Origin of the sequence: Rhodococcus sp. MS16, assembly GCF_013277795.1 — a bacterium.
Classification (GTDB): domain Bacteria; phylum Actinomycetota; class Actinomycetes; order Mycobacteriales; family Mycobacteriaceae; genus Rhodococcus_F; species Rhodococcus_F globerula.
On record NZ_VBTM01000001.1, the window covers coordinates 802,300 to 859,177 of the forward strand.

Here is a 56,878-nt window from a genome sequence, read left to right on the forward strand (position 1 = left end):
AAGAAATCGCGATACGGCAGGTACTCGCCGAACGGTTGGATGATCTTCTTGTCGTGCTGTTCCTGCGGACCCTTGTTTCCGTCCCAGACGATCACGGAGTTCGTGGTTGTCCGGTCGGCGTTGACCAGCACGGTACCGACCAGGATCGGCGCACCGATCGATACGGAAGCGCGAGTGATGTCGGCTGCTGCGTCCACGTTGCGCAGCGGATCGATGTCGGAGGCGTTTTCCGGCCAGATGACAATGTCGGGTTGTTTGACGCGTCCGGCGTCGACCTCGTCAGCAAGCCTCAGAGTTTCGGCAACATGGTTGTCGAGCACCTGCTTGCGTTGGGAATTGAAGTCCAACCCCAACCGCGGGACGCTTCCCTGAATTGCCGCGACGGTGATCGTCTTCTCGCCGGAGTCCATGGTTGCGAGGAACGGCGCCACGGCAACAGCCAGCAGAACAGGTACGACGGATGCGGCAACCGCTCCGACAAATCCCCTGTCCCAGCGTTTGCCTGCAACGGCAATAGCTACGGCAGCCAAACCGGTGCCGGTCAGGGCCACCCCGAAACTGAGCAGCGGCGCTCCGCCGAGGCTGGCCAGCGGAAGCAGTAAACCTTCGGACTGGCCGAAAGCAAGCCTGCCCCAAGGGAATCCGCCAAACGGAACACTGGAGCGCAGCCATTCGGTCAATGACCAGATTGCGGCAATCCAGAGCGGAGCCCACGGTAACCGAGACACCAAAACTGCCAGGAGCCCGAACAATCCGATGAACAGTGACTCCACGGCGGCAAGGGCGATCCACGGCATTGCGCCGACAAATACCCCGATCCACGGGAGTAGTGGAATCAGGAAGCCGAGACCTGCCAGGTAGCCGTATCCGAATCCAGCTCGCAGCCGCAGTCCCCCGCGGCCGAAGTTCGTCAGCACACACGTGAGGAGTGCAATGCCCACCGGTGCGAGAAACCACAGAGGCCGCGGCGGAAACCCCACAAAGATCAGATATCCACCCGCTGCCGAGTACAGCGACCGCAACCACACCGAACGGGTCAGAATCTCGGTTATCCGAGACCGCTGCCCGGCGGGTGACTCAACGCTCATAAACGACGCGTCCACGATGCACCGATCGAACACACACCGGTGCCTGCGCGTCGGCGTCGAGACTCGGTAGCGCCGGGACACGCGAGCGCGGATCGGTCGACCATCGCTGGACCGAGTCGGCCGGCGCGCTTACCTCGAGGTCTCCCGCTTCCCAGATGACATACGACGCCGGCGCACCCGGGTTGAGTGTTCCGGCCGCGCCGTCGCGGACTCCACCGGCGCGCCAGGCGCCGCGGGTTGCGGCCGAGAAGGCCGCTCGAGGTGAGATGCCGCTTCCGTCGGTGCGGTGATGCACTGCGGCGCGGAGCATCGCCCACGGTTCCACCGGAGTGACCGGTGCGTCGGAACTGAATGCGAGGGATACGCCCTTGGATGCGGCCGGGGCAAACGGGTTGAGTGCAACGGCACGTTCGCCGCCCAGTCGCGTCGCGTACAGGCCGTCGGTGCCGCCCCACAATTCGTCGAAGACCGGCTGGACGCTGGCAATGACGCCGAGCGCGGCAAAGGTTTCGGCGTCGGCGACAGACATCATTTCGGCGTGCTCGAGACGGTGACCCAGTGCGGCGACCTTGGGTCCGCCGAGTTCGTCGGCAACCTGCTGAAATGCCGTCGCAGCGGCCGAGACGGCGGCATCACCGATTGCATGGAACCCGGCTTGAATTCCGGCGAGGGTGCATGCCCGTACGTGCGCCGCGATGGCGTCGACGCCCAAGTAGGCGTTTCCGGTCGAATCCGGTTGATCTGCATAGGGTTCGGCGAGCCACGCAGTGTGCGATCCCAGCGAACCGTCGATGAAGAGGTCACCGCCGAGTCCGTGCGCGCCGGTCTTGTCGAGGAGCGCTCGAGCGTCCTCCGCGGTACTGACGTGCTCACCCCAGTATCCGCGGACCTCGACGCCGTGATCGTGGGCGAGGAGTTCCTGGAAATCGGTGAGGCCGGAGATATCCGGGCCACCGCACTCGTGCACGGCAATGATTCCGCGTGAGGCGCAGAGATCGAGAGCGGCGGTGCGGGCGGCGGCGCGCTGATCTGCCGTGAGGAGGTTGCGTGCGGCGGCGCGGGCGAGATGGTGGGCTTCGAAAGTCAGCGGGCCGTCGGCGGAGTAACCGGCCTCGTTTGCCAGTCCATTGATCCCGTCCCGCAGCGTGCTCGAGCACACTGCCGAGTGCACGTCGATCCTGGAGAGGTACACCTTGCGCCCTGGCGCTGCGGCATCAAGGTCAGCCGTCGAGGGCGCAGTCTGATCGGCCCACTCGGTGTCGTCCCAACCGTGCCCCCAGATGACGGCGTCGGGATTGGCGTCGGCGAATGCCGTTACACGCAAAAGGCATTCGTCGAGCGACTGTGCACCGACAAGATCAAGTCCGACTATGGACAATCCGAGCGCAGTGATGTGGACGTGGGTATCGACAAAACCGGGAGTGACAAACGCACCGTCCAGATCTTCGATCTCGGCGCCGGGATGCAATGCGCGTCCGGCGCGTTCGTCACCTACCCAGACGACGGTGCCGTCGGTGATGGCGAGCGAAGTCGCGTCAGGTGCAAAGGAACTGTAGATCCGGCCGTTGACCAGCAATCGAGTAGTCACGAGCGCCAAGTCTGCCTGTTAGTACTGCGGCCCCCGCGAACGGGTGGGTGTATCCGTGTCGAGAATCTCACCCTCGAGGACAAGTTCCTTGCCGTTGCTGGCCACATATTCGGTGGTCGCGGTAGGTGTTTCGACGATGATCTCGCCGTCGATGACCTCACCGTTTCCACGCATCCGAGCTGCGTATCCGACGGTGCCTGCAAAGGCGTCACCGCCCGCTGCGAACGCTGCTGCCCGCCGGCCTGCCAGGAGGACAGCAAGAGGACGCAGTGCCCAACGGGTCGGGGGAATCAGTAGGAGCAGACCCAGGACCGATGTGACAAGACCGGGAACGAACATCAACGCGGAACCAGTAGCAACGAGCGCGCCGTCTGCCACGGCGAGTGACGGTGAACCTTCACCTCGCGTTGCCTTGCGGAATCCGTCCATGACTTTTCGCCACTGCGAACGCATGAGCACCATCCCGACCAGTGAACCGGCCAGGAACAGCAGAATTGTCCAGGCAATGCCGATGGCGTTGCCCACGATGACAAGTGCGGCGATCTCGACGATCACGTAAAGCAGGAACATGGCGGCGATCATGACGTCCCCTTTCAGACGGTCTACCACTACAACGCACGACGGTTCGGTTTTTCTCCCGAGCGCCCGACATTGCCTGTGTAGTGAGTCACTTCCCACCGCGTCGGGTGTGCGTGACGTTAACTAACGCTCCGCTAACGATCTAACCCTAAAGTTGACCTTTAGACTCTGCGTGTGGTCAAGTCGTTTCACCCGCTTTCCAGCGGACCTAGTGAACGTGAAGGAGCCCGACATGAGCCGACTCCCCGGCAACAGACTTTCCCGGCGTCTACCCGCTGCGCTGGCCGGCGCTGCCGCCGTCGTAGCCCTGACTGCAGGGTCTGCCCTGGTCGGAGCCGGTTCTGCGGCGGCAGATCCGCAGGCACCTGCCGAGTTCACAGTGCCGATCGAGATCAATGTGCCCACCGACCTCGCGGCACTGATCGATCAAGCCGGCGCAATCTCGCCCGAGGCCACCGCTGCGTTGAATCAATTGATCGGCACGGCGGCAGCTGACCAGATCGCTGAGACATTGGGTGTTAATCTCGGCTTCACGACACCGGCGCCGTTCATGTATCCCGCACCGACGGTTGGTTGTGGGCTCGACGGACAGATGGCGACGGTGACTCTCGCTACCGCGCAGTCCGGGCCTAACTTCCCGTTGCCTCCGTGGGTGGAGGACAACCAACTTCGATTCCAGGCACTTCCCGCGTACATCGGGATTCCGAAAACGTCCGAGTTGAGTGTCGCGTGGATCAACACCAGCACATTCAAGGGCGGAATTGTTCCTCTGGACGAGACCCTCCCGGTCGTGGACACTCCCCTGTTGTCGAAGGTCGTCGACACCGGTGACGGCAAGGTCCTGGCCGCAATATTCGGCAAGGTCGACTACACCGACGGAAAGTCCTGCATCGTGCTTCCAACGGTCGGCTCCTTCGACGCCTGAGTTCGTATCGGCCTACGAGCCCGGAGTCACCAGCCCGGTCTCGTAGGCCAGCACGACAGCTTGCACGCGGTCGCGAAGATCCAGCTTGGTGAGGATGCGTCCCACATGAGACTTGATCGTCGACTCCGATAAGTACAGTTCCTGGGCAATCTCCGTATTGGATCGCCCCGCCGCGATATGGCTGAGCACTTCCCGTTCACGTTCGGTCAACACGTCCAGAACGATCGGATCTCGCCGTGGCGCCGGACCGTCGACGATGAAGCGAGACAACAATCTTCGCGTCACCTTGGGTGACACAACAGCATCGCCGGCCGCAACACTGCGGATTGCGGACACGAGGTCCTCGGGTGGAGTGTCCTTGAGCAGGAACCCACTGGCACCTGCCCGCAACGCACCGAGTGCATGTTCATCGAGATCGAACGTCGTCATCACAAGAACACGCGATTCGATCCCCGACGCCAGAATCTGCTCGGTTGCACTGACGCCGTCGACAATCGGCATTCGGACGTCCATCAGCACGACATCCGGCTTCAGTGCGATCGCCGAGGCAAGCGCAGCCGCTCCGTCCCCGGCTTCACCGACCACTGAAATATCTTCGTGTGCCGCGAGGACCATATTGAGCCCCATACGCATGAGTTCCTGGTCATCGACAATCAGCACGGAGATAGGCACCGCGTAAACCTATCGGGCCGACCGGGCTGATGCGACTCAGCCGTTCGGATGGGCCGGCAGATGTCGAGTGGCGTCGTAGGGCTCGAAGTAGGATTCGCCCACGACGAACATCCCCTTCTGCGGCAGCCAGAAATCTCCGAGACGTGCCTGCACAGGTAGCGGACCTGGCGGTCCGATATCGACCCCGTCAATACTCGCCCGACTCCGGTCGACGGTCCACAACATCCGAGGATTCGCTCGATACCATTGACCGTTCGAGGTGGTCCCGGTCAGTTTCACCCGGCCGACACCCAGCGCGGGTCCGGCGGCGCGTCCCATCGCGGACATCACGCCATTGCTGCGCCACATTGCGCCAGGCATCAGCTTGCCCATGCCGGTCATCGCGGCGGTCGCCGCAGATCGGCCCACGTCGAGTTCCCACACGAGTGTCTCGTCCACCCTGACCGTGAAGGCGGACGGGCCCGTCCACGTCACCTTGATGTCCGCTGTTCGCGCGTCGGCGAGATCCGAGCCGAAGTATCGGGCGCAACTGTTCTCGGGCGAGTTGCTGCTGTAAATGATCCAACGTCCGTCGGGGTCTCGATGCCACACCGAGTCGTACCCGGCACCGACCGAGCTGGCGGGAAAGTGCCGCATCGCCAGGTAGTGGCCACTAGCGAATGGTTGTCCCATCACCCCGTAGCCGGCGAATCGTTCTTGTCCGTCACCCGGGGGAACCTCTCTGGTGCGTTCAGCAATTGATCGTGGATTGTCAGTCATCATCTGTCCTCTCCGAATCCGTCCCCGTTCGACGGTTACCCCGTTTCAACATCGGCACCAGCGCGTTGCAAAGTCGCCAGTGCAACATTCGTCGGGATTCTGGAATGCTGGATGTACAGCAACCACACAACGGGGAGGCTGACATGAGGTTTTACGAGGATCACATCGTTCCGCGACTGGTGAACGCAACCTGCGGGATGTCGCTGACCGAACCCTCGCGCAAGCGAGTCTGCGCCGACCTGCACGGTCGTGTGGTCGAGATCGGGTTCGGATCCGGTCTCAACGTCCCGTTCTACCCAGACTCCATCGATTCGGTCAGCGCCGTCGAACCCGCCGACCTCGGCTGGAAACTAGCGGGCACACGGCTCGCGGCGTCACCCGTGCCCGTCGAGCGCTCCGGACTCGACGGGCAGTCACTTCCCTTCCCCGACAACACCTTCGACGCCGCACTCTCCACGTGGACGATGTGCACTATCCCCGACGCGGGCGCCGCGCTGCGCGAGGTGCGACGGGTTCTCAAGCCCGGCGGAACCCTGCATTTCGTTGAACACGGTCTTGCCCCGGACGAGAAAGTGCGACGCTGGCAGCACCGCTTCGAACCGATCCAGAAAGCAGTCGCAGGCGGCTGCCATCTCACGCGCAAGATCCCGACGCTCGTGCAAACCGCGGGCTTCGAGATCCACGACCTCGACACCTTCTATCAGAAGGGTGTACCAAAAATCATGGGCGCGCTGTCCCTCGGCGTTGCCAGGCCCACAGGTTGACTGACTCCGGGCACCAGGACTTGTGCGGCGCTACCTGTTGCGTCGCCGAGTGATCCGAAGCTCGCTACGGCTTCGCACCGGGCCCGAGCGAATTGCGGATCAGCCGCGGGCACGTTGACCGATGGCCGCTTCGGAGACGATATGGGCGATTCGACTTGCCCGTGTCGCGTCTCGAGCGGCACTGACGATCCACCACAGCATCTGTTTACGGGCGCTGGGCGGAAAACCGTCCCAGTTGCTTCGAGCTCGCGGGTCTCGATCCAGCGCCGCCGTCAAGTCAGACGGTTCCTCGAGGTCTTCTACTTGGTCGGAAATCGTCCACCAGCCGTTGCCTTTCGCGGCAGCAATGGCGTGGCGCCCAGCGTCGGTCATGAGGCCGCGCGCCTCCATATCGGCTGCGCGTTCGCGGTTGAGCCGGGTCCAAGAACTCTTGGGTCTGCGCGGCGTGAACAATTGCAAGCCGCGCTCTTCGTCGAGGATGGTGTTGGTGGAGTCGATCCAACCAAAGCAGATGGCTTCCTCGACGGCCTCGGGGTACGGGCAGCGTTGACGGCCGGCGGTGTTGCGCCAGGAGCACAACCACACGCCTCGGGCCGATTTGTGGTTGTGCGTCAGCCAAGTTCGCCACTGTTCCCGAGTCTCGGCATGGATGATCGGGTAGTCGAATTTCCACGTTGGGGGGTGGGCGGAGACCGGTGGCGGCGATTCCGAAGTGGTCATTTATTCTCCTAGTTCAGAGCGAAACGGACACGTATCTCGATAGACGAGGGACCGGCATGGTGGCGAGATACTGAGGTGAATGGCGAGCTGCCTTACGGTGTCGGCGAGCTCGGCTGGTTCGATGACTGTCACTGGAGCGGTGAGCGCAATGCGAGCAACCGTCATGGCGAGCCGGCCGAGATCTTCACCGCGGATCTCGACCACACTGAAGTTCGGCCCCAACTCGATTGGTGTGTGGTCAATCCATCGGAGCACACCCTCGAGTTCTGCGAACGTGGCTTCGATGGCGAGTTTCGCATCGAGATGACGGGGTGTCGCGCCAAGTGAGCTCGCGACGAAGCCCGCCGCATCACCACCCGGAATCTCGCGCGGTGTGAAATGACTGCCCGCCAGCTGGGGCTCCCAGAGTCGGTCCAGCCGAAAAGTTCGCCAGTCACCACGATGTTGGTCCCATGCCAGGAGGTACCAACGTCGTCCTGCCGTGACAAGTTGGTGCGGCTCGACCAACCGTCTGCTGCTCTCGCCATCACCTCGCCGATAGTCGAAACGCACATGCTCATGGTCGCGACATGCCGCGGCGAGCACACTGAGCGCTTCGGGATCAACGATGTCGTTGTCGTCCGCCCGCCGCATCGAAATGACGCTCGAATGTAGCGCCGACACACGTCGGCGCAGGCGATGAGGCAGGAGTGTTTCGATTTTCGTCAGCGCGCGCAGCGACGTTTCTTCGATGCCGTCGATGGCTGCCTCAGCGGCGTAGCGTAGCCCGACGGCTACCGCGACGGCCTCGTCATCGTCGAGAACCAGGGGCGGCACGTGTGCTCCTGTTGCAAGTCGGTAGCCCCCATATTTTCCCGACGTGGAATCGACCGGATAGCCGAGGTCGCGGAGGCGATCAACGTCGCGGCGCACCGTTCGCTCCGTGACCTCGAGTCGTGCGGAGAGCTCGGCGCTGCGCCAGAAACGATGAGTCTGCAAAAGCGACAGCAGCTGCAGCGCTCTACCTGTTGGATCGTTCCGCATTTCTTCAGTGTGCCAACAATCGAGGACACGATGTGTCCGCAATGTTCCCTATCGTCGGGGCAACCGGTCATTCCACACACACGATCGGTAATCAACCCAAAGGAGAATCCGTGAATCCATCCGACTTCCCCAAGCCCGTCCTTATCCCAGTCAACGGCGTGGAACTCGAAGTCTTCGAAGCAGGGCGACACAATGCCGGGAAACCCATCGTGCTGTGTCACGGATGGCCAGAGCACGCCTATTCTTGGCGATACCAGGTGCCCGCCCTTGTCGAGGCGGGCTACCACGTCATCGTCCCGAACCAGCGCGGCTACGGCAATTCATCACGTCCGACCGAAGTGACGGACTACGACATTGAACATTTGGCGGGTGATCTCATCGCACTTCTCGATCACTACGGCTACGAAGATGCCACCTTTGTCGGTCACGATTGGGGCGCCTTTGTCGTGTGGGGCCTGACCCTGTTGCACCCGGACCGGGTAAACAAAGTGATCAACCTGAGCTTGCCCTACCAGGATCGCGGAGAGCAGCCCTGGATTGAGTTCATGGAAGCCGTGCTTGGCGGTGACTTCTACTTCGTCCACTTCAATCGACAGCCGGGCGTCGCGGACGCCGTGTTCGAAGACAACACCTTCCGGTTCCTCCGCAACATGTACCGGAAGAACGAACCCCTCAGGGAGCCTCAGCCGGGTATGGCGCTGATCGATCTCGCCAGAGCAGAGACGCCGCTCGGTGAGCCTCTGATGAGCGATAGCGAATTGGCCGTTTTAGTCTCCGCCTTCGAATCGACAGGATTCACGGCCAGTATCAATTGGTACCGAAACTTGGACCGCAACTGGCATGTGTTGGCAGACGTGAACCCAATCATCCAACAGCCCACACTCATGATCTACGGCGACCGCGACGCCATCGCGAAGTCTGAAAAACTGACAGAGTTCGTGCCCAACGTAGAAGTAGTCAATCTTGACTGCGGTCATTGGATCCAACAAGAAAGGCCCAAGGAAACTAACCAAGCAATCTTGAACTGGCTGGAACGGCAGGATGCAACATAGCTTCAACGCTAGGTGGCGCCTCAGGAAATATGTCAATCTCATTCAGATCCGGTAAGGCGGCTTGATCTGGACCCCTTGGTGCATGGATCAGGCGGATTGCTGAGCTCGGCCATGCGCGAGTCGGTTTCGATGATGTTGCCGCCGAACGGGAGCCGATCGACGATCGTCGGCGCACAGTCACGGTCGCCGAACTGCCCTCGCGCCAGGGCGTGACGTGATCGACACGAAATTCATCGATCGTCGCGCGGGATTCCCCGAGGATCGACGTTGTTCTGACGTCGGCTTGCCGTTGTTCGGTCGAGCCGTGTTGATCCGCCATCCCACCGCGCCGCAGCGCTCGGACCACAGATTCGAATACTTTCCATCTCTTGCGATCAAGTCTTCGTGAGAACCAAGCTCTGCCATCCTCGCCGCTGGTTAGTCGCGGCACTGGACTTTGATATGGTCGCGGACAACGACTTTCAGCGCCAAGTCCAATTCCGAACGTTTTCGGAAGATATGGACCTCGCCGTCATCGCAGCGCACGGGACACTGGACAATGAGGCCGCAGAAATCGACTGGGACGATCCCACTGTCGTTCTGCGCGAAAGTGAGAGTGGCACAGTCACTGTCGCGGACATTGTTACCGAACTGGCCGAGTGGGACAGGTCGGCATGGGCGTGGTTGGCAGCAGAACGCGTCACACTGAGCGGCCACTATCTGCGTGCCAAACATCCAGAACTTGTCCGCGAGTACCCGCATCACTGAGGAAGCAGATCAACCGTCTGTCGAGGATGACTGACTGGTTATAGAGCGGATTACCTCCACTGTGACTGGAGGAGGTGCCACATTCGAAACGTGCAGTATTCCCGGTCTTCGTGGATATCTGCGAAACTCCTCGGATGGCACTCATCGGGCGCGAAGCAGCGGCATTGCTCAACGACGCCGGAATCGAACTCGGCCCCGGATTAACCGAATCTGAATTCGACTCTGTCCACGAACGCTTCGGATTTCACTTCAATCCGGATCACCGTAGCCTGCTCGCCACTGCCTTACCGCTCGGTGACCGCTGGCCGGACTGGCGAAACGGCGACGACCTCGAGCTGGAGACATGGCTAGATAGTGTTGCCGAAGGATTCATATGGGATGCACTGCATCAGAGTCCGCCGTTCTGGCCGCCATCGTGGGGCACATTGCCCTCCTCAACCGAGGACATAGCCACAACGGTGCGCCGAGAACTCAGGGGGTGGCCGCGCCTCATTCCGATCTACGCGCACCGCTTCACCCCCGCCGCGCCCTCACCGTCAGAATCACCGGTGTTCTCCGTGTGGCAGACCGACATCATCTACTACGGGGCCAACCTACTCGAATACCTCACCAACGAGTTGCTGTCCGGACAGGGCCGAAAGGCACTCTCCCCCCGAACTATCAGCGTCCCGTACTGGTCGCGGTTCGTCGAGTCAGCAAACAGCGCAGAATCAATCTGACCAACATCGACGCGCAAAACCTTCTATCGAGTGTGCCGTTAACCCGACAGTCCGGGATATGGCGGCTCGCCGACGCTGTCGACTGGCCGGAAGGAAAAGCCGTCTTGCTGCGTCGATCTCCCGGTCGAAATCGACGGGTTCAACGACTTCGACATCTCCGCTCTACCCAAACACGTCAAGCACTCTCCAGCTGCAAGCGGAGGATGCTTGAGCGTCGAAAGACTGCTCGCAAATCATCGAATACGCACACTCTAACCTGACTCGGTTCCCGTTCAGTCAGATACAACATTGATGCATCTGTATCGAATAGCGGCACCTCGACGGAGTGCCGAGAGGCGCAAGACGGCCACCGACTCTTTGGAAGCCACTCGATATCTCCGGGTGTCGGCGGGCTTCGTCGTGTACCAGTCAGAGAGAACCCGATGGCGCTGTACGCCGAGAAGTTCGCAAGGGATTACTTTCGACAACGCTATTCGCCATTCCACGGCAACGGAAGAACCAGATCCAGCGACCTGCGATCATCAGTAATTGCTTCCAGGCCGAACCGTTCAGTGACGACTTGAGACGTCGATTGGCGGTGTGCAGTATTCGAAACGTGAAATATTCCTCCTGACACCATGCGGACACCGAACCGTACCGGGATTGTCGCACTGACGTGAGCCCGTTTGATAGCGGTCGGTCGGTACGCTCGTGGGCATGGGACTGGGGTTTTTACTGCTGTTTGCCATGTTCGGCCCATTGCCGTTGCTCTGGTGGGCGGCGGTCCGGGCGAAGAGCCGCGGCCTTGGGGGGTCGTTCGTCGGGCCGTTTCAGGAGATGTTCGATCCCGGTGCGGCGCGAGCACAGATCGTCATCGAGCAGATCGCGGAACTGCCTGACCCTGCGGGCTCCGGCGACCCGGACAACGACGACGATGTGCCGTACACAGTCGCCTATAAGGGCGTTCGACTCCACATCAACCCTGATAGGGGTCGACAGCGTGGAGGCGACGGGACCACCAAGTGAGCTGAGTGAGCACCAGCCTGGCCAACCCCGGCAACGCCGACCTCGCGTTCCTCAAGGACCAATACCAGGCACTCGTCCCAGATCTCCACGTCAGCGGCCGGTTCAGCAGTCAGTGATCATGCTTTCGCCGAGCATGCAGTCGTCTTCTGACATTCCGCGTTCAGAAGTGCTGTGCGCCAACCGTCTACCTGACAATGTCGGTAGAGAGTGGCGCGGCCTATTCCGAGTGCCTTCGCGATCTCCGTCCTGGGTGTGCCAATCCCGATCGGTCGACTCCGTCAACGAGCGGAAAGCTACGCCGCGCCGCTGCAAGTCCTTGACAGTTTCGATCAGATGTTTGAGTGATCGACCTAGTCTGTCCAGTCGCCAGACGACGAGGGTGCCACCGGCGCGAAGGTGACTGAGTAGATCGAGCAGGGCCGGGCGATCGTCCTTGGCGCCACTCGTCACTTCTTCCCACACTCGATCGCATCGAATGGCAGCCAGAGCGTCCCTCTGCAAATCGAGGACCTGATCAGTCCCGGAAACCCTTATTTACCTGTGACTCCCGAAATTGTTTGGCACGTTTTTACCGAATTATTGGCACGGGGCTTGACCGTCAGGTGATTCGAGGTGGACGTTGCCACCTGATCGGTATCGTCGCGGTATGACTCGTTCGGGTGTTTCTTGGCAGAGCCGAGCGATGGCGTGGCCGCTGATCGTGGGAGCTGTATTCGGAAGTTACTTCGCGCTTCTCTTCGCAGATTCCAGCGATGTCAGTAGTGTTCTCACCGCGATCTGCCTCGGGTCGTTGTGCTCGCTTCCTGCCGGCGCGCTTTTGGGAATGGCAGCAATCCTGACGGGGAAGGGCGTCCTCGCGGTCGGCGAGCGACACGTCCGCGCCGCGGCGCCGACGACGTGGCGGCTCGCATTCGCAACGTCGACGGCTGTGGTGGTCGCGATGATCGTCACTGCTGCGCTCTCCGTTGCAGGAGCCGATGGGTTTAGTATCGCCTGGCCTGCGTTGACGATCTCAGCGATTTCCTTCGGAGCAGCATCCGTGTACTACCCCGCGGTCACACATGAGGACCTCGCTCACGATGACGTTGCATCAGCTGAAAAATAGGATTCGGCACATAGCCGAATTCCCTACCGTATTAGCCATTAGCACTCCCCTGGTGTGGCGTTCGGGATATGAGTTCAATGCCAGTAGTTGCCCATAGTGTGAGCTATGCGGCGATTGCGCATGGTGTCCTCGGTGAGCCCGGTGCCAGCGCGCTCACCGGTGCCGTTAGCAGATCCGTTGCCGGCCCCGGAACGATTCCCGACGATTTCCATCCGACGTCGGCAGTGGTGTGCGAATTCAGCGGGTACACCGACGATTGCGGCTGCGCACTTGTGCGCCAGACCAGCGGGCTCGGCAACTTCGTCGCGGTAGTCGAGCAACTTAACTTAGTCGCGCTTCGACCAAACGACCGTGGTTCGGCGAATGCCCTACCGACGGCACAATTCCCACTCCCGCTATGTGGCTGGTCGATGACGCAGGAAACTCAGTAAGGGCCGCTCTTCCCGTTGACGGAACGTGCGGAAACCCGCTGCCCGACACCTACGCTCCCGACACCTACGTGGCTATCACGAATCTGACGATGCCGGACGAGCAAGCGCACAATCTGCCCCGAACATTGTGAAGCCACAGCCACGGCACGCCACGTTTTGGCCTGTTTAACCGGATCGCTCTCAGATCATTTCTACGGGTTTGGGTGTTCGTTTTGACCATCGACAAACTGGATAGTTTCTCCTGCCGGACACCCGAAATGCCCTGAGCAGCAGTAGAAACCCTGGGATAATCGGAACATGAGCTACAGCCACGGCAACTGAACCAACCCACTAAATAGCGGATGCGTCGCATGAGCGGCATTATTCTATCGTGACAGTCATGAAACCAGCGCCGCTCCCTCCGCGCCCGCTCCGAATCAGCCTGTCCGTCGTCGCATGGTTCAACCTGCTCTCCGCCCTCCTCGGAATGGCTGGACTAACCATTGGTGGCGGGTTCGGCCTCCCTCCGGAATGGATCCAAGGAACCATCTTCACTTCCTACTTCTGGCCAGGCATCATCCTCGGCGTGATCGTCGGCGGAAGCCAGGCAACCACGCTCGTTGCTCAGTACGGCAGGTTCGCACTGGCGTGGGGTCTACATGCCGCAGCCGGCCTAATCATGATGATCTGGGTCTTCGTCGAAATCGCCATCATCCTCGTCTGGTCGCCGCTGCACGGCATCTACTTCGCCACCGGCATCATTCAGACAACCCTCGCCGTGCTTGCTCTAGGTGCCTGGCCGCGCCCCTTCCTCCAACAATCCTCAAAGCAACCGCCACCCACTTCCTGACCGCACCGCAGGACATAATCTTCATAAATTCGTCAACACAACGTTCAGTTGCGTCCCCGCGCTGGGTTACCTCGGACTTACTGTTGATCGGTTCCCACGCCATGTTCGATCACTCGCCGGGAAGTGAAGTCAGTTCTCGAGCCTCAGGTCGTCGTCGATCAAGTTCTCAGTAGCTGCTGCACGCGCTTGCACCGGCGACGGTGAGGAGAAGTGCCGAGACGATGCCGAATGCGGTTCGGGTGGTGAACATCTGAGGTCAACGATCCATTCGTGGGAAGAAGAAGGACAGGAGGGTACCGGCCAGCAGTAGGCCGGAGCAGACGAAGAGGGCTTGGGAGTATCCGGAAACCAGTGCTTCGGTCGGCGCGCTGTCCGAGCGTGCCGTCGAGGACGCGGCGACGCTCACGAGAACAGCTAGTCCGAGTGAACCGCCGATCTGACGCGACGTGCTCAGCAGCCCGGATGCCATGCCGACTTCTTCGGGAGGAGCGTCGGCGGTGGCGACGTTGCTGAGCGGCATGAACGACAGGCCGATGCCGATGCTCGCCAGAAGCGAAGGCACCAGGATGACGGCCCAGAAGGGACTGTCGAGGTTCATGGTCGAGAAGATGAAGGTCCCGATTGCTGCGACCGCTGTTCCGACTACGAGTAGCGGTCGAACTCCGTAGCGTGGAAGGAGTTTGGTGGACGCGAGGATGCCTATGACCAGGCCGAAACAGAAGGGCAGGAACGCCAGACCGGTGGTGGTCGGCGAATAGCCCAGTCCGCGTTGCAGGAATAGCGAGACGAAGAAGAACGCGCTGAACTGTGCCGCGCACACCAGGCACATGATGGCGTTGGCCAGTCCGATTCGGGGTCGAAGGAGGGTGGACAGTCGTACCAGTGGTGTGGCGCAGCGGCTTTCGACCGCGACGAAGGCGGTCAGCATGACGATCGTGAGCGCGAATCCACCCAGCACGTAACCCGAAGTCCAGGAATGTGATTCAGTGGCGATGACGGTGCCGACAAGGGCGGTGATTCCGGCCGTCGCCAAGATGGCGCCGGGGAGATCTAGGGAGCCGCCTCTAGCGGCTTGGCCGGCAGGCAAGCCGCGGGTACCGGCAACTGCGGCGATCAGGGCCACCGGTGCGCCGGCGAACATCACCCATCGCCAACTGAGTCCTTCGGTCAAAATGCCGCTCAGTACTACACCGAGTGCACCGCCAAGTGCTGATGACATTGCGCCGATGCCGAATGCCTTGGCCCTGGCGCGTCCGGTGGGAAAGGCCTGGCTGAGGGCGGCGAGCCCGGCCGGCGCGATCATCGCAGCGCCGACGCCTTGAAGTGCCCGAGCGCCGACAAGCATCTCGGCGGACACCGAGAAGGTGCCGACGATGCTGACGAGGGCGAACAGCAGAAGTCCGGCGACCAGAACCCAGCGAGTGCCCATCACATCGCACAGTCGGCCGCCGAGAAGCAGCAATCCGCCGAAGGCGAGGGCGTACGCGTTGACGACCCAGGACAGCCCGGCGTCGGAGAAGTTCAGTGATTCCTGGATGTCGGGTAGCGCGACGTTGATGACCGACATGTCGAAGGCGACCAGGAACTGTGCTGCCGCGGCGGCTGTGAGGATCAGGGCAGGCGCGGCTACCGCCCGTGTTGATGTTGTCATTGCAGGCACCTCATTTGTATACATGTTCTCATAAGTAGTTAGGTTTACCTTGCTGACGACCGAGATGCAAGGGGTTCCCCGGGCGAGAGCGCCGTAGCAGGGGCGCGCACAATCGATGCATGGCCGAAAAGATGGAACCGAGATCGCCGCGGCTCGGACGTCCCCCGACGATCACGTCGGAGCAGATAGTCGAAGAGGCGAAACGGCAACTTCAGTCCGGCGGCGCCGACGCACTGAGCATGCGAGCGTTGGCGAAGTCGCTCGGCACCACACCGATGGCGCTGTACCGACACGTGGGCGACAAGGAACAGCTGATCAGCGCGGTTCTCGATGCGTACTCACAAGACCTCGGTTCGCTGGTCCTGCCACAGGATCAGGTCGAGCGGATTCGCTTGATCTTCACCGCGATCTTCGAAACGCTGGCATCGGAGCGCTGGATCATCGAGTTGCTTCAGCGCGGTGGGCGCGGCGGTAGCGGCGCCGTCGTCCTGGTCGATCGAGCCATGGCCGCGTGTGTCGAACTGGGCATGTCTCCACGCCGCGCACTGTTGGTCTACCGAGCGCTGTGGAACTACACGCTCGGCGCACTGCTCAACATCTATGACGACAGCGCGCGACCCGAAGGCAGCGTGTCACCTCTTGCGATCAAGATCCGAGAAATCGGGCCCGCGGAACTACCCGTACTCAACGAGGTGCTCGAAGACTGGCCGGCCGGGACGACGACCGATGGTTATCTCGAAGGCCTCGACATACTGATCGACGGATACCTGCGTAGCCCGGCCTAACGGCACTGACACCAGGCCATGCCTCAACAGCGACAACGTGCCAGGTAGTCAACACGCCGAGCCTCGCGCCGAGAGGCGGTGTGCCGCCACCCGGATGCAACTTCATCTCCCATAGCCAACCGATTAACGCAGCATCTCGACGCGTTGTTCGCCCTTAGGAGAAATCGGCAACCTGCCTATCTGAGTTGTCCAGGATCAGCTGTTTTGAGGGGTGGCCGGATACACAGGCAGCCACATCGCATCCTGAACGGCCTGCACCAAGTCGTCGTGGGTCACGGTGGCGACGCCGTCATCGGCTGCTGCCTTCGCGACCGCCACAGCCACCGTCGCGGACGAGGCACGAAGGTTTTCGACGTCGGGGAGAAGGGACGCTCCCCGCTCCGAGACATCCACCTGACCGGCGACCGCGACCGCAGCTGCAAGGAGCATGCCATCGGTTACGTGACGAGCACCGGACACGATCGCGCCAAGGCCTAGGCCTGGATAGAGCAGAGCGTTATTGCATTGACCGATCCGATAAGTGACGCCGTTGTATTCGACCGGTTCGATCGGTATCCCGGTCGCCATCAACGCCTGCCCTTTGGACCACAAGATGGCGTCCTGGGGCATGACCTCTATACGACTGGTCGGGTTCGAGAGCGGCAGCAAGATGGGGCGTTCTACCCCGCCACTGAGCGCTTCTACGACGTCCTGCGTGAAAGCTCCGTGCGCGGTCGAAGTGCCGATCAGGATGGTGGGTTTGACGTGCTGGACCACCGTCAGAAGGTCGATAGGGCGCCCGCCCCAATCGGCGACTTCGTGTGCTGGCCGGGCATAGGCTTGCTGGTAGTCGGGCAGGTCCTGCATATCGTCGGTGACCAAGCCGTCGCGGTCGATAAGCCACACTCGAGCGCGGGCCTCGTCATCGCTGAGCCCGGCGCGGCTCATCGCGGCGGAGATCTGGTCGGCCATGCCCGTGCCGGCGGTGCCAGCGCCAAAGATGACAAGTCGTTGATCCGCGAACGTCTGTTTGGTGACCTTCAGCCCCGATATGACCGCCGCCATGACGATGGCGCCGGTTCCCTGAAGATCGTCGTTGAAAATGCGGTACCTGTCTGCGTGGTCTACGAGGATACGGCGGGCATTGGAGGGGCCGAAGTCCTCAAAATGCAGCAGTGCCTTCGGGAAGAGCTTCTCCACTGTCTCGAGGTAGGTTCCGATGAACTTGTCGTACTTCTCCCCCCGGACGCGACTGTGTCGGTTCCCAAGGTAGAACGGGTCGTTGAGGAGCGCTTCGTTGCTTGTCCCCACATCTAGATTCACCGCGATGACGCGACTGGGGTTGATGCCGGCTGCGGCGGTGTAGATCGCCAGTTTCCCCACGGCGATGTCGGTACCGTTGACGCCCCAGTCCCCAATCCCGAGGATCTCCTCAGCGTCGGAGCAGACGATCAGGTCCACATCCTCCGGACCCAATTCCAGTGTGGCGAAGGCAACTTCGATGTCGTCGACGTGATCGATCGACAGGTACACCGCACGCGACTGGCGGTAGTCCTGTGACCACTGTTCGATCGCGTCCCCGATGGTCGGGTCGTACACGACGGGCAGCAATTCCGAGAGGTGATCCGCAATCACGCGGTAGTACAAGACTTCGTTGCGCTCGTGGAGCGAATCGAGGTAGATGTACTTCGCGAGATCCGTTGACTGCTTTTGCAACTGTGCGTATGAGCGTCTCGCCTGCTGATCAAGGGTCTCGACCGCTGATGGCAACCGCCCTACCAGGCCAAGTGATGCACGCTCCTCTTGCGTGAATGCAGTTCCCCGGTTCACCGCATCGTCGCGAAGAATCTTCTTTGCTTCATCCATGCTCTCCCCCATCCGTCGGGAGGACCGCCAGTGGACCCTTCAGGTGACAGTCCGGCGCCAATGACTGACCTCAATTGGAGTCAAATCTAACCCCGCAGTCGCTGCGCTGCCCACAGGTTGACTGAACTGTCCCGGCTGGCGTATCAGGGTTGCTCGCAGTGTGAACGCCACCTCTTCGGATTCGGCAGCTGACCAATCTGTCTGCGCCTCCATACTGACGATGTGGCCTTACACCTGACAAGGATGGAAGGCCCCATCGATGCGTTGATCTGTTGAGACCAAGATCGAATCTGGGACTGTCTCACTGATCACTGCACCAGAACCGAACGAATCTGGGACGAGTCAGCTCGGCGGGCGGCTACCGAGTGCTGCTCCGGTCATTCGCTTCGTTCATCGAGAGCTGCGTCGACGAGATCCGCAGCGGCTTTCAATCCGAGACCCCGATGTTGTTCACGCAACGCCTTGATCGCCGAGATCCGGTCCGTTGTCGATTCGATCGCCGACTCCACATCCAAGAACGGAACATCCTCGGGTGCAACAAACGTGTGATCAGGCTTGGTTCCTCGGGCCAAACGCTTACGCCACATAGCGACGGCATTAACCGCGAAGGAAACGATGCCTCCCACTACGACTACGACGACAACCCAGTTCCACACTGAGGGGTGTTCGGCAGCCTGACCCACGCGGGAAGGAAGAACAGAGAGGGAGAATCCGATTGTGGCGACCGTAGCTGCCCATCGCTGAACGACCTCACTGTCGAGCAACCGTACGATCTTCGACACTTCATCCCCCTTGGTCATCCCCGCACAACATCAACGAAGTGTCTCAACACTAAGTGCCTCAGGAAGAAACGATTAATGGACGCAGTGGCTTCGAAAGGAACACCGGTCAATTCCCGGACTCCAGGTTCAGCAGTCAGACAGGGGAACGACTCGGTGATCACGCTTTCGCCGAGCGTGCAGTCGTCTTCTGAAAACTGACAACATGCCTTGGGGATATTTCAGCAGATCTGTGCGATTTAGTGTCCGACAAAGATGTGTCGACGGGTAGACCGGATCGACCGATCGCGACGAACTCTAGCCGTGTCGGCTGTCGAGGACACGACCCTGTCGCCGCGAGAGAATCTCCGCCGCCGCGACACTTCGTACCAAAGCATCTGCGGACGCACGAGATCGATCCACGCCAATTCTTCTGTCCTGCAACGAAAATCTGGTCGGTCGGTCGACTAAATTTGAACCTCGAAACAGTCGATTCCGCGTCATTTTTCACCCTCAACGGGCATATTTCGGGCCATTGAAGACCGTCATCGTTATGACATACATCACATTTCAGGTTAATTCTGTAACGCTCTGCGGGCCCGAATAACGGCGATCGACCTGCAATAACACCTTCTGATGCACATACGTTGCACAAACAGGCACCGACACGCCTACCCGTGACCAATCCGTGATAGTCCCCTACCTTGGAGTGAGCCCAAGCAACCGGGCATTACCGGATCGCCACCGCCAGCCCCACCCCGTGATTCGGATTCGACAACATCCCTTTGTGGTGGGAGCTGAGACGGTCACCGTCCTCCGCTGGCGGAAATTGAAAGGAATTCATTTACATGAAGAACAACACTGTTACTCGCGTCCTTGCTTCCGTCGCTACCGCCGGCGCACTCACTGCCGGAGTCTTCGGCCTGAGCACCGGCACCGCATCTGCTGCCGGCCACGACTGGTCGGGCGTCGCAGAATGCGAATCGTCGGGCAACTGGGGTGCGAACACCGGCAATGGCTACTACGGCGGACTTCAGTTCAGTCAGAGCACGTGGCAGGCCTACGGCGGCTCGGGCAGTGCACACACCGCCAGCCAGGCAGAACAGGAACGTGTCGCGGAAAACGTCCTCGCAGGTCAGGGTGCCGGCGCATGGCCGGTGTGCGGACAGTACCTGCGCTGATCCCCACCCCTTACGTATTGCGTCGCTGCCCGGTGACCGTCGAATCCGACGGTCACCGGGCAGTTTCGTTCTACCGACATCTCGTCTCGGGAGAGTCGCAAGTGATATTCAGCGTCGTGGCGCGTCGACACTGTCCGATTGCCGACGGGCCACCGACTGCGTCGACGGAGTAAATCAACGCACGCTAGAATCACTTAGCGTGCGCTAGATAGGGTGGCTGTGACTGGATGAGATTCATGGCCGACCCCAGGTAAGGATGTGCCGATCAGTCGGCCCGAACTCTTGTTCGAGTTACCTTCCGCTACAACGAAATCACCCGGCCCAGGCCGGGTTTCAGCAACACCCTATGTGTCAACACCGAGACTGAGGCAGATACCCGATGCAACGCAAGCACTACGAAGCTGATCATGAGGACTACCGCGCAACCGTCCGCGAATTCCTGGCCCGTGAGATCGAACCTCACTACGCGAAGTGGGAAGAGGATCGGCTCATCGACCGCAGTGCGTGGCTCGCCGCCGGCGCGTCCGGCATCCTCGGCCTCAGTGTTCCCGAAGAGTACGGCGGTGCGGGCGTCACCGACTATCGGTTCCGGAATGTTGTTTTCGAGGAGATCGCCCGCACGGCCACTACATCGTTCGGCTCAGGGTTGAGCGTGCACGACGACATCGTCATCCCGTACGTCCTGCATCTGGGCACGGAAGAGCAGAAGGCCCGCTGGCTGCCCCGGATGGCGAGTGGTGAGGTGATCGGCGCAATCGCGATGACCGAACCCGGCGCTGGGTCGGATCTGCAAGGAGTTCGGACTTCTGCGGTACGGGACGGCGACGAGTGGGTGATCAACGGCCAGAAGACGTTCATTACCAATGGGATCCACTCCGATTTTGTGATCGTCGTGTGCCGGACCGACCCCGAGGCGGGGTCGAGGGGCTTCTCTCTGATTGCCGTTGAACGTGACACTCCCGGATTCACCCGCGGGCGCAAGCTCCACAAGGTCGGACTGGCTGCTCAGGACACTGCAGAACTGGTCTTCGAGAACGTGCGCGTTCGCACCGACAACCTGCTCGGTACCGAAGGAAAGGGATTCCTTCATCTGATGGAGAACCTGCCGCTCGAGCGGATCTCCATTGCAGTGTCTGCAATCGTGGCTGCCCGCGCTGCCTACGAGTGGACCAAGAACTACGTGTTCGAGCGAAAGGCATTCGGAAAGCCGATTGGCGATCTGCAGAACACCCGGTTTGCCCTTGCGGAGATGCGCACGGAGATCGAGGTCACCGAATCCCACATCGACCGCGCCGTTCTCGCACTGAATGCCGGTGAGCTCACGGCAGTGGATGCGTCGATGAGCAAGTGGTGGGCGACCGAACTTCAGAAGCGTGTTGTCGACCGCTGCGTGCAGTTGCATGGTGGGTACGGGTACATGATGGAGTACCCGATCGGCCGCGCCTACGTCGACTCCAGGATCCAGACCATCTACGGCGGCACTACCGAGATCATGAAGGAAATCATCGGCCGGGACATCGCCGCCGAGTTTCAGTGACACCTTGTCCCGCAACGAGATCGACTGATGCGCACGACGCTCACGTGACCACGGATCGATCCCTCACGGTGAATCCACACCGTGAGGATCGATGCGCGAGGGCTATGTGGAGGGCTATGTGGAGGCAACATCGAGGCCGAGCGCCCCGATGCACATCTGATCGAGGGTATCGAGCAAGATCTCCTCATCTGCTTCGTCGCCCTGAACGAGCCACAAATACAGCGTGTGGTCGACCATCGCGGACATGGCGCGGGCAGCCATCACCGGATCGAGTGACTCACGAACGTGGCCTTGGTCCTGCCAACGAGCGATTGCACGGGATGTTCGCTCGATCAGTTGTCGACGATGCTCGTGCCGAAGTGCGCGAAATTCGGCATTGAACGTCGCGACCTGCTCGACGATGGCCATCAACTTCGCGTTTCTGCGATATGCCTGGTAGTACAACCGGTTGGTTGCGATGAGCCTGGCGGCCGGCGACAGGTCGGAGTCGAGAGGTTCACGGCGGTGTACGTCCTCGAAGAGCCGGATGCTCAGCTCCTGGAACACATCGTCTTTCGACTCGAAGTACCGGTAGAACGTCCCGTAGGAGACGGAGGCTTCCTGGACTATCTGCTCGACTCGAGTGTCGAGAAACCCGACCTCCTCGAAGACCTTGCGCGCTGCATCGAGCAAACCGTCGCGCGTCTTTCGACCCCGCGCGGTCAGGGTGTCAGCGGGTGGCGGTACGGAAGGTGTACTGGCAGATGACTTGCTCACCCTCGTGAGTGTCCAATAAACTGACATGACTGTCAAGTCATGTTCCCTCGGTGGACACACCCGCTCGACCCCTCCAGCGTAGCCACGTAGCACTGGAGGGGGTGAGCCTGGTCCGGGATCAGGTCTGCGACGGACGGAGCACGTGGCGGGGGTTCGCCACCCGCAGCCGAGTGAGCACGGCAGTCGAGATCAACTGGCGGACGGCAGTATCCGCGTACGAGACGGCGCCGGTACGAATTCGATCGGCAAGATCTGCTTCCGATGTGCAATCGAGTGCTGCAAGCAATTCCGTCACCTCGCCTGTGCGATCTCCGGCACTGAGCTCCCGTCCCGCTATCCCCAGCAGGTTGACGCAGATGCGGAGCAGGTACCGCTCCCGTTCATGCGCCCCGTCAAGCACTGGGGCGACATCATCGCGAAGAGTGCCGGTGACGAGTTCGAGAATTTCCGACAAGCTCGGACGGTCGTGCACCGACGGCACCGCGACGTCCGGTAGCGACTCGATGTTGTCGAGCAGACCGAGAATCAGGAGCAGGTCGTACTCCGACTCACACACTCGCCGCCCGATCGCGGCCAGTTCGATCGAATTCTCGGCGCCGCTCAGATGCCGCTGCGACTGAAACTGACTCAGCACCAACCACCGCAGCGTGCCGTACGCCTCCCACCAGTGCAGTTCAGCCTCAGACGGCCGGATTCCCGCGGCGCGTTCATAACCGTCGAGCAACTGTTCGCGCGTACCGATGCCCGCAACCGGCGGCTCCGCGCCGAACCGCCACGCACGCACGCAGAGCCAGCCGAGGTCTTCGATCGGATCACCCAGATGGGCGAGTTCCCAGTCCAGCACGCCGCGGATTCCCCCGCCGTCGACAAGCACGTTCCCGAGTCGAAAGTCACCGTGTACCAGAGCATTCGGGCGCCTGGCAGGCCTATTCTCCCGAAGCCAGCGCAGTCCGACCTCAACGGCTGGGCGAGGTTGTTCCAAATCCCGGTACACGGCCTCGATCGCGTCCAGCGGGTCGCCGGCGTCGAGCATCCCGAGAGTGCCGGTGTCCGCACGGTGGATCTGTCCGAGCACGTAACCCATGGCGTCGGCGAGATGCGTTCGCACCTCGTCGAACGCGGAATCCCGCTGCAATTTACGCGGGATCGACTCACCGACGATCATGTCCATCACCAGATACGGAGCATCGATGCCCGGTGCCGTGTCCCCTGATGCGAGGACGGTGGGAACCGGAACCCCGACTGCGGAGGCCGCCCGCAGGCATGCCACCTCTGCCCGCATCCGGTCTGCGTCGCCGTGCCCGGGTGGGTCCCGGCGCAGCACAACGTCCTGCGATTGACCATCTACGCCCCGAACGTCGATCGCCCAGATCTGACGGCTCGCACCGCCGGTCAACTGTCGGGGTTCCCCGACAGTGATCTCGTCGCCGAAGGCGTCGCTCAGTGCGACGCGGATTCCGTCACCAAGGCTGCTGGCGGCATGAGTCACAGCCATGGCGCTGCGCCTGGATCGCGCAGCAGTCGACGTGCGGTCGACATGCGGTGCACCTCGTCCGGACCGTCGTAGACGCGCGCGTAACGTGCTTGTCGGTACATCCGTTCGAGCGGTGTGTCGGAGGTCAGTCCGAGTGCGCCATGCACCTGGATCGCGCGATCGACGACGTCGTGCAGCATCCGAGCACCCCAGAACTTCACCAGACCGATCTGGATGCGAGCATCCTCGCCGGCATCCATCACACGGGCCGCGTCGAGGGTCATCAGGCGGGCTGCGTGTATCTGCGCTGCGGATTCCGCGATGTACCGGTGAATTTCGCCCTTCTCGGCGAGCAGTGACCCGTGTACGTAGCGGGTGTTCGCGCGCTCACACATCAATTCGAATGCGCGCTGCGCCTGGCCGAGCCAGCGCATGCAGTGGAAGATCCGGCCGGGGCCCAGTCGGTCCTGAGCGACGACAAAGCCCTTACCCCGTTCGCCGAGGAGGTTAGCCGACGGAACGCGGACATCGGTGAGACGAACCTCGTAGTGATCGCTGGGATCGTGCCCCATGGTCGGTATCGAGCGGACGATCTCGAATCCTGGCGTGTCGGTCGGCACGATGATCGCGCTGATCCGGGAATGCCGCGGCGTCGAATCCGGCTCGGTTCGAGCGAATACCGAGCAGTACCCCGCATCTGCCACCCCGGTGGTGAACCACTTGTGCCCGTTGATGACCCACGTGTCGCCGTCGAGTTCCGCGCGAGTCTCGATCAGCGTGGGATCGGAGCCAGCCGTGTCCGGTTCGGTCAAACCGACCGACGGCAGGAACTCCCCCGCGACGATCGGCGGGATCCATCGCTGCTTTTGTTCTTCGGTTCCATGCTTGTGCAGCATCAGAGTGTCCTGCATCGACACCGAGCCGACTGCCAGCTGGCCGAATTCGGATCTGCCGATGACTTCGTTGAGGAACACGAAGTCGAGGAAAGGAACTCCCCCACCGCCGACGTCTGCCGGGTGCCCGAGCGCCCACAGGTCCAGTTCCTTTGCGCGCGAGCGCAGTTGCCCGAGTGTTTTGTGTGCAACCTCGTCCTCTTTCGCGAGGACGGGTTCTGCGGGGATCACCTCGTCGTCGATGAATGCGCGCAACCGAGTGCGCAGTTCGGCGATATCGCCTTCGGGTTGGTTCACAGTCATGGGTGCCTCCTTGTGGCAGCAGCGAGTTGCAGGGGCCGGGTGGCGGCCGAGTCGACGTACTCGTCGATCCGAGAGATCCGCCCATTCTCGACGCGGACGAACAGACTGGCCGGCACCTCGAGGGGGCCGTGTCCGGGGAGGGTGCCGCGTACGACGTGCTGTTGCGCGAATCCGTCTGGCAGTACGTAGCGTCGGACGTCCTCGTAGCGAAAGTCTGCGAGAGTGCGGGAGAGCCACCGCAACGTGCGGAGGTTCTCCTCGACGGTCTGCTCCTGTCCGTCGTCGTTGTGCCAGATGCGCGCGTCCGGCGCATACAGTTCGGTGAGTGTCGCTTCATCGCCACCGGAGACTGCGGCGAAGAACCGATCTGCGAAGTCTTTCATGCGAAAATGATTCTCCTCGAGGCAGTTACAACACACAAGCCATAACCGGGACGGAGAAATCCGTACGGTCCCCCACCTCGCCCGCCCTGAGTGAGGTGTTGACAGATGACTTACTCATGGACAAACTATCCAAGAACATGACATGACTGTCAAGTCACTTTATCGTCCCGCTCTCACCGATTCACCCCAGAAAGGCCCGCAATGACCGTCACCAATCCGAAGTTCGAATTCCGCGGAATCAACCATCTCGCGCTTGTGTGCTCGGACATGCAGCGCACCGTCGACTTCTACTCGGGAACTCTGGGTATGCCGCTGGTCAAGACGCTCGATCTTCCCGGCAACCTCGGACAGCATTTCTTCTTCGATTGTGGAAACGGCGACACGCTGGCGTTCTTCTGGCTGGCGGATGCACCCGACGCTGTTCCCGGAATCTCCGCCCCCGCCGGACTGCCTGACCGGGACGAGCTCGTCAGCGCTGTCGGGTCGATGAATCACGTCGCGTTTGCCGTCCCACCGGAGAAGTTCGACGAGTACCGCAAGCGGCTCAAGGCCGACGGCGTGCCACTGAGCATCACGCTCAACCACGACGACAGCCCGGAGGGTGCGTCGCGAGAGATCCATGAAGGCACCTTCGTCCGGTCATTCTATTTCCAGGACCCCGATGGTGTACTTCTCGAATTCGCTTGCTGGACCAAGGAATTCACCGAATCTGACGTCGCACACACGCCGAAGACTGCCGCAGACCGCAACGTTCCCAGCGCTTCCTGATCATCCCGAAAGGATCCACTCATGCCCCGCCTTCGTGAAATCCCCCGCGCCGAGGTTACCGACGAGAAGATCCTCTTCTTCTACGACCGCCTGTTCGGCGCCGACAAAGACCCCGCGGTCGATCACGGCACCATCCACGCCACCCCAGGCGACTGGTGGACCGTCTTCGCCCAATCCCCCGACGTCTTCCGCCACGCGGTACGAGGATTCGCCCTGTATCGCAACGCAGACCTCGACCCGCTCCTGCGCGAACTAGGTCAGGCCCGCGCCGGATACGCACGGGGCAGCCAGTTCGTCTTCTCTCAGCACTGCAAGCAGATGCGCTCACTCGGCATGACCGAAGAGAAAATCTCGGCCCTACCCCACTGGCAGATCAGCGACCTGTTCACCGACATCGAACGCGCCGTCCTCGCCTACACCGACGGACTCGTCTACGACGGCGGCCGCGTACCCGACGAGGTCTTTGCCGTCCTCAAGGCGCACCTGTCCGACAAGCAAATCATGGAACTGACGTACATCACCTGCATGTACGACATGCACGCCACCATCTGCCGGGCTCTGAAACTCGAATTCGACGACCGCCCCGAACTCATCGAAGAAGTCCGAATACCCGAGGGCGTCGTAGTCGCCGACCTCTCTGCCGACCTTGCCGGAGAATGACCCGCTAGTCTTCATCAAGGACATCTACTAGGTAAGGACTGAACATGGAACTTGTTGCCATCCTGGAACTTTCATTCAAGCCGGATTCCCTCGACTCCGCACGTACGGTGATGACGCGAGTGCTCGAGGAAACGCGAGCATTCCCCGGTTGCATTTCCGTGAAGACAGTCGTCGACAGCAAGAATCCCACCACGTGGCGATTTATCGAAACCTGGGAATCGGCCGATCATGACGCCGAGTACCGCAAGTTCCGCGCCGGCGAGGGAGCGATCACTGATCTCGGCCCGCTGCTCGCAGGTGCACCGTCATTGACGACGGGAACCGTCGACCCGCAGGTGTGATCGAAACTCGGGCTCAGATTGCCGGACGACGAGGGTCTCCGGTCGTGAAATCACGACCGGAGACCCTCGTCGTCGTGCGGCGACCCGTTAGCAATCATGACGGTCCCCCTGATTTGATGTAGCTGAAGCCGGTACGACCAGGGAGCGCATCACGTGCAGTTGAGCAAGGGACAGAATGCCCCACTCGATCAGGCCGACGTCACTGTGCGCTGCACATGGCACCAAAGACCAGCGCTCGACGCCGACCTATCAGCACTCCTGCTCACCCCCGACGGGAAGGTGCGTGGTGACTTCGATTTCGTGTTCTACAACCAGGCCGAGTCGCGAGACGATTCCACCCGCTACGCCGGAAAACGAAGTGCGGGAACTTCCGTCGAGGACTGCATCACCGTGGACCTGCAGCGCCTCGATCCGGAGATCGAGCGCATCGCGATCGTCCTCAGTCTCGATGCGGCGGCGCCGGCAACCCTCGCCGACCTGGGACGGGCCGACATCGCCGTCTACGACGCAGTCGGCAGCGCACTGGCCGCTTTCACCATCGACGACTGGAGCAGCGAAACCGCCGCTGTCACCGTCGAAATCTATCGCCGTGACCACCGCTGGAAGGTCCGCGCGGTCGGTCAGGGCTACCACGACGGGCTCGCCGGTTTGGCTCGCGATTTCGGTGTCACCGTCGACGACAACATCGAAGCCCAAACCTCGCAGCCCGCCGCCGCACCGGTAGTCAACGGCCCGCCGCCCATCGACTGGTCCAACCCACCGGTCCCTGCCGGATACGAACTGTAGGAGCCGATCATGGGTTTCAGATTCCGCAAAAGCATCCAGATCGTCCCCGGTGTCCGCGTCAATGTCAGTCGCAGCGGCATCGGCTACTCCGCAGGCGTCAAGGGCGCCCGAATCACCAAGCACGCCAACGGCCGCGTCAGCCGCACCCTGTCGGTGCCCGGTACTGGGCTCTCGCATCAATCGACGGTCGGCGGCAACAGATCTCGATCGACAAGTACGTCGACCGCACCCCGCCGCCGAACCCCTACTGTCGCGGCAGCTCCGGTTCCCCAGCTCCCACCCGTACCGCCCCTACCACCGATGCCGCCTCCGCATGCACCGGCCGGGGAGCGCGAACTGTTCCAGATCCTGCACTCTCGGACACCAGCCGACTACGTCGGCGTTGCCCAACGCCACAAGCACGTAGCCCCGAACATACGGATCCTCGCCGCGGCATTGGAAGGGTTGCTGCACTTCGAATTCGCCGACACCAACCCTGCCGCCGCCCAACGAGCGCGTTCGCTACTCGGGTGGGTCGTCGCCCAACATGTCGACCTGTCCGCGGATCCGTTCGTGCAGCGATACCTCGCCGAACGCAGGTGGCCGGTACAGATCGTCCACGGTGTCACAGCTGCCCTGCGCATCAGTGACGACGTACTTATCCTTGCCGCCGCCGAACTGCACCAAAGCGCCGGCGACCTCCCCGCCGCGATCTGGACAGTCGAATACGCGACCCCCACAGCCCACGCAGCACTTTCGTTGGCGGACCTCTACAGTTCCGCCGACCGGCACCAGGAGGTCGTCGATCTGACCAACGGCGTCACCAACGAAGACGACGCCACCGCACTGCTGTTCGCGCTGCGCGGGCGAGCATTCGCACAACTCGGATACATCGAGGCCGCGCGCGAAAGCTTCAAGGAAGCACTGCGGGTGCGCTCCCGCGCTTCCGAAGTACGGCATCGTGCGCTGCTCGAACGAGCGCAAGTCGACCTCTCCCAGAACCGGAAAGCCGCCGCGCGCAAGAGCATCGAGAAAGTTCTCGCCGAAGACCCCACCTACCCGGGCCTGCAGGAAGCGCTCGCAGCGCTGCCCTAGCCGGATGGACTGATACGGGGTGGGCCTCGAGCGATTACGCTCGAGGCCCACCCAGACATCTACGACATAGACGAGAACTTCATGTCAGCGGCGCGCCTGAACAGCGGTACCAGCCGACTGCAAGTCGGCCCATTCGCCGTCATCGATACCGGCCAGTGCGGCGAGAACTTCGCGGGTATGTTCGCCCAAACCCGGCCCGGGCTCGGGAGTTGCAGTCTGTGACCGGGAGAACTTGGGTACAACGCCTGCGGCGGGAACTGCAACACCGAACTGGTTGACGAGACGGACTACCATCTCTCGCGCGGCATAGTGCGGATCGGCGAGCATGTCCGGGGCCGTGTAGATCCGGCCGGCCGGAACTCCGCTGTCTTCCATGGTCTTCAACAACACATCGCCGCTCATCGTCGATGTCCAAGCACCGATGATGGCGTCGATCTCGGCCATGTTCTCGCCTCGCGGCCCGTGTTCCGCGAACTTCGGATCATCGGCCAACTCGGCGCGGTCCATTGCAGTGCAAAGCCTGCGGAAAACGGTGTCGGCATTGGCGGCAATGATCACCTCGGCTCCGTCCGACGTGGGATACACATTCGACGGTGCAACGCGCGGCAGAACCGATCCGGTGCGTCCACGGGTGATGCCACCGATTTCATGGTCAGCCATTGTCGATTCCATCAGGGCAGCCACTGCCTCGTAGATCGCTACGTCCACTTCCTGACCTCGGCCACTGACCGAGCGCTCGTGGACTGCGGCAAGGGTCCCGATCACCGCGAACAGTGCCGCCAACGAGTCGCCGAGGCTAATGCCCACGCGGGTCGGGGGTAGACCGGGATTGCCCGTCGTATGGCGGATTCCACCCATCGCTTCACCGACGCTGCCGAAACCGGCGTCCGTCGAGCGTGGCCCGTTCTGACCGAACCCCGAGACGTGAACAAGGATGATGCGTGAGTTGATTTCCGCGAGTGACTGGTAGTCCATCCCCCACTTCGCAAGCGTGCCCGGCCTGAAGTTCTCGAGTACGATGTCGGCCTCGGCGACCAGTTTGCGTACCAACTCGCGACCGTCGGGCTGACGGAGGTCGATTGCAACCGACTTCTTGTTCCGCGCAATCGAAGGCCACCACAGGCTTTCGCCTTCCATCGTGACACCCCACCGCCGCATCGAGTCGCCGGACCCGGGCGCTTCGATCTTGAGTACCTCAGCCCCGTAGTCCCCCATGAGTTGCCCGGCAAAGGGACCGGCGATGAAGTTTCCCAGTTCGAGCACGCGCAGGCCGCTGAGCGGCCCGGAAGTTGTAGTCATGGCAAAATTGTACACAATCCGCGACATTCAATCGATAATCTGCCCGGAACTCGCCACTCCTGCATACAAAAATCGTATTGTCGACGGGATAGGCTTTGCTGTGCATCAACCCCACATACAACGAAGAGGCACCGTGGCAACCACACCGCAGGCACCGGGTCAGGCCGCCTACTCTCAAATCCGCCAGGCGATCGTCGAAGGACGCTACAAGCCCGGCCAGCGCCTGATCGAACAGCGGATCGCCGAGCAGTTCTCGCTGTCCCGCACACCTGTCCGCGAGGCACTTCGCAGACTCGAAGCCGAAGGGCTTGTGCTCAGCGAGCCAAACCGGGGAGCCATCGTGCGAACCCTGTCGATGGAAGATGTGTCTGACTTGTACGGACTTCGCGCCCGCCTCGAGGCATACGCCGCTGAATTGGCGGCCGAGCGCATCGACCCTGCCACGCAGAAGATTCTCGACGCGGGCATCGAGGATTTTGCACTCGCACTGACCCTCACTTCGGTCGACGCCGTCGAACGGGTTCGGGCGGTGGATACGGCAAACAGCCAAATCCACCGGGCCATCATGGCCGCGGCAAAGCATGAGCGGCTAAGCCGCCTGCTTGAACGAACCACTGACGTTCCGTTGGTCTTCCAGGCGTTCCGCCAATACGATCGCGCCCAGACCGAGCGGTCACATTTGTTCCATCAGCTCATACGCGACGCGATTGTCGCCGGCGATGGCCCCCGGGCGTCCGCCTTGATGCACGAACACGTCCTCCAGGGGCGCGACGTACTTCTCGCCCACCTCGCAGCAACCAGTAGTGACGAGGTGGACGAGCTGTTCGGCGTCTCAGCCTGGGAAACCGCCGGCCCGGGCGAGCTGGCCGGGAACCTGAGCGCCGAGTACCCCGCCGAGCCAGTCTGACGCCTCGATCAACTCGGGCAGCAGAGCGCCCGTGGCAATACCACTGCGATCGAGGAGATAAACCAGATCCTCGGTCGCAATGTTGCCGGTGGCGTCCGGCGCGAAGGGGCATCCGCCAATCCCGCCGATCGAGGAATCCAGCACCGTCACCCCCGAGTCGATAGCTGCGACAGCGTTGGCATATCCGGTGTTGCGAGTGTTGTGAAAATGGGCGCGCAACCGAATTCCCGGCGCGATCGCCGCGGTCCCTGAAAACAGTCGGGCGACTTGGGCGGGTACACCCACCCCGATCGTGTCGGCCAACGCGATCTCGTCCACTCCCAACTCAGCTATCTGCTCGACCAGGGCAAGAACTGCAGATTCGGAAACTTCACCCTCGAACGGACAACCGAATGCGGTTGCGATGGTGACCGTTACCCCGACACCAGCGACGCGGGCATCGTCGACAAGATCGCGCACAATATGCACCGAGTCCGCGACCGACATTCGCTGATTGCGCTCGCTGAAAGTCTCCGACGCCACGACGACGCAGTTCACCTCGTTCACGCCCGCGGCCACGGCACGATCGAAGCCCCGGCGATTGAGTACGAGGCCGCTGTACGAGACATCGGCACGACGCGGCACCCCTGCCATGACAGCCTCCGCGTCGGCCATCTGCGGTACAGCAGCCGGATGCACAAAGCTGGTGGCCTCGATGCGCCGCAGACCGGAAGCGATGGCGCGCTCGATCAGCGCAATCTTGTCCGCAGTCGAAACGTGCACCGCCTCGTTCTGCAGCCCGTCGCGCGGGCTCACCTCCACGATCTCCACGGCAAATCCCTTTCGTCTGAACACTGCTCGGCAAAATCTGCACCGACCACGATTATTGTATACAAACAAGTGTGCACGACCGCGAGGTAATGGATCGGGACCTGACCGGAACCTCACCCACAAGCAATCCGTCGTGGCTGACAGTCGCGGAAATGCACGTGCGTGGCCATGGCCGGTGGAGTGGCGGACCTCGGGAATCATCGCTCAAGTCGCCCCTCATTCAACTTGCCAACTATCGGACAGCTTGATTCGACCGCACGGTGCACACACTTGTGATCTGTGGCACTCTTGAGTTAGATTGTGTGCAATTCCTGGCCGCCTGGCCTCGTTTCGACTGGAGCCCCACATGCTGTACAGCGATCTTCTACGGCGGAACGCCGCTCGCTTTCCCCACAAGACTGCACTCGCGATGGATGACGGATCCGATAGCCGGACCTATGGCGAGCTCCACCAGCGCGCCCTGCGCCTGGCGAACGGTTTGAGCGGCCTCGCAGCCCCTGGCGATCGCGTTGCGCTGCTGTCCGAAAACAATCTCGAGTACATCGAGGCCTACTACGGCGTCCCGGCTGCAGGCATGGTCCTGACTCTGCTCAACTACCGCCTGCACCCAAAAGAGTGGGTCTGGATCCTCAACGACTCCGGGGCCCGAGTGCTGATGGTGGAGTCGAAGTATCTCGAGGTAATTGCCGACTATCGATCCGAGCTCACGAGCATCGAGCACATTATCGTGATCGGAGACCCCGCCACAGGCTTCACGGCCTACGAGAACGTCCTCCAGTCCGCGTCGACCATTGCCCCGCAATTGCAGATCAGCGAAGACGACGATGCGTGGATCCTGTACACCAGTGGAACAACGGGTAAGCCCAAGGGGGCCCGGCTGAGCCATCGCAACCTCAACACCGCGTTGATCCAGTCGGCGATCGAATACGACCCGAAGCCCGAAACCTGCTTCCTCAACGCCATGCCCCTGTGCCACATCGCGGGCTACCTGACCCCGCTGCACCAGTTCCGTGGCGGCTCGGTAGTGATGATGTCGGGCTGGGACCCGGAGCGATGGATGCAGTTGGTGCAGGACAACCGCGTCACCAGTGGCGGATTCGCTCCGACCATGATGCAAATGCTGCTGACACACCCGAAGATCAACGACTACGACCTGAGCAGCCTGGAGTGGATGGGTTACGGGGCGTCGAAAATCCCGGCAGATGTGTTGCGCCAGACCATCGACCGGTTCGGGCCCGTCGTCTACGCCGGCATGGGCATGACAGAACTCGGCGGCAATATGCTCACGCTCGACAAGGCTGCACACATCAGGGCAGCTCATGGGGAAGAGCACCTGCTCGACGCCGTCGGCAAGCCGATGTCCCTCGTCGATGTCCGTGTCGTCGATCCACTCGGAAACGACTGCCCCACAGGCACGATCGGTGAGATCGTCGTCAAGGGCGACCAGGTAACCAAGGGCTACTTCGGTAATCCCGAGGCGAACGCGCAGACATTCGAGGGCGGCTGGTTCCACACCGGCGACCTCGCCCGTCAGGACGACGAGGGGTTCCTCTACATCGTCGATCGAGCCAAGGACATGATCATCTCCGGCGGTGAGAACGTGTACTCGAGCGAGGTCGAGAACGCGATCTACACCAACCCCGATGTGCTCGGGGCCGCGGTCATCGGAACTCCCGACGACAAGTGGGGCGAAGTTGTCACTGCCGTCGTTGTCCGCAAGCCCGGCACCACGCTGACCGAAGACGACGTAGTCAGCAGCTGCCGCTCGCAACTCGCTGCATTCAAGCAGCCCCGCAAGGTCATCTTCATCGACGAAATGCCGCAAACCGTCAGCGGCAAGATCCGCAAGAACGTCCTGCGTGATCAGTTCGCATCCAACTGACGCCAACACCCCAGCAGTACAACCACTCCCGCAGTACACGAACCGAGGAGCACCCGATGTCTTTCACAGTTGTCACCACCGGACTGAAATTTCCGGAGGGCCCGGTTGCACTGCCGAACGGCGACGCACTAGTCGTCGAGATTCACCGCGGAACGCTCACGCGAGTAACCCCGGACGGCACCAACACTGTGGTCGCGGAGGTCGGCGGCGGCCCCAACGGCACCGCCATCGGCCCCGACGGTCGCGCATACATCGCGAACTGCGGAGGGATGATCGCCACAGAGGCGTACGGATACGTCTTCGCCGGCGGCACCCCCGAGAACTACACCGGCGGCAGCATTCAAGCTGTCGATCTCGAAACCGGCGAGATCGAGACCCTGTACACCGAGTGCGACGGCATCCCGCTCCGTGGTCCCAACGACATCGTCTTCGACGCGCACGGTGGCTTCTACTTCACGGACCACGGCAAGAGCAACGACCGAGGCAACGATCACGGCCGCCTCTTCTACGGCACGAGCGACGGTTCGTCGATCCGCCTCGTTGCTTCAGAAATGCATGGCCCCAACGGAATCGGCCTCTCCCCCGACGGCACACGCCTCTACGTCAGTGAGACGTTCACCGCGCGGGTCTGGTGGTGGGACGTTACCGCTCCCGGCGAGATCGTCGGTGGCCGTACGCTCGCCGGCTCTGGCGGGGGCAACTTCCTCTGGGGATCACCCGACTTCCGTTACTTCGACTCACTGGGCGTCGAAGCCAACGGCAACATTTGCGTCGCATCGCTGGCTACGCCCGGCATTTGTGTGATCAGTCCGGACGGCGAGTTGATCGAGTTCCTCAGCATCGACACCGACGGCGACCCGGGCATCACCAACATCTGCTGGGGCGGTGACGACATGCGCACGGCATTCGTCACCGCGTCGAGTACCGGAAAACTGCTCCGATTCGACTGGCCCCGAGCTGGTCTGGTTCTCAACAACCAGGCTTCACTGGTCTGACGGTCGCACCGTCACCACCAATCGCGGCGGCGACGAGGCGTGGAGATGTCGTCGAATGCGGCGGCGTCTCCGATCCGCCAACGCCGCAGATCAGCCGAGATTCGAGATGCCGCGTTGCGCCGTTCCCGCTGGAGATCATTTCGGCGGCCGGCACTGTCGTAGCAGAGTGAACAGGAGCAGATCCGGATTCCGGTGTATGCGAATGTCCAATAGCAAGTGCCCGGCGACCGCGGCGACCAATCGGATGAAGGGGTAGGCGGCAGATCGCAGATTCCATCGCGGTGATCGTGGGCGGGTTCGACACCCAACTCACGGCGAGTGATGCGAACCCACAGCGGTGCGTGTGAATCAGTTCGGGACAAGGCAGCGCCTTTCACGTTCGTGCGCCCCGACCGCTACCCCCGGATGAGGACGGATCGGGGCGACGGTTGGTGCTCCGCGCCCACCGCCCGCCGTACCATGCACGCTCGCCTGAATTGAGTCATGTCACCGATCTTGTCATAGCCCCCCGACAGCCGCGGTCTCAGTAGAACTCGGTGTGCAGGACCTCGATGTGTGCCCGAACCACGGAAGACCTGCGGTCGAATATGACCGCAGGTCTTTGGCGTCGTCGGGATTGTCTAGTTCGTATGGGATGGAAGTCGGTGCGGGCAATTCGCCTGGGTCCGCTGCGAGGAGAGCCGCGTCGAATTCGGGTTCCGCCCTACACTTCGGCGGGCACGTTTGCCGGCAGGTCACACGACGCGGTGCCATCGTCGTGAAGGACACACACGGGGCAGTCTTCCTGCTCTGCCCCGAGCGAGAGGTCCGCAGCCTGCACCATCTCGGCGAAGAGATCCGCTCGCTCCGACAGTGACACCCGTGGGTCCCGTGCCGGGCGCAAGCCGAGCGCGATCATCGTCTCGAGTTGCCGGTAGCCGGCCGTGGTCGGGTCCACGATGGGGACACTCGAGCGGGCAGCGAGGATTTCGGCGACCGGGCTCATGCAGTTGCAGCCCAGGATGACCGACTTGGCGCCGTCCTTCACCGCAAGCTCGATTTCGGCAAGGATGCGCTCGATCATGTGCTCGCGCCCGGCCTTCATCTGGGTGAGGAAGTTGTCTTCCTCGGCCAGAGTGCTCTGCTCGGCGTGTGTCGAGACGTAACGTACCGAGATGCACTGCCGCCCAATGGGATTATCACGAAGGAGGCGATCGTAAACGAAGTCCATCGTTTCCGGCCAGATCGTGACGATGCTGAACTTTTCGCCGAGCGCCGCTGCTGCCAGGAGACTGGCCTCGCCGCTGCCGACCACCGGAATATCGGTGGTCGCGCGTACTGCAGCCAGACCGTAGTCCGGTACGCCGCCGATCAGCACGCCGTCGTACCCGTTGCGAGCGGCCCGCATCGCGGCCTCCCCGTAGGCGACATCGGAGAGCAGTAGGTCTGCTGCGTCAACGGGGGTTACCCGGATTTCCGTCTGCACCAAGTCGACGGCGTAGCCGGGCGCGATCAGATGCTCGGGGACCGGACTCGACTGCTGACTGGTCTTCAACTCCACGTAGGCAATCCGCTTGGTCAACTGACGCTCCTTGATTCATGGGTGATGTGAGGCACTACCGGCGACTCGTGTGACGAGGCTATCAGAAAGCATTTCTACTGTGAAGAATAGACTCCGATATTCCAGAACAGCGAAAAAGATTGCGTAACAGACAGATACAACAAAGCCCGGGCAGTGCGAAAATCGCACTGCCCGGGTTTCAACAGCGTCTAGACGCTCCGATAGAGGTCACCGTGCTGAACGCGCATAACCTTCTTGTCCAGCTTGCCGACACTGGTCCGTGGGAGTTGGTCGACGTACAGGATCGTGTCGGGAAGTTGCCACTTGGCGAATGCGCCTTCGAGCAGCGCGTGGACCTCGCCCAGCGCGACGTCCTCACCGTCGGTGGTCACCATGATGACGACTGGACGTTCCTGCCATTTCGGATGCTCGACACCGATCACTGCGGCCTCGGCGACCCGGGGGTGGGCAATGATTGCGTTTTCCATATCGATCGACGAAATCCATTCGCCGCCACTCTTGATGACATCTTTGAGCCGGTCCGCTAGCTTGAGGTAGCCGTTTTCATCGATAGTCCCGATGTCGCCGCTTCGCCAATAACCGTCCAGGAATCGGTCGGCGTCGTCATCAAGCTTGTGGTATCGCGCGGTGATCCACGGTCCCCGCAGCAGGACCTCGCCCTGACTGTTGCCGTCGTGCGGCAAGTCGTTGTCTTCGGGATCGACGATTCGCACATCGACACCCCCCGCGGGAAGACCCTGATAGCGCTTGATGTTCCACCATTCGTCTTCCGTGACCTTGCCCTGCAAGGTGACCTTACGGCCGTAGTTCACGAAAGCCATCGGGGCAGTCTCGGTAGCCCCGTATGCATGAATGAAGTCGGCACCGGTCAAGTCGTAGAACCCGCGCATGAGTGTGAGCGCCGGCTCGGTAGCGCCGGACAGCAGACGGGTCCGGCTGAAGTCCGGTTTGACATCAAGCGTCTTGATGTAGTCGAGCATCGGCTGGAAGATCGCCGGCGCACCGTTCGCGACGGTCACACCTTCGGCGATCATCACGTCCGCCAGCATGTCTGTGTCCCCTGCCGAATAGCGTCCGGGGAGAACAATTTTGGCTGCGACGTAGACGGCGGACTGCGGCAGACCCCAGGACTGGCTGTGGAACATCGGCGTGATCAGCATGACCGCGTCAGCGGCGCTCATCCCGTAGGACGAGGCCTGCGTCAGAGTGTGTAGGTAGATCGCTCGATGCGAGTAGTAGACGCCCTTTGGCCGACCGGTGGTCCCGGTCGTGTAGCAGGCGCTGTAGGCGGAGCTCTCGTCGATCATCGGCCAGTCGATCTCCGGCGACGCAGTCGCTACCAGGTCTTCGAAATGGCGCACATTCGGCAACGTGGTGACAACCTCTGCGAGAGGCTTGTCGGACATCACCACCCAGGTAATCTCCGGCGCGAACGGTGCCACCGACTCCGCGACGCTCAGCAGACTCTCGTCAACCAGGACGACGGACGCGCCGCCGTGCGTCGCGACGTAACCCACATCTTCGGGAGCCAGGCGCAGGTTCATCTGCAGCATCACCGCTCCGGTGCCAGGAATGGCCCAGTAAAGCTCGAAGTGCCGCTTGGTGTTCCAGTCCAGGATCCCCACCACATCGCCGGGTGCTACACCGAGATTGGTCAGGGCGTTCGCAATCCGCTTGATACGCGCATAGGCGTCGGCGTATGTGTAGCGATCCCATCCGCCGTCGCCGGTGCGGTAGACGATCTCCCGCTCAGGATAGTTACGTGCCGAGTGGCGGATCAGCGTAGTCGTGTTGAGCTGATACGAGTCGTCATTCGTCGACGGGTGTCCCTTGACAATTGTGGTCATTATTCACTCCTCGGGTCCAGTGCTAGTGCGGGCGACCTAGGAGGGTCCGGATGCTGACTCCATGCGCGAACTGCATCCCGGGTTGTCGTGAGCCCTGAACGTGCCGCCTGGACTTGATATTTGGTGAGGCTTAACGCCCATCAGTTGCATTATTCTGCAATGCAGAAGCTCTCTCTGCACCTAGAATTGCATAGGCCAAGTGCGTTAGTCAAGGAATGAGCCCGAAACCTGAAGCAGCTACGACACTCTCGACCATCTCGTCAGGTGGCGAGCGAATGCGTCATCGAGCACCGGTAGATCTTGCATCAACCATGGCCAGTGCAAGATCGGCGTACTCCCTCGCGATTTCGACCGGCGACGGGCTGATCCCCGGTTGGTACCAATCCGCAACGGCAACGCACATCGTGACGATCGCTGTGGCGGTTGACGTCGCCGGGACAGTTCCGGCTCGCCCCGCATCACGGCAGGCCTCCACGGCCGACTGGACGATCTCCCGAACTTGCCGTCGTAACTGCAGATGCATCAACCTGCCAGGCTCGTCGAGCGAACGGAGTTCTGTGGACGCGAGCACGGCCGAGGCCTGTCGGTGGGTGTGGAACAGGATTACGCACTCGACAAGATTGGCCACACGCTGATCAGGCGATTCTGCTTCGGCATCTGCAGCCACGCATCGGCTTATGAGCTCTGCCATCGCGCCCTGCAGCAGTTCGGTGAGCAGAGCGTCCTTGCTTTCCACGTGGTAGTAGACGCCAGCCATCGACAAGCCACACCGGTCGGCAATCATCCTGACTGTCGCAGCGTGGTAGCCCACTTCCACAAAGACATCCAGCGCCGCCCGAAAGACCGGGGTGAGGTCCAACCGTTCAAAGTCTCGCCAGTCCTCGAACCGCGGTCCGATGGGCTCAGGTGGACGCAGATCAAGCTCTACCCCGAGTGCCTTCGCGAGTGCCTCGAGGCGCTCCGCACCCGGCAGGCTCTTCCCGTTCTCGAACTCGCTCAGCGAGGACGCACTCATGCCTATTTGTTGAGCTAGCTGACGGAGCCCGACCTTGCGCTCGATTCTCGCCGCGCGCATCCTGGCTCCGAGCCCGTCTCCAACGATTCGTCCCGCCTGCACCATGAGTACCACGCTATCCCGCCGACACTCGACCACCTGGTTGGACGGCCGTTATGGCGGACGACGATCTGTCATGACACGGAGATAAAACCACTGTCGCACGCATCCGTCAGCCGACGTTCGAAATTTAGCGATCGGTCGATCTTGACGAACCGAACAGCTGGTAATACGGTCCTCATGGGACACATGAGCGATGTACGTCACAGTCCCCCCTTCCCCTGTTCGCAAGTTCGACGCCTTCCATGGCATCCAGTCAGGAGCACCGCAATGAGCGACATCCTCGAGTTCGCAGACCGGTTCTTCAACGCCGTCGAGGGTGGTGACATCGACGCGGTGGCCGGCTTCTATCGCGACGACGTGACCGTCTGGCACAACTTCGACAACCTCGACCAATCCCGGGACGACAACCTCGCAACCCTCGCCGGAATCTCCGGCCGCTACGACGCTTTTGCCTATGTGGACGTCCGCCACACCGCTGTCGAAGGCGGATTTCTCCGCCAACACGTCATCAAGGCGACTGTCGGCAAGAAGACCGTCAATGTCCCCGCGGTCCTACGCGTGTACGTCGAGGGCGGGCAGATCCACCGCATCGAGGAGTACTTCGACCGTGGCCAGCTTGACGTCGTCTTCAGCTGATGCGAACCGCGACAAGGCCTTCGAAGGAATATCACGCAAGCATTGATCACGATCAGCCATCTGTTCGTCATCTAGCGATCGATAGATCTTGACGAACCGAACACTTGGGAATACTGTCGAATCGAGGCAGCGGCGCGATGCGCGTCACAAAGCAAAGAGAGTGTGAAATGACAAATACAGAATTTGAACTCGGCGGCGTATGTCACTTGGCGCTGGTGTGCCAGGACATGGAGCGCACCGTCGACTTTTACACCAACGTCCTGGGCATGAAGCTGTCCATGACACTCTCCCTGCCTGGTGGCGGCCAGCATTTCTTCTTCGACATGGGCGGCGGCCAGTTCATCGCGTTCTTCTGGTTCGCCGACGCCGCCCCCCACGCTCCTGGCATCGCGGCACCCGCGGCCATCCCCGGAATCGGCAAGGAAATCGCGTCGGCGCACGGCTCGATGAATCACGTCTCGTTCAAGATCCCGCTCGACAAGTTCGACGAGTACAAGGCCAAGCTCGAAGCCAAGGGCGTCCAGACCGGACCGATGCTCAACCACGACATGTCCGAGCGTGGGATCAGTTTCGGAGAGAGCGACTCGACCTTCGTGCGGTCGATCTATTTCTTCGACCCGGACGGGATCTTGCTCGAATTCGCGGCCTGGACTCGCGAATTGCGCGAGGACGACGTCAAGCACGCGCCCCGGACCGCCGACGGCGGCCTCGGCGCCCCGGCTGGCGCCGCCAAATGAGCGAGATGCTCGATCTCGCCGAGAAGATGTTCGGAGCCCTGGTTCTCGGCAATGTCGCCGTCCTCGACAAGATCTATCACACGGACGTGAAAATCTGGCACAACTGGGACAACGCCGAGCAGTCCCGTGAGGACAATCTGCGCATCCTCTCCGGCATTCCCACGCGCTACGACGAGTTCCACTATGACAACCCGCGCTGCACTGTCCTCGAGGACGGCTTCCTGCGTCAACACGTCATCCGGGCGACTATCGGGGACAAGACCGTCAACGTCCCCACGATCTTCCGGGTATTTGTCGACAGCGGAAAGGTTCGCCGTATCGAGGAGTATTTGGACGCAGGCCAACTCCGCAAGGTCTTTGCCTGAAAAGAACGTGATCACACGAAACAGCCCCGCCGATCCAATCCCCTCGGCGGGGCTGTTTCGTGTCCTACCTTGCTGCGCAGGAAGATTCATTCGGTACCGAGATCACAAAAAGACCGCTGCGACCCCTCCAGCTTCCCATTTTTCTCTCAGAAAGAACTTACTTCTGCTAAGTTCGACGTGATGTGAGTCTCCCTTGGGGTTCGTCGGGGCCGACGGCATCCAATTCCCAGCCTCAGCGTGAACGCGCAGTCAGATCTGTAGACACACCCTCCGAAGGATGGCAATGAAGCGAATAACTTATCGGCGGACGCTTACCGCCTTGGCCCTCATTTCGACTTGCGGGCTCCTAGCCGCCGGATGCGCGTCCTCCGCCGGCTCATCGGATGGCACTGGCGCGCCAAAGCTCGTGAGGGCTGGGGTGATTGGCGAGCAGTCGGATCAGGGACGCGCTATGGAAAGTGCGACTTTGACTTATGCATCGCATTCGCTGACCAATACCCTTGACCCGATCAAGGGCAGGACGTCTGCCTGGCTCGGAGGTACGGAAATGGCTGCCATTTACGACGTCCTGGTGCGATGGGATCCAGAATCCGCAGAAATTGTGCCTCAGCTAGCCGAGTCGATCACAGAGGCTCCCGATCGACTCTCCTGGACCGTCAGACTTCGTGACGGGGTCACGTTCAGCAATGGCGACACTCTGGACGCGTCGGCCGTTATTGCCAGCACCAATCGTATGACCGAGGGCAATGCCACGAACAGCGATCAGTTCCGGGCGAACGTGCGGTCTGTCGAGGCGACCGACCCCAGTACCGTGACGTATAACCTGAAGAATCCGTGGAGTGACTTCCCGACCCTCCTGACCTCAGGTTTTGGCATGATTACCCACTCCGACTCGTTCAGAGACGGGAAATTTGTCGAACCGATCGGAGCTGGCCCATTCACTGTTGAGTCCGTCGATCCCGGATTTGAACTCGTTCTTGCGCCACGCGAAGACTATTGGGGCGGGAAGCCGCGAATTGGCGAACTCAAGTTTGTAGACCTTCAAGGCGAGCAGCCGATGGTCGACGCGCTCAAGGCTGGTGAGGTGCAGATGGCGTATCTGAGGGGAGGCGAGGCCATCGACACGATGCGGGCCGATTTCCCCGGTTACTACGAGCCGGTAAGCATGGTCGACAACGGACTTCTCAATATCAGGGAAGGTCGTGCGGCGCACGATATCCGGGTCCGACAGGCAATTGCGAAAGCGATCGACCCCACCGTGATCAATGAACGGTCCAGGAAGGGCCTGAACTCGCCGGGACTCGAGATGTTCCAGGAGTGGTCCACTATGCATGGGTCGATCCCGGGTCCTACTCCGGACATCGAGGCCGCTCGCAAGCTCGTCGATGAGGCAAAAGCAGACGGATACGATGGAAAACTGACGTTCGCCGCGCTGTCAGATCCAGCATCGACCGACCTGGCGTTGGCGATGCAGTCGCTGCTCCAAAATGTCGGCTTCGAAGTCGAAATCCAGCCCAATGCAACAAAGAACGACATCGCCAAAGTTTTTTATGTCACCCATGACTTCGACGTGAGCGTCGCCGGCACAGCGGTGCCCGACTCCGCCCCGCTCCTGCGCCTTCAAGGCCTGCTCACGACTGGATCCAGTCAAAACGTCAGTGGCTACAGCAATCCCACTATGGATGAAGTGATCTTTCAGATTCAAACTGCCGGCACAGAAGACGAGCGCCGGGCTGGATTCGAGAAGATGCAGACGATCCTCAACGAGGATGTGCCGATCCTGCCTTTGGGTTCGGGCGCAAACTTCATTACCTGGGCACCTAACGTCCACGACGCAAAGTCGGGCATGGATGGATTGACGCTCTTCGACAAGGTCTGGATCTCGGACTAGGCCGTAACCTTTCGCGGGCCCTGTCACCTTTGCCGAAAAGCAAAGTGGCAGGGCCGGGTTGGTTCTGATCACAAGAAATAGCCCCGCCGATCGATTGGATCGGCGGGGCTGCACTCCTTGGTCTACCCTGCTGCGCAGGAAGATTCGCTCCGTGCAGAGATCACAGGAAGAATGCTGCAACCTCGTCTACTGCTTGGGCCAGGGCGGCGGCGATCTCTTCACGGGTCACGTCGGACATCCGGCTCTTGGGCGTGGACACGTTCAACGTGTAGCGCGCCCCGCCGTACTCGCCGAGCGAGACCGACACCGACGTAACTTCATCCTCGGACTCTTCGTTGCTAGTGGCAAACCCGACCCGGCGGACCTCCGCGAGCTGGCGCAGAAGCGCCGACCGCTTGGTAATCGAGTGTGACGTAAGGCCCTTCAGCTTCTCATCGGGGTACAGCTCGCGTACCGCGCGGTCATCGAGCGTAGCGAGCAGCGCTTTGCCGGACGATGTGCAGTGCGCCGGCATGGTCATCCCCATGCGGGACCCCACGCGCACCGCTCGCGCACTCTCGACCGAGTCGACAAAGGTCACCGTGTTCCCGTCGAGGCGGGCCAGATGGACCGTCTCACCCAGGCTGGCCGAAAGCCGTTCGAGCACTGGATGTACACGCGCCCGGACGTCGGTCTGGCGCAGGACCGCGAACGCGATCGTCGTCAGGGCGGGGCCCGGTTCGTAAGCCCGTGAACCCTCGACCTGACGGACGAATCCGCGGTACTGAAGCATCGCCAGCAGTCGGTGCGCGGTCGACGAGGCTACCGAAAGGTACTCGCTCACCTCGGTCAGCCGGATACTGCGACGCTCGCCCAGCAGCAGCAGGATTCGCAGGGCGTTGTCGACAGACTCGATCGGGTACTGCGGTCGGTTCGCAGTTGTATCTTCCTTTGCGGTCACGCAGGTAGCGTAACGGCAGGAGCGCGCAGAACATTCTTGGTGACCTTGCCGGACGCGTTTCGCGGCAGCATATCGACCAGCACGAGGCTGGTCGGAAGCTTGTAGCGCGCCAACCTCTCCCCTGCCCAGGCGCGCAGCGACTCGATGGTCAACTCCGCCGCACCCGGTTTCAGTGCGACCACCGCGACCGGGGTCTCGCCCCATGTTTCGTGAGCCTGGCCGATCACTGCAACCTCGGCGATGCCGGGGTGACCGGCCAGCGCATTCTCTACCTCGGCGCAATATATGTTCTCGCCGCCGGAGATGATCATGTCCTTCGCACGATCTACGACGTAGATGAAGCCCTCGGCGTCCTTGCGTACCAGGTCACCGGAGTGAAACCAGCCTCCGGCGAAGGCCTGCGCCGTTGCCTCCGGGTTGTTCCAATACTCGGTCATCAGTCCCGGCCCACGGTAGACGATCTCGCCGACCTCACCGGGTTGCACATCGACCATGTTTTCGTCGACTATGCGTGCCCAGACACCGGGTACCGGGCGTCCGACCGAACCCAACTTACGGCGAGAATCCTTGGCCTCGAGCACACATGTCACTGGGGACATCTCGGTCTGCCCGAACAGCGCAATGCTCGACGCACCGGGAAGCACCTCGCTCATCTTGCGAAGCAGCGAATCGGTGGCAGGCGCTGCGCCCCAGGAACTGACGCGAAGCCGAGACAGATCGCGCGGCGCCCGCTCCTGCTCGTCGCAGACCGCCTGCCACTGAGTCGGTACGAGGAATGTCGAAGTGACCTGCTCGCATTCGGCGACGTCGAGGAGTGCCCCCGCGTTGAACGAGACACTCGGAAGGACAACCATGGTGGCGCCCATCAGGATTGCCGGCGCCACCAGGCCGAGTGTCCCGATGTGGAACAGCGGTGCGGCGCACAGGCTTACCTCGTCGTACATCTCGAACCGGAACGCCATCACGTTCGTGGCCGACTGCGCAGCCAAGTTGCGATGCGTCAGCACGGCGCCCTTGGGCCGTCCGGTGGTTCCCGACGTGTACATGAGCAGCGCTGGTTCGCACTCGTCGATCGCCGCGACCGGTCTGCCCGAACCGGAATGTGCGAGGAGAACGTCGTACGCCGATGCGCCGTCAGAGCCCTCGCTGCCGACCTGGAAGACCTGAACCGGACCCGCGGCCTGCGCGGCCGCAGCGATCCCGGTGTCGCTCGCTTGCTCGTCCACGAAAAGAACGACGGCTCCGCTGTTGTCGAGCGTGAACGCCACCTCGCCGACGCTCAGCCGGAAGTTGATCGGCACGGCGATAGCGCCGATCCGGTTGGCGGCGATCATGATCTCGATGTACTCGGCCTGGTTGCCCATCAGCAACGCGACGCGGTCCCCGTGCGCCACGCCGCGCTCGGCGAGGGCGGCGGAGACGGAATCCACTCGCTGCTGAAGATCTGCCCAGGTAATCCGGCGGTCGCCGAAGACGACGGCCGTCTGTTCACCGCGCTCAAATGCATGCCGCGCGACCTGACTGACCCAGTGCTGCTGGCGGGCACGCGTCAGGTCATCCATGTCCACGGTCGTATTCACCACTGCGCCTTGGGGAAACGGTCCGCAATCCACTCGCACATCACCTCGGCAACGGCGGCGCGGGCCCCGGGCTCCTGGAAATAGTGATCACCGGGCAGGTCCTTGCGCGACTTGTCCTCGCTCGCGAGGGCATTGAACAGCGCGTCCGCGTCGCTGGGGAACACACCCGAGTCCCCGTCAGGGTTGATGACAAGCGAAGGCACCGTGATTTTCTCCATGTGCATTTCCGCACGGCACTGCGATTCTTCGAGACTCCACATGTGTAGCCAATTCCGCAGCGTGCTCCCGGCACCGATGCCGCGGTCCTCGCGGTTGGCCACCGAAGTCGGGCCGCGGTAGCACTCGCCTGCCGGCCGACTGCTGGGCTCGAGCGTCGCGTCCACCATCCGGGGGTCAGCCCACGTACGCGGGACTCCGAAGTGCCGGTCGTTGTAACCCGCGGCGGTAATCCGGGCCAGCTCTTCCTGCGCCCATGCGGTGATCCGGTGGTTGCGGGCAACCTGCGCAGCGCGGTACCGCTCGATGAACTCCGCGGAGTACGGCGGACCGTTCTCGGGGTTGAACAGATCAAGTTCGGGGTCGGTCAGAGTCGGGTCGTTTTCGTCGACGACTGCTGCGTCCAGCCACGCGGTCAGCACGTCGGGCCGACCGCCGTGCGCGGCGAGGGAGATGTAGGCAGCTCCGGGGATGAGGTCGTTGATTCCCTCTGCGGGTTCCATGTCGCGGGCGGGACGGATGCACGGCGAGGTCGCTTGCGCCTGGTAGGCCGCCATCAACGAGCCGCCTCCGGAATTGCCGAGCAGGATAACCTGATCCACACCTGCGTGCTCCTCGAGCCAGCGCACGCCTACCCCGATGTCGACCAAAGCCTGGTCGAGATTGAACAGTTCCTCGTAACCGCGGTAGCGAGTATTCCAACCCAGGAATCCAATACCTCGCGCAGCCATGAACTCGGCGATGTAGTGCTCCGAGAAATCGATCTGGTAATGCGTAGCGATCATTGCGATGCGCGGCTTCTTACCGGCCGGCGTGTAATAAATGCCCTGACACGGGTAGCCGCCGGCACCCGCGCGCTTAGCGCCTGGTGACTCGCTGCTGACAAATTCCTTGTGGACGGTCGGGCTGGTGGTGCCGGTCATGGTTAGACAACCTCGTATTCGTTGAGACTTGCGTATTTCTTCAGGTGCGTGAACATCAACTCGACCCGCTCGAGAACGATGGGATCCGTCAATCTGCCTTGCTCGTCAAAGTGATTGGGGGCAAAGCTGAGGAGAATCTCCGGCCCGGGCAACACTGGGGACCGCGAGAAGACGAAGGTGTGACGCAATTCGAACTGGCTGCGCGCTGTGCCGAGGCGGCCAGGCGTCGCGCCCATCAGCGCCACCGGCTTACGCTCGAGCACCGAGCGTCCGAGTGGAAGTGAGAGCCAGTCGAGTGCGTTCTTCAGAACACCAGGGATGCCGCCGTTGTATTCGGGTGTCGCGATGAGCAGGGCATCAGCGGCTTCGACCTCGGCGCGCAGCGCATGGACGCTGTTCGCCTCGTTACCGAAATCGTCTTCGTTGAGCATCGGGATCTCGCCCAGCAGCTTCGTGATCCGCACCTCGACGTCGTCCGGCGCCATTGCCGCCGTCGCCTCGAGAAGTTTGCGATTCCACGAGTCTGCGCGGAGACTGCCTGCAATCGCGCAGATTACAAATTTTCCGTCTTTCATCATGCAGCTCCCAGATAGGCCGCGACGACAGCGTCGTCGCGGATAACGTCGGCGGGCTTGCCGAGGGCGATTCGTTGACCGAAGTTGAGAACACAGACGCGGTTCGAGATGCCCATGACCATCTTCATGTCGTGCTCGACGAGCAAAATGGCAACACCGAGATCTCGGTTCACCTGCACAATGGTTTCCGTCATCTCGGCGGACTCGTCGTGATTCATGCCGGCGACGGGCTCGTCAAGCATGATCAGCCGCGGTTCCATTGCAAGTGCTCGCGCCAACTCGATGCGCTTCTGCGTGCCGTGCGGTAGTGATCCGACAGGGGTGTCTGCCAGATGCTCGATGTTCATCAGCGCAGCGACCTCGCGAACCTTTTCCACCGCGGCCTTCTCCTCCCGCGCTGCGCGGCCCAGCCACAGCATGTTCTCCAAGGCTCCCGCGCGCATCGCGTTGTGCCGCGAAAGCAAGAGGTTGTCCAGCACCGTCATCGCGGGAAAGACCTCCACGTTCTGGAAGGTCCGGGCAATGCCCTTTTTCGCGATCTTGTGCGCCGGCAAGCCCAGGATTTCGGCTCCCGCGAAGCTCACGGAACCGGACTGTGGTGCGTAGACACCGGAGATGCAGTTGAACAGCGAGGACTTGCCCGCACCGTTCGGGCCGATGACGGAGAACAGCTCGCCCTCGGCGATCGAAAAGCTCACGCCGTCAATGGCTTTTACCCCGGCGAAGCTCAGGGACAGATCGTTGATCTCCAACAGATCGGCACGCGGATCAGACATGCTGGATCACCCCTTCGGTATCGATTCCCGTGGCCTGTGCCGGCGGCTCAGCTGCGCCCACTGCCGAAGCACCCAGGTACAGCTCTGCGATTTCTGCGTCGCCGCGCAGGTCCTCCGCCTTGCCCTCCTTGACGACGCGGCCACCTTCGAGGACATATCCGTACTGCGCAATTGCCATCGCCATTGCCGCGTTCTGTTCCACCAACAGGATGGAGGTCCCTTCCTTGTTGATGTCGACGATCACGTCTCGGACATCAGCAACGATCTTCGGTGCCAGGCCGAGGCTCGGCTCGTCGAGCAGAAGCACCTTCGGCTGGGACATCATCGCCCGACCGATCGCGAGCATCTGCTGCTCTCCGCCCGAGAGGTAACCGGCTTTGCGCTGCATCAGGTCACCCAGACGCGGGAAGTGGTGCAGCACCCGCTCACGCGCTTCGAGTTCCTGGGCCTTGCGATAGCGACGGACATAAGCGCCGCTCGCGAGATTCTCGGCAACGGTGAGTCCAGGGAACACCTGTCGACCCTCGAGGGCCTGCGCGAGGCCGAGTTTCACGCGCTTCGACGAGCGCTCGTTGGTGACGTCGTTGCCCAGCAGTTCGACCCTGCCCGAGGCAACGGTGCCGCCGTGCACGCCGAGCAGACCCGACACCGCCCGCATCAACGTCGACTTGCCCGCACCGTTCGGCCCGAGGAGGCTGACGATCTGGCCTTGGGGAACCGTCAGGCTCACATCCTCGAGGGCCAGCGAGGCTGCGCCGTAGCGGACACTGAGGCTGTCGATGACCAGCGAGTTCATTTGCTACCTCCGGAGATTCGGGCTCGGATCCAGTCGATGGGCCGCTTGAAGAGCGCGAGCAATCCTTTGGGCTCGAAGATGAGGACCAGCACGATCACAAGGCCGTACAAGAACTGTGAGAGCAGAGGCGCGGTAACGCCGCCGTCGGCGCTCGCGTCCTTCGAGACAAACGGAAGGTACGGCGACAGCACATTCACCATCTCAGGCATCGCCTTGATGAAGAATGCGCCGAGGATCGCGCCTGCCACCGTGCCCATACCACCGATGACAACCATCGCGATGAAGTCGACGGAGACCATCATCGTCCACTGGCTCGGCGTGAAGTAGCCCATGTAGGACACGAGCAGCGCACCGGAGACACCGGCGAACGCCGAAGAGATGACAAAGGCCACGACCTTGGTTCTGGTCACAGGTATGCCGGCAACGCCCGCCGCGATGTCCCGGTCACGGACCGCCATGAAGGCGCGACCTAGGCGCGAACGCTTGAGGTTCCACGTCAGCACAGTGACGATGAGCAGCACTGCCAGGGCGAAATACCACCACGCCTGGAACGAGGTCAGGATCTCCTCGCCTCCCGACGACCAGTAGCCGTCCAGCAGGTCCTGCCCGTTGATCTCCACCGCAGGGGCCGTCCGACCATTGACTCCGCCGCTCAGGCTGGTCCAGGTTTCCCAGACATAGGTGCCGATGAAAATCAGGGCCAACGTCGCAACCGCCAGGTAGAGCCCGCGGATTCGGACTGCCGCCGGAGCGACCACCCCACCGGCGAGTCCGGCAACTACAGCGGCTGCGGGCAACCACACCCAGACTGGGAGTCCCTCGTCGACTCCGAGCCAGGCCGAGGTGTAAGCGCCGATCGCCATGAATACCGCGTGGCCCATCGAGATCTGACCGGCAAATCCGGTGATGACCTGCATGCCGAGTGCGCCGACCGCCGCGATCAGCGCAAAGATTCCCACGCCCATCCAGAGATCGGACTGCACCACCCACGGCACAACGAGCATCGCCACGACCCACACGGCAACCCACACCCGCGTGCTTCGCTTCTTGGTCCGCACGACTTCGGCGGGAACACCTGCGGTGTCGTCGTCGATGGGTGCGGGTTCGAGAGTTGTTGTCATCGGTCAGACCCTTTCAATGCTTTTACTGCCGAAGAGTCCGTAGGGCCGGACCACCAGCACGGCAAACATGACGATGTAGGGCAAGACCTCATGGAGTCGGCCGCCCCCGATGTCCGACAGGTAGTAAGAACCCATCACCTGAATCAGTCCGACGATCAGGCCGCCGACAATCGCACCTACCAGCGAGTCCATGCCGCCGATCACGATCGCGGGAATAGCAAGCAGCGCAACGATACCCAATGCCGGAGACACAACCCGAGGGAACGACGCCAAGAAGACACCGGCCACCACGGCAAGGAACGCCGCAAGTCCCCACGAGAGTGCGAACATCCGTCGCACATCGATTCCCTGCGCCAGTGCCGCTTCCTGGTGACTGGCGGTCGCACGAAGCGCCAGACCGTACGGTGTCTTCTGGAAAAAATAGGCCAGCCCCGCGAGAACCACCACGGAGGTGCCGATTGTCGCAATGCCACTCCACGGCAGCACTACCGAGCCGACAGTCACCGTGCCTGAACCGACAGGACCGGCCGAGCCATGTGTGCCGACGCCCCAGATCATCAAGATCGCCTGGTGAAGCATGATCGAGATACCCAGCGTCGCGAGAACCACGGTGGTAACAGATTTTCCGACCATGCGGCGCAAGAAGACCGCCTCGATCAGGACCGCGAGAACCACCATGATGACGACCGCGAAGAGGAACGCCAGCCCCCAGGGCATGAAGGCCATCAAGGCCAGCACCGTGTAGGCGCCTAGCGCCACGATCTCTCCGTGGGCAAAGTTGAATGTGTGTGAGCCCTTGTACATGATCACGAACCCGAGGGCGATCAGTCCGTAGACCATTCCTAGGGCTATCCCCTGGAAGCCGAGCTGCAAGAAGAGCGCCATAGCCCCTTCTACTCCTTTAGTCGAACAGTAATTGTCCTGATGCGCCGCCAAGGCGCCCGCCGCCGTCCTGTGACGGGCGCCGAAGTGCGTCGATCAGAAACCGTTTGCCTCGCCCCAGGCGCGAGCCTGATCGGTCTCGGCCCAGTCAGTGGTGGGGATCAGCAGACCCTCGGCATTTACGGTGTTCATCCGGCTCTGGTAGCTGACGATCGAGTCGCCGGTACCGAGGTTGACTGTCGGCAGGATGCCACCGAAGTCGATGTCGAGATCCTGCATCGCGGCCAGAACACCTTCACGGGTGAGATCCTTGTTCGCGCAGGCCTTTTCCAGCACAGCCGCGGTGGCAGTGCCGCTCAACCAACCGGCAACCTGGAAGTTGCTCGGCTTCTCGTTCGGCGCGTACTGCGCCAGAGCGGCATTCATGTCCTTGATGCCCTGAACGTCATCGTTCAGCGCTCCGTAGCTCGCCGAAACGTAGAAGTTATCGGTCAAGCCGGCCAGCGGCTTTGCCAGCGCGGCGTTCCAGGCGCCCGAGTAACCGATCCACTGCGGCGAATAACCGAGCTGGGCGGACTGTCCCACCAGCCCCGCGGTCTGGGCCATGGTGTTGGCCAGGATCACGACCGTGGCGCCGGAGTTCTTCAACTCGGTGGCCTGAGCGGTGAAGTCGTTGTCAGCGGGGCTGTACGTCGGGCTGGCGACGACCTCGACGCCGGGGATCTGTTCGGCGGCAAACTTGACGGAGTCTGCGTATCCCGTGCCGTACTCGTCCGCCGGTGCGACGACGGCGACCTTGAGCGGGTTGGTAGCGCTTGCACCCGCCTTCTGCGCGGCCCAGACCAGGCCGTTGATCAGCTCGACCTCGAAGGGCGGGGTGTAGATCGCGACATCCTCGAGCTTGAGCGCTGCTGTGTTGAGCGATGCCGAGAAGGTCGGCAGGTCATCTTTCGCAATGCTGTCCTTGACCGCCATCAGCGAGGACGTACCGATCAGCTGCGGGATCATCACAACCTTGTTCGCGATGGCGCGATACTGCTGGGTGGTGACCTGAGGGTCGTATTTGGTGTCCATCTTGTGCAGGACGAGTTGACGCCCGCAGATCCCGCCCGCGGCGTTGACCTGGTCCAGCTTGATTTCCAAGCCGATCGAACCCGAGGTTGCGGGCTGGGCAAGTGGACCGGAGTAGTCGGTGAGGATCGCAAGATTGATCTCGCTGTCGCTGACGCCCTTTCCGGTCTTGACCCCATCCGCACTTGCGGAGTCTCCACTGGCCGACCCGCCGCAAGCAGTCAACGTGAGCATTGTGGCGATTGCGAGGGCTGGAGCAGCTTTCCTCAACATCTTCAGTACGTCCCTTCGGGGTTGTGACCTGACCCACATTGAAACTGTGGTCCTGAGCATTGAACAGGCATACATGGCGTCGAGTCAAGGGCAATCTATCGATCGCTAAGCCAGAAACGCAATCTCTTAAGCTGCACTAATAGTAGAAACTTTCTCTCTGCAGAGACATGTTCTGCCGAACACGCAGGTACGGCACGCGGAATGAACGAGGTCGGACCGGCGCCGAAGCCGAGCCAGTTTCGGCGATTGACGAGAAAAAATACCCGAGGTGACGTCCGTCCAATCGCCCGCGAGGCCCATGAAACAGGCCATGCATCGACCAAGACCATAACGAGGTACATCCAGGCCTCCGCTCGGTCAAATTGTACACAATCAGCCGAAATTTCTCGATACTGATTGCAATAATTCGCTTTTCTGCATACAAAGACCTGAACCATCGTCACGCGGACTGCAGCCCTCGATCGAAGCTGCCCGGACATCGCTATCGACATCGCTGCCACCGGTCGGTCGATACACAGTCGACTTCTGCCCGATCCCGAAACATGCACTTCCAACGGCTACCAGCGCGCGCAACGTCCTCAGCGCCCTATCAGTTCCCGAGGCACTAATCCTGTGGTCACCAATCAACACATACCCTCAGAGTTCGGGAGTTGTTGCATGAGAAGCAATGTCGATGAATTGGTATCGGCACACATCGAGACGGACCGATATTGCAGACGGAGCCATTGTCGGTGGACTTCGCCACTGATCATGGCTGGACCCGCGGCGCCGACGAAATCGACCTGCCGATACCGGCGGGTCGATTGTCCGTATCGCAGGAGACTCCGGTCCGGCAAGGCGGTGACTCCTCTTGCGCGCGAGGGGATTACTGCCCTTGACGACATCGACGGCGCTGGGTCGATCCAGGTTGCAGGGCGGGATCGACTTCCAGTATCGGGCGACAATTGGCGAGCATCCGAACGTCGCAGGTCTTACGCTTCTCTTCCCAGAAGAACTTACTTCTGCTAACATAATCCCGCGTGATGCGGATCACCCGACGCGAGTGGGTGTTAATGGCCGGCGGGGACACTTCAAATGGTCCCTGAGGCCCGTTTGGGAGAACTGGCCGATCGCCCGTTAGCGGCCAAGTGAGCCTGCGGCTTTGGTGGAGTAGCTGTGATTACTCGGTTGATTCTTGAATCGGCCGCTCCTCATGCATTCGACGTTCTCACCAAGTCCAATTCTGACCATGACCCGACACTGCCTTGCATCCGGAACTGATCCAATTCCGTACCCATGCGGTCGAGCTATTGGCCGATCTACAGCCGAGCGCCGAAGCCTAAAATGTCAAAGCGCCTGTCCAAAGGAACGTCAAGATGACCACTGATCAAATACCTAACTCTGCCACCGTCAAGGCGGCAGTAAATATTAGAACAGCCTGGGGCATGACTGGACTAGTCGTATTCCTTTATGTTGTAAACTTTGCAGATAAAGCAATCCTGGGCATCATTGCACAACCACTGAAACGTGAATTAGGGCTTACCTCCACGCAGATAGGAATGGTTGGATCGCTCTTCTTCCTAACTTTTACGATCGGCGGATTCTTGGCCGGTCCGATCAACAAGTACATGACTCTGCGTTGGGGGCTTCTACTCCTGGCAGCTATGTGGTCGGTCACTCTATTGCCACTCGTCATATCTGCGAGCATAGTGACACTCATCGCTGGCCGTATGGTGCTGGGCTTCGCCGAAGGGCCTAGTTCTGCGCTCATGCATACGGCGGCATACTCCTGGCATCCGCCGGCGAAGCGCGGACTGCCCGGGGCACTCCTGATGGGATCGGGGTCAATTGGAAAAATCCTACTCGCTCCAATCCTGACCGCGATTTCTGTTACCTTCGGCTGGCGATATGCCGTCATCACATTGACAATTCTTGGTCTTGCCTGGTCAGTCTGCTGGGCGATCGGCTGGAGGGAAGGACCCTTCACAGGTCGGACCCCGAAGACTCCGCAAGCCGACCTGGTGAATATGGAGCCAAGCGTTCCCTGGCGAACAATTTTTCTGTCTCGTACCTTTGTTAGCTGCTGCATCTTGACCATCGTGGTTTATGCGCTGACAACGGTCGTTCTTACTTGGCTTCCGTCATATTTTGAACTCGGCCTCGGATACTCGGCAATGCAGGCTGGATCAATGTTCGCGATCCCATCAGTTATCGCACTCATCTTGATGATTGGGTCGAGTGTGACAACTGACCGCGTATTGTTGCGTGGTGGAAAGTCTCGGACATCGCGGATTATCGTTCCGTGCATCGGAGTGTTCATTGGTGGCACAATCTTGGCCGTGCTACCAATGATTAACGTGCCAATCGTCGCAGTGGCTGTTGTATCGGTTGGGTATGCCGCGGTAAGTATGGCATTTCCCCTTCTTAATGCTGCTATCTCAGAAATTTGCCCGCCCCAGCAGATTGCCGGCACCATGGGTGTATATCTCGCCGTGATGGCCATCGGCGGACTAATCGCTCCTTACGCAACCGGTGTAATCGTTGATAATGCAGTTAGTCCGGCCGTAGGGTACGGGCAGTCATTTCAGGCTATAGGAATTCTTGCATTCCTGGCCGCTATCGTGGTACTAATATTCGCTAATCCTGACCGCGACCGCGCAGCAATCCGGGGTGATATGCCCTAACATTAGCAATATCTGACCCTTGCCGATTTTAAGCTACTAATCCTAAGTTATCGGAAAGTGGACGTAGCGGCGGGTCGTTTAGGGCAGTGCCGTCACCAAAAGAAATCTGCTGTCACGTCGGCACAATCTGCGTGGACTTCCGATATCTGATGGTGATTGCACTGACGTCAATCTTTCATGAGGCGCCTCTGCCGGTCTGATCGGTGAAAGATCAGACCGGCAGAGGCTGACCCGGATATGGGCGTGATCGGTCGCCCATGTGTGCAGTTGAAACGCTGCCGGATTCCAATACTCCAGCGAGGTAGTCTTCCGCTCATGGCAACAAGTTCGATGTAATTCACATGGAAACCGTTAACGCCTCGAGGCCTTCGAACGTCGACGTGATCAGATTGAACCCTCCATCAGGCGCAGACCATTCCGGTCTTCGAAAATCGGGGGTGGAGGAATTTCGACTCCAGCCGGCCATCTGTGCAGGTCTGTATCTGCTGACCGAGCGCGGCGACCATGGGGATCCGGCGGATTGTGCTCGGCAGTGGGTTTTCGCCACGACTACATCCGTTCTGCCACGGCGGTGTCAGGCCGGTTTTTGGCGAATCGGATCAGCGTCGCATTCCGCCGTCGGACATGAGTACATTTCTGGTCGTGGCGCCTGAGAGTTTCGTCAACTTCCTCAGCGACAAACCTCCCACCTATTTCGATCAGAAGGCAAGCAGCACTATATTTTTCGGGATGCCGCGTCTGACGTGCGGTTGTTGACCGGTTGACGACAGCAAAGTCATTCCAGAAGACTTCAGGACAAGGGGGTCAGGTACGCCGAAAGTTCAGTCGTCAACTGCTGCCCGCAGTACTCTCGTTCGGGAATCCCCCGCTACTCATGCGGTGCACCTTGGTCCTCAGTGGTTCAAACATTCGACCCTCGCAACGTCCACGCTCGCCGAACTGACCGCCCGCCTTCGCCACTCCTCCCAGGATTCACCTGGGCCAAGACCGTCACCGGGACTTTCCTATCCCAGATGCCGCACAAATCGCGCTTTCGGCACCAGTAGTAGCTGCAATCGCCTGCTACTGAGAGCCGAGCAGAGAAACCTCATGGCGCCACGCGGCACCCAGATTGAGACCGGCACCAAGATTCGGCAAGTCGGCCAGATCCTCGGCACCGATCGGTTTCAACGTGCCGCCCGCCGAGACGATGGACAACGACAGTGACGCGATCGTGTCGACGGAGATTGCGCGAAGAACCGCCTCCTGCACCGAGGTGCCGGTGGACGTGAGTCCGTGTCCGCGCATGAGGACCACTGGCCGCTCGCCCAGGGAATCAGCGACATCGTCGCCAAGCGCAGAGTTGTGAATCAAAGCGGCCCTGGGGAATACAGGCACTCCCCCGTGCGCCAGTACGGCCCCGGGGATGTCATAGGCGCCGACAATGGGCAGGATAGTCAGCCCGGCGAGATCGGCTGCCACTACGTTGGCGGGATGCGCGTGCACCACCGACATGACATCGGGGCGACGCATGAGAACCCGGCTGTGAAGAGGCAGCTCGTACGGCACGGTATAGCCGTCGAGTTCGCCGGGAGCGCCTGGCTCACCGGTCAATTCGACCAACCGAATATCTTGTGGCGTCGTGTGCGCCAGCCCGCGCTCTTGGGCGCCGCGGCACCGAACCAGCAGCCTGGTCTCGTCGATCCGGTAGCTGATGTGCCCGAGAATGCCGGGCGCCAGGTGACGAGCCGCCAAAACTCGGCAGCCCTCCGCCACCAGATGCCGTAGTTCATCCAATTCCCCGGACATCATCGCTTCACCGCCGGAGTCGAAAG

The 56,878-nt window shown here is 61.3% G+C and carries 55 protein-coding genes and 2 pseudogenes (2 of these 57 running past the window's edge); 24 read left to right on the forward strand and 33 right to left on the reverse strand.

Annotated features, from left to right (window positions below; translation table 11 throughout):
• The 3 genes in view from lnt to FEZ60_RS03640 are tightly spaced (at most 18 nt apart) and all read right to left on the reverse strand, a layout consistent with a single transcriptional unit that may run on beyond the window.
• A protein-coding gene (gene lnt, locus FEZ60_RS03630) for an apolipoprotein N-acyltransferase (protein WP_045067754.1) crosses the window boundary here: on the reverse strand, positions 1–1,088 show its 5' portion. It extends 514 nt beyond the left edge of the window; only the first 1,088 of its 1,602 coding nucleotides appear in the window; the start codon lies at positions 1,086–1,088; the stop codon falls past the left edge of the window.
• Positions 1,078–2,676 carry an amidohydrolase family protein gene (locus FEZ60_RS03635; protein ID WP_172935523.1) on the reverse strand — a complete coding sequence of 533 codons (1,599 nt, stop codon included), beginning with the start codon at positions 2,674–2,676 and terminating at the stop codon, positions 1,078–1,080. Before FEZ60_RS03635 ends, lnt begins: the two co-directional genes overlap by 11 nt.
• 18 nt (positions 2,677–2,694) lie before the next feature.
• The gene (locus FEZ60_RS03640; RefSeq protein WP_033232029.1) at positions 2,695–3,258 is read right to left on the reverse strand and encodes an FxsA family protein; all 564 of its coding nucleotides are present in this window, start codon (positions 3,256–3,258) and stop codon (positions 2,695–2,697) included.
• A gap of 229 nt (positions 3,259–3,487) precedes the next feature.
• On the opposite strand from FEZ60_RS03640, the gene FEZ60_RS03645 reads away from it, so the two are divergent.
• On the forward strand, positions 3,488–4,180 hold the full coding sequence (locus tag FEZ60_RS03645) for a hypothetical protein (protein WP_116103276.1): 693 nt from the start codon (positions 3,488–3,490) through the stop codon (positions 4,178–4,180).
• 12 nt (positions 4,181–4,192) lie between these two features.
• On the opposite strand, the gene FEZ60_RS03650 is transcribed toward FEZ60_RS03645, so the two are convergent.
• Positions 4,193–4,852: a response regulator transcription factor gene (locus tag FEZ60_RS03650; protein ID WP_033232028.1), complete on the reverse strand. Its 660-nt coding sequence runs from the start codon at positions 4,850–4,852 to the stop codon at positions 4,193–4,195.
• A 36-nt stretch (positions 4,853–4,888) separates the two neighbouring features.
• Positions 4,889–5,611, reverse strand: coding sequence for a hypothetical protein (locus FEZ60_RS03655; protein WP_141485720.1), 723 nt, complete (start codon positions 5,609–5,611; stop codon positions 4,889–4,891).
• Between the two features lie 143 nt (positions 5,612–5,754).
• Between FEZ60_RS03655 and FEZ60_RS03660 the strand changes: the two genes are divergently transcribed.
• A complete protein-coding gene (locus FEZ60_RS03660; RefSeq protein ID WP_172935524.1) occupies positions 5,755–6,375 on the forward strand; it encodes a class I SAM-dependent methyltransferase in 621 nt (206 codons plus the stop codon).
• 99 nt (positions 6,376–6,474) lie between these two features.
• Here FEZ60_RS03660 and FEZ60_RS03665 read toward each other — a convergent pair whose 3' ends face one another.
• Both FEZ60_RS03665 and FEZ60_RS03670 read right to left on the reverse strand, forming a co-directional pair.
• Positions 6,475–7,095: a YdeI/OmpD-associated family protein gene (locus FEZ60_RS03665; protein ID WP_172935525.1), complete on the reverse strand. Its 621-nt coding sequence runs from the start codon at positions 7,093–7,095 to the stop codon at positions 6,475–6,477.
• Positions 7,096–8,118 carry a YafY family protein gene (locus FEZ60_RS03670; protein ID WP_172935526.1) on the reverse strand — a complete coding sequence of 341 codons (1,023 nt, stop codon included), beginning with the start codon at positions 8,116–8,118 and terminating at the stop codon, positions 7,096–7,098.
• Between the two features lie 110 nt (positions 8,119–8,228).
• On the opposite strand from FEZ60_RS03670, the gene FEZ60_RS03675 reads away from it, so the two are divergent.
• From FEZ60_RS03675 to FEZ60_RS03690, 4 genes are all read left to right on the forward strand, one after another.
• The gene (locus tag FEZ60_RS03675) at positions 8,229–9,170 is read left to right on the forward strand and encodes an alpha/beta fold hydrolase (RefSeq protein WP_172935527.1); all 942 of its coding nucleotides are present in this window, start codon (positions 8,229–8,231) and stop codon (positions 9,168–9,170) included.
• Positions 9,171–9,611: 441 nt separating this feature from the next.
• Complete coding sequence (locus FEZ60_RS03680) at positions 9,612–9,917, forward strand: hypothetical protein (RefSeq protein ID WP_242484376.1); 306 nt, start codon at positions 9,612–9,614, stop codon at positions 9,915–9,917.
• A gap of 134 nt (positions 9,918–10,051) precedes the next feature.
• Complete coding sequence (locus FEZ60_RS03685; protein ID WP_033232025.1) at positions 10,052–10,636, forward strand: hypothetical protein; 585 nt, start codon at positions 10,052–10,054, stop codon at positions 10,634–10,636.
• A gap of 696 nt (positions 10,637–11,332) precedes the next feature.
• Positions 11,333–11,641 (forward strand): hypothetical protein, encoded by a 309-nt coding sequence (locus FEZ60_RS03690; protein WP_045067760.1) that lies wholly within the window; start codon positions 11,333–11,335, stop codon positions 11,639–11,641.
• A gap of 116 nt (positions 11,642–11,757) precedes the next feature.
• Here FEZ60_RS03690 and FEZ60_RS32355 read toward each other — a convergent pair whose 3' ends face one another.
• Both FEZ60_RS32355 and FEZ60_RS32360 read right to left on the reverse strand, forming a co-directional pair.
• The gene (locus FEZ60_RS32355; RefSeq protein WP_346343328.1) at positions 11,758–11,907 is read right to left on the reverse strand and encodes a helix-turn-helix domain-containing protein; all 150 of its coding nucleotides are present in this window, start codon (positions 11,905–11,907) and stop codon (positions 11,758–11,760) included.
• Positions 11,908–11,962: 55 nt separating this feature from the next.
• Positions 11,963–12,142: pseudogene (locus FEZ60_RS32360) on the reverse strand (recombinase family protein); the annotation flags it as partial.
• Positions 12,143–12,287: 145 nt separating this feature from the next.
• Between FEZ60_RS32360 and FEZ60_RS03700 the strand changes: the two are divergent.
• Positions 12,288–12,746: a hypothetical protein gene (locus FEZ60_RS03700; protein WP_172935528.1), complete on the forward strand. Its 459-nt coding sequence runs from the start codon at positions 12,288–12,290 to the stop codon at positions 12,744–12,746.
• Between the two features lie 74 nt (positions 12,747–12,820).
• On the opposite strand, the gene FEZ60_RS03705 is transcribed toward FEZ60_RS03700, so the two are convergent.
• On the reverse strand, positions 12,821–13,066 hold the full coding sequence (locus FEZ60_RS03705) for a hypothetical protein (protein ID WP_116103285.1): 246 nt from the start codon (positions 13,064–13,066) through the stop codon (positions 12,821–12,823).
• A 490-nt stretch (positions 13,067–13,556) separates the two neighbouring features.
• Here FEZ60_RS03705 and FEZ60_RS03710 point away from each other — a divergent pair, with 490 nt between their 5' ends.
• Positions 13,557–14,006 (forward strand): hypothetical protein, encoded by a 450-nt coding sequence (locus FEZ60_RS03710; protein ID WP_233363884.1) that lies wholly within the window; start codon positions 13,557–13,559, stop codon positions 14,004–14,006.
• A gap of 256 nt (positions 14,007–14,262) precedes the next feature.
• On the opposite strand, the gene FEZ60_RS03715 is transcribed toward FEZ60_RS03710, so the two are convergent.
• Positions 14,263–15,657: an MFS transporter gene (locus tag FEZ60_RS03715; RefSeq protein ID WP_172935529.1), complete on the reverse strand. Its 1,395-nt coding sequence runs from the start codon at positions 15,655–15,657 to the stop codon at positions 14,263–14,265.
• A gap of 119 nt (positions 15,658–15,776) precedes the next feature.
• Here FEZ60_RS03715 and FEZ60_RS03720 point away from each other — a divergent pair, with 119 nt between their 5' ends.
• A complete protein-coding gene (locus tag FEZ60_RS03720; RefSeq protein WP_051730327.1) occupies positions 15,777–16,442 on the forward strand; it encodes a TetR/AcrR family transcriptional regulator in 666 nt (221 codons plus the stop codon).
• Between the two features lie 195 nt (positions 16,443–16,637).
• Here the strand turns inward: FEZ60_RS03720 and FEZ60_RS03725 are convergent, their stop codons facing one another.
• A complete protein-coding gene (locus FEZ60_RS03725; protein WP_172935530.1) occupies positions 16,638–18,287 on the reverse strand; it encodes an NAD-dependent malic enzyme in 1,650 nt (549 codons plus the stop codon).
• A gap of 377 nt (positions 18,288–18,664) precedes the next feature.
• The gene (locus FEZ60_RS03730) at positions 18,665–19,069 is read right to left on the reverse strand and encodes a hypothetical protein (RefSeq protein ID WP_172935531.1); all 405 of its coding nucleotides are present in this window, start codon (positions 19,067–19,069) and stop codon (positions 18,665–18,667) included.
• Positions 19,070–19,893: 824 nt separating this feature from the next.
• On the opposite strand from FEZ60_RS03730, the pseudogene FEZ60_RS03735 reads away from it, so the two are divergent.
• Both FEZ60_RS03735 and FEZ60_RS03740 read left to right on the forward strand, forming a co-directional pair.
• Positions 19,894–20,220: pseudogene (locus FEZ60_RS03735) on the forward strand (transglycosylase family protein); the annotation flags it as partial.
• 385 nt (positions 20,221–20,605) lie between these two features.
• The gene (locus FEZ60_RS03740; protein ID WP_172935532.1) at positions 20,606–21,763 is read left to right on the forward strand and encodes an acyl-CoA dehydrogenase family protein; all 1,158 of its coding nucleotides are present in this window, start codon (positions 20,606–20,608) and stop codon (positions 21,761–21,763) included.
• A gap of 114 nt (positions 21,764–21,877) precedes the next feature.
• Here the strand turns inward: FEZ60_RS03740 and FEZ60_RS03745 are convergent, their stop codons facing one another.
• The 4 genes from FEZ60_RS03745 to FEZ60_RS03760 all read right to left on the reverse strand — a co-directional run bounded on the left by FEZ60_RS03745 (position 21,878) and on the right by FEZ60_RS03760 (position 25,572).
• Positions 21,878–22,519, reverse strand: coding sequence for a TetR/AcrR family transcriptional regulator (locus tag FEZ60_RS03745; RefSeq protein WP_095886317.1), 642 nt, complete (start codon positions 22,517–22,519; stop codon positions 21,878–21,880).
• 118 nt (positions 22,520–22,637) lie between these two features.
• A complete protein-coding gene (locus FEZ60_RS03750) occupies positions 22,638–24,014 on the reverse strand; it encodes a phosphotransferase family protein (protein WP_172935533.1) in 1,377 nt (458 codons plus the stop codon).
• Positions 24,005–25,189 carry an acyl-CoA dehydrogenase family protein gene (locus tag FEZ60_RS03755; RefSeq protein WP_172935534.1) on the reverse strand — a complete coding sequence of 395 codons (1,185 nt, stop codon included), beginning with the start codon at positions 25,187–25,189 and terminating at the stop codon, positions 24,005–24,007. The genes FEZ60_RS03750 and FEZ60_RS03755 overlap by 10 nt, the downstream gene beginning before the upstream one ends.
• Positions 25,186–25,572, reverse strand: coding sequence for a nuclear transport factor 2 family protein (locus FEZ60_RS03760; RefSeq protein WP_033232014.1), 387 nt, complete (start codon positions 25,570–25,572; stop codon positions 25,186–25,188). The genes FEZ60_RS03755 and FEZ60_RS03760 overlap by 4 nt, the downstream gene beginning before the upstream one ends.
• 201 nt (positions 25,573–25,773) lie before the next feature.
• On the opposite strand from FEZ60_RS03760, the gene FEZ60_RS03765 reads away from it, so the two are divergent.
• The 5 genes from FEZ60_RS03765 (at position 25,774) to FEZ60_RS03785 (ending at position 29,201) form a co-directional block, all read left to right on the forward strand.
• Positions 25,774–26,340: a VOC family protein gene (locus FEZ60_RS03765; RefSeq protein WP_033232013.1), complete on the forward strand. Its 567-nt coding sequence runs from the start codon at positions 25,774–25,776 to the stop codon at positions 26,338–26,340.
• Positions 26,341–26,361: 21 nt separating this feature from the next.
• Positions 26,362–27,000, forward strand: coding sequence for a carboxymuconolactone decarboxylase family protein (locus FEZ60_RS03770; protein ID WP_172935535.1), 639 nt, complete (start codon positions 26,362–26,364; stop codon positions 26,998–27,000).
• Positions 27,001–27,044: 44 nt separating this feature from the next.
• Positions 27,045–27,341, forward strand: coding sequence for an antibiotic biosynthesis monooxygenase (locus tag FEZ60_RS03775; RefSeq protein WP_045067782.1), 297 nt, complete (start codon positions 27,045–27,047; stop codon positions 27,339–27,341).
• A 153-nt stretch (positions 27,342–27,494) separates the two neighbouring features.
• Positions 27,495–28,127, forward strand: a complete 633-nt coding sequence (locus FEZ60_RS03780; RefSeq protein ID WP_172935536.1) for a TerD family protein — start codon at positions 27,495–27,497, stop codon at positions 28,125–28,127.
• Between the two features lie 9 nt (positions 28,128–28,136).
• Positions 28,137–29,201: a DUF4236 domain-containing protein gene (locus tag FEZ60_RS03785; protein WP_172935537.1), complete on the forward strand. Its 1,065-nt coding sequence runs from the start codon at positions 28,137–28,139 to the stop codon at positions 29,199–29,201.
• Positions 29,202–29,285: 84 nt separating this feature from the next.
• On the opposite strand, the gene FEZ60_RS03790 is transcribed toward FEZ60_RS03785, so the two are convergent.
• Entirely contained in the window at positions 29,286–30,500 is a 1,215-nt protein-coding gene (locus FEZ60_RS03790; RefSeq protein ID WP_172935538.1) for a CaiB/BaiF CoA-transferase family protein, read from the reverse strand.
• Positions 30,501–30,633: 133 nt separating this feature from the next.
• Between FEZ60_RS03790 and FEZ60_RS03795 the strand changes: the two genes are divergently transcribed.
• Positions 30,634–31,407 carry a GntR family transcriptional regulator gene (locus tag FEZ60_RS03795; RefSeq protein WP_052683547.1) on the forward strand — a complete coding sequence of 258 codons (774 nt, stop codon included), beginning with the start codon at positions 30,634–30,636 and terminating at the stop codon, positions 31,405–31,407.
• On the opposite strand, the gene FEZ60_RS03800 is transcribed toward FEZ60_RS03795, so the two are convergent.
• A complete protein-coding gene (locus FEZ60_RS03800) occupies positions 31,333–32,217 on the reverse strand; it encodes a hydroxymethylglutaryl-CoA lyase (RefSeq protein WP_346343322.1) in 885 nt (294 codons plus the stop codon). The genes FEZ60_RS03795 and FEZ60_RS03800 overlap by 75 nt on opposite strands.
• Before the next feature lie 346 nt (positions 32,218–32,563).
• On the opposite strand from FEZ60_RS03800, the gene FEZ60_RS03805 reads away from it, so the two are divergent.
• On the forward strand, positions 32,564–34,099 hold the full coding sequence (locus FEZ60_RS03805) for a long-chain fatty acid--CoA ligase (protein WP_172935540.1): 1,536 nt from the start codon (positions 32,564–32,566) through the stop codon (positions 34,097–34,099).
• A gap of 56 nt (positions 34,100–34,155) precedes the next feature.
• The gene (locus FEZ60_RS03810; protein WP_033232007.1) at positions 34,156–35,094 is read left to right on the forward strand and encodes an SMP-30/gluconolactonase/LRE family protein; all 939 of its coding nucleotides are present in this window, start codon (positions 34,156–34,158) and stop codon (positions 35,092–35,094) included.
• 703 nt (positions 35,095–35,797) lie between these two features.
• Here FEZ60_RS03810 and FEZ60_RS03815 read toward each other — a convergent pair.
• The 3 genes from FEZ60_RS03815 to FEZ60_RS03825 all read right to left on the reverse strand — a co-directional run bounded on the left by FEZ60_RS03815 (position 35,798) and on the right by FEZ60_RS03825 (position 39,622).
• The gene (locus FEZ60_RS03815) at positions 35,798–36,655 is read right to left on the reverse strand and encodes an aspartate/glutamate racemase family protein (RefSeq protein ID WP_172935541.1); all 858 of its coding nucleotides are present in this window, start codon (positions 36,653–36,655) and stop codon (positions 35,798–35,800) included.
• Positions 36,656–36,843: 188 nt separating this feature from the next.
• The gene (locus FEZ60_RS03820; protein WP_172935542.1) at positions 36,844–38,502 is read right to left on the reverse strand and encodes a long-chain-fatty-acid--CoA ligase; all 1,659 of its coding nucleotides are present in this window, start codon (positions 38,500–38,502) and stop codon (positions 36,844–36,846) included.
• A 280-nt stretch (positions 38,503–38,782) separates the two neighbouring features.
• The gene (locus FEZ60_RS03825; protein ID WP_092807819.1) at positions 38,783–39,622 is read right to left on the reverse strand and encodes a helix-turn-helix domain-containing protein; all 840 of its coding nucleotides are present in this window, start codon (positions 39,620–39,622) and stop codon (positions 38,783–38,785) included.
• Positions 39,623–39,886: 264 nt separating this feature from the next.
• On the opposite strand from FEZ60_RS03825, the gene FEZ60_RS03830 reads away from it, so the two are divergent.
• The 4 genes from FEZ60_RS03830 (at position 39,887) to FEZ60_RS03845 (ending at position 43,248) form a co-directional block, all read left to right on the forward strand.
• Entirely contained in the window at positions 39,887–40,255 is a 369-nt protein-coding gene (locus tag FEZ60_RS03830) for a DUF4440 domain-containing protein (RefSeq protein ID WP_172935543.1), read from the forward strand.
• Positions 40,256–40,422: 167 nt separating this feature from the next.
• On the forward strand, positions 40,423–40,992 hold the full coding sequence (locus FEZ60_RS03835; protein WP_151531434.1) for a VOC family protein: 570 nt from the start codon (positions 40,423–40,425) through the stop codon (positions 40,990–40,992).
• A complete protein-coding gene (locus tag FEZ60_RS03840; protein WP_095886327.1) occupies positions 40,989–41,357 on the forward strand; it encodes a nuclear transport factor 2 family protein in 369 nt (122 codons plus the stop codon). Before FEZ60_RS03835 ends, FEZ60_RS03840 begins: the two co-directional genes overlap by 4 nt.
• A gap of 451 nt (positions 41,358–41,808) precedes the next feature.
• Positions 41,809–43,248 (forward strand): ABC transporter substrate-binding protein, encoded by a 1,440-nt coding sequence (locus FEZ60_RS03845; RefSeq protein WP_172935544.1) that lies wholly within the window; start codon positions 41,809–41,811, stop codon positions 43,246–43,248.
• 160 nt (positions 43,249–43,408) lie between these two features.
• Here FEZ60_RS03845 and FEZ60_RS03850 read toward each other — a convergent pair whose 3' ends face one another.
• The 9 genes from FEZ60_RS03850 to FEZ60_RS03890 form a co-directional block, all read right to left on the reverse strand.
• Positions 43,409–44,188, reverse strand: a complete 780-nt coding sequence (locus FEZ60_RS03850) for an IclR family transcriptional regulator (RefSeq protein ID WP_033232001.1) — start codon at positions 44,186–44,188, stop codon at positions 43,409–43,411.
• On the reverse strand, positions 44,185–45,750 hold the full coding sequence (locus FEZ60_RS03855) for a long-chain-fatty-acid--CoA ligase (RefSeq protein WP_172935635.1): 1,566 nt from the start codon (positions 45,748–45,750) through the stop codon (positions 44,185–44,187). Before FEZ60_RS03855 ends, FEZ60_RS03850 begins: the two co-directional genes overlap by 4 nt.
• 14 nt (positions 45,751–45,764) lie before the next feature.
• Entirely contained in the window at positions 45,765–46,907 is a 1,143-nt protein-coding gene (locus FEZ60_RS03860; protein WP_172935545.1) for an alpha/beta hydrolase, read from the reverse strand.
• 2 nt (positions 46,908–46,909) lie between these two features.
• A complete protein-coding gene (locus FEZ60_RS03865; protein ID WP_172935546.1) occupies positions 46,910–47,482 on the reverse strand; it encodes an NAD(P)H-dependent oxidoreductase in 573 nt (190 codons plus the stop codon).
• Entirely contained in the window at positions 47,482–48,258 is a 777-nt protein-coding gene (locus FEZ60_RS03870; RefSeq protein WP_172935547.1) for an ABC transporter ATP-binding protein, read from the reverse strand. The genes FEZ60_RS03865 and FEZ60_RS03870 overlap by 1 nt, the downstream gene beginning before the upstream one ends.
• Entirely contained in the window at positions 48,251–49,054 is an 804-nt protein-coding gene (locus FEZ60_RS03875; RefSeq protein WP_092807805.1) for an ABC transporter ATP-binding protein, read from the reverse strand. Before FEZ60_RS03875 ends, FEZ60_RS03870 begins: the two co-directional genes overlap by 8 nt.
• Positions 49,051–50,175: a branched-chain amino acid ABC transporter permease gene (locus FEZ60_RS03880; RefSeq protein ID WP_052683551.1), complete on the reverse strand. Its 1,125-nt coding sequence runs from the start codon at positions 50,173–50,175 to the stop codon at positions 49,051–49,053. The genes FEZ60_RS03875 and FEZ60_RS03880 overlap by 4 nt, the downstream gene beginning before the upstream one ends.
• A 3-nt stretch (positions 50,176–50,178) precedes the next feature.
• Positions 50,179–51,060 (reverse strand): branched-chain amino acid ABC transporter permease, encoded by an 882-nt coding sequence (locus tag FEZ60_RS03885; protein WP_033231997.1) that lies wholly within the window; start codon positions 51,058–51,060, stop codon positions 50,179–50,181.
• 93 nt (positions 51,061–51,153) lie between these two features.
• Positions 51,154–52,401 carry an ABC transporter substrate-binding protein gene (locus FEZ60_RS03890; RefSeq protein ID WP_165826282.1) on the reverse strand — a complete coding sequence of 416 codons (1,248 nt, stop codon included), beginning with the start codon at positions 52,399–52,401 and terminating at the stop codon, positions 51,154–51,156.
• Between the two features lie 1,355 nt (positions 52,402–53,756).
• Here FEZ60_RS03890 and FEZ60_RS03895 point away from each other — a divergent pair.
• Positions 53,757–55,064 carry an MFS transporter gene (locus FEZ60_RS03895; protein WP_045067798.1) on the forward strand — a complete coding sequence of 436 codons (1,308 nt, stop codon included), beginning with the start codon at positions 53,757–53,759 and terminating at the stop codon, positions 55,062–55,064.
• 1,062 nt (positions 55,065–56,126) lie between these two features.
• Here the strand turns inward: FEZ60_RS03895 and FEZ60_RS03900 are convergent.
• The gene (locus FEZ60_RS03900; RefSeq protein WP_172935548.1) at positions 56,127–56,852 is read right to left on the reverse strand and encodes a class II aldolase/adducin family protein; all 726 of its coding nucleotides are present in this window, start codon (positions 56,850–56,852) and stop codon (positions 56,127–56,129) included.
• A protein-coding gene (locus FEZ60_RS03905) for an FAD-dependent oxidoreductase (protein ID WP_172935549.1) crosses the window boundary here: on the reverse strand, positions 56,852–56,878 show its 3' end. 1,176 nt of this gene lie beyond the right edge of the window; the window shows 27 of its 1,203 coding nt (coding positions 1,177–1,203); its start codon lies off the right edge, out of view; its stop codon occupies positions 56,852–56,854. Before FEZ60_RS03905 ends, FEZ60_RS03900 begins: the two co-directional genes overlap by 1 nt.

Excerpts from the sequence above, each read along its gene's own strand:
- FEZ60_RS03825 (WP_092807819.1), bottom strand. The coding sequence starts at position 39,622 with ATGGTGCAGGCGGGACGAATCGTTGGAGACGGGCTCGGAGCCAGGATG.
- FEZ60_RS03750 (WP_172935533.1), bottom strand. The coding sequence starts at position 24,014 with ATGGCTGTGACTCATGCCGCCAGCAGCCTTGGTGACGGAATCCGCGTC.
- FEZ60_RS03895 (WP_045067798.1), top strand. The coding sequence starts at position 53,757 with ATGACCACTGATCAAATACCTAACTCTGCCACCGTCAAGGCGGCAGTA.
- FEZ60_RS03900 (WP_172935548.1), bottom strand. The coding sequence starts at position 56,852 with ATGTCCGGGGAATTGGATGAACTACGGCATCTGGTGGCGGAGGGCTGC.
- FEZ60_RS03660 (WP_172935524.1), top strand. The coding sequence starts at position 5,755 with ATGAGGTTTTACGAGGATCACATCGTTCCGCGACTGGTGAACGCAACC.
- FEZ60_RS03680 (WP_242484376.1), top strand. The coding sequence starts at position 9,612 with ATGGTCGCGGACAACGACTTTCAGCGCCAAGTCCAATTCCGAACGTTT.
- FEZ60_RS03685 (WP_033232025.1), top strand. The coding sequence starts at position 10,052 with ATGGCACTCATCGGGCGCGAAGCAGCGGCATTGCTCAACGACGCCGGA.
- FEZ60_RS03700 (WP_172935528.1), top strand. The coding sequence starts at position 12,288 with ATGACTCGTTCGGGTGTTTCTTGGCAGAGCCGAGCGATGGCGTGGCCG.
- FEZ60_RS03805 (WP_172935540.1), top strand. The coding sequence starts at position 32,564 with ATGCTGTACAGCGATCTTCTACGGCGGAACGCCGCTCGCTTTCCCCAC.
- FEZ60_RS03690 (WP_045067760.1), top strand. The coding sequence starts at position 11,333 with ATGGGACTGGGGTTTTTACTGCTGTTTGCCATGTTCGGCCCATTGCCG.
- FEZ60_RS03640 (WP_033232029.1), bottom strand. The coding sequence starts at position 3,258 with ATGATCGCCGCCATGTTCCTGCTTTACGTGATCGTCGAGATCGCCGCA.
- FEZ60_RS03670 (WP_172935526.1), bottom strand. The coding sequence starts at position 8,118 with ATGCGGAACGATCCAACAGGTAGAGCGCTGCAGCTGCTGTCGCTTTTG.
- FEZ60_RS03860 (WP_172935545.1), bottom strand. The coding sequence starts at position 46,907 with ATGACCGGCACCACCAGCCCGACCGTCCACAAGGAATTTGTCAGCAGC.
- FEZ60_RS03655 (WP_141485720.1), bottom strand. The coding sequence starts at position 5,611 with ATGACTGACAATCCACGATCAATTGCTGAACGCACCAGAGAGGTTCCC.
- FEZ60_RS03845 (WP_172935544.1), top strand. The coding sequence starts at position 41,809 with ATGGAAAGTGCGACTTTGACTTATGCATCGCATTCGCTGACCAATACC.
- FEZ60_RS03645 (WP_116103276.1), top strand. The coding sequence starts at position 3,488 with ATGAGCCGACTCCCCGGCAACAGACTTTCCCGGCGTCTACCCGCTGCG.
- FEZ60_RS03740 (WP_172935532.1), top strand. The coding sequence starts at position 20,606 with ATGCAACGCAAGCACTACGAAGCTGATCATGAGGACTACCGCGCAACC.
- FEZ60_RS03665 (WP_172935525.1), bottom strand. The coding sequence starts at position 7,095 with ATGACCACTTCGGAATCGCCGCCACCGGTCTCCGCCCACCCCCCAACG.
- FEZ60_RS03855 (WP_172935635.1), bottom strand. The coding sequence starts at position 45,750 with ATGGATGACCTGACGCGTGCCCGCCAGCAGCACTGGGTCAGTCAGGTC.
- FEZ60_RS03870 (WP_172935547.1), bottom strand. The coding sequence starts at position 48,258 with ATGTCTGATCCGCGTGCCGATCTGTTGGAGATCAACGATCTGTCCCTG.
- FEZ60_RS03835 (WP_151531434.1), top strand. The coding sequence starts at position 40,423 with ATGACAAATACAGAATTTGAACTCGGCGGCGTATGTCACTTGGCGCTG.
- FEZ60_RS03790 (WP_172935538.1), bottom strand. The coding sequence starts at position 30,500 with ATGACTACAACTTCCGGGCCGCTCAGCGGCCTGCGCGTGCTCGAACTG.
- FEZ60_RS03725 (WP_172935530.1), bottom strand. The coding sequence starts at position 18,287 with ATGGATGAAGCAAAGAAGATTCTTCGCGACGATGCGGTGAACCGGGGA.
- FEZ60_RS03775 (WP_045067782.1), top strand. The coding sequence starts at position 27,045 with ATGGAACTTGTTGCCATCCTGGAACTTTCATTCAAGCCGGATTCCCTC.
- FEZ60_RS03890 (WP_165826282.1), bottom strand. The coding sequence starts at position 52,401 with ATGTTGAGGAAAGCTGCTCCAGCCCTCGCAATCGCCACAATGCTCACG.
- FEZ60_RS03785 (WP_172935537.1), top strand. The coding sequence starts at position 28,137 with ATGGGTTTCAGATTCCGCAAAAGCATCCAGATCGTCCCCGGTGTCCGC.
- FEZ60_RS03760 (WP_033232014.1), bottom strand. The coding sequence starts at position 25,572 with ATGAAAGACTTCGCAGATCGGTTCTTCGCCGCAGTCTCCGGTGGCGAT.
- FEZ60_RS03840 (WP_095886327.1), top strand. The coding sequence starts at position 40,989 with ATGAGCGAGATGCTCGATCTCGCCGAGAAGATGTTCGGAGCCCTGGTT.
- FEZ60_RS03865 (WP_172935546.1), bottom strand. The coding sequence starts at position 47,482 with ATGAAAGACGGAAAATTTGTAATCTGCGCGATTGCAGGCAGTCTCCGC.
- FEZ60_RS03770 (WP_172935535.1), top strand. The coding sequence starts at position 26,362 with ATGCCCCGCCTTCGTGAAATCCCCCGCGCCGAGGTTACCGACGAGAAG.
- FEZ60_RS03885 (WP_033231997.1), bottom strand. The coding sequence starts at position 51,060 with ATGGCGCTCTTCTTGCAGCTCGGCTTCCAGGGGATAGCCCTAGGAATG.
- FEZ60_RS03765 (WP_033232013.1), top strand. The coding sequence starts at position 25,774 with ATGACCGTCACCAATCCGAAGTTCGAATTCCGCGGAATCAACCATCTC.
- FEZ60_RS03880 (WP_052683551.1), bottom strand. The coding sequence starts at position 50,175 with ATGACAACAACTCTCGAACCCGCACCCATCGACGACGACACCGCAGGT.
- FEZ60_RS03820 (WP_172935542.1), bottom strand. The coding sequence starts at position 38,502 with ATGACCACAATTGTCAAGGGACACCCGTCGACGAATGACGACTCGTAT.
- FEZ60_RS03875 (WP_092807805.1), bottom strand. The coding sequence starts at position 49,054 with ATGAACTCGCTGGTCATCGACAGCCTCAGTGTCCGCTACGGCGCAGCC.
- FEZ60_RS03715 (WP_172935529.1), bottom strand. The coding sequence starts at position 15,657 with ATGACAACATCAACACGGGCGGTAGCCGCGCCTGCCCTGATCCTCACA.
- FEZ60_RS03755 (WP_172935534.1), bottom strand. The coding sequence starts at position 25,189 with ATGACTGTGAACCAACCCGAAGGCGATATCGCCGAACTGCGCACTCGG.
- FEZ60_RS03830 (WP_172935543.1), top strand. The coding sequence starts at position 39,887 with ATGAGCGACATCCTCGAGTTCGCAGACCGGTTCTTCAACGCCGTCGAG.
- FEZ60_RS03710 (WP_233363884.1), top strand. The coding sequence starts at position 13,557 with ATGAAACCAGCGCCGCTCCCTCCGCGCCCGCTCCGAATCAGCCTGTCC.
- FEZ60_RS03810 (WP_033232007.1), top strand. The coding sequence starts at position 34,156 with ATGTCTTTCACAGTTGTCACCACCGGACTGAAATTTCCGGAGGGCCCG.
- FEZ60_RS03720 (WP_051730327.1), top strand. The coding sequence starts at position 15,777 with ATGGCCGAAAAGATGGAACCGAGATCGCCGCGGCTCGGACGTCCCCCG.